This window comes from Acidovorax sp. FJL06 (assembly GCF_003852545.1).
Taxonomy (GTDB): Bacteria; Pseudomonadota; Gammaproteobacteria; order Burkholderiales; family Burkholderiaceae_C; genus Acidovorax.
This window is the reverse complement of sequence record NZ_QAJR01000016.1, coordinates 1-56951: the sequence shown is the minus strand read 5'-3', so window position 1 is coordinate 56951 and position 56951 is coordinate 1. Positions and strand designations below refer to the sequence as shown.

Genomic DNA, 56951 nt, shown 5'->3' with positions numbered 1-56951 from the left:
TCGTTGCGCAGCAGCTTGGCGTGCAAGGCCATGCGCTGGCACTCGCGGCTGGCGGCCGCGTGGGCCTGGGAGGTGTCCGGCCCATACACCGGCACGCTGAAGGTGCGGTCCCGGCCCGAGGCCATGGGGCCCGAGGGGTGGTAGGGGTTGGTGGCGTTGCAGCCGGCCAGCATGGCAAGCACAGAGACCGAGGCACACAGCAGTTTCATGGGGTTCTCCAGAACAGGTCCAGGCGCCCAGTTTAAGGGCCCCGTTGCAGGCGGCACCAGGGCCCGGTGGCGTGGGCCGCGCCCTGGGCGTTTTTCCGTGTATCCCCGCTGTGCATGCGGGGGAGGACGCACTACAGTGCACAGAGCCAGCAGGGCTGCATCGTTGCCAGGGCTGGCAGAAAAGGGGGCGGGATGGCAGGCACGCAAGCACCGGTCACACAAGACGCCTGGCGCGCCTGGACGCTCCGAATGCTGCTGTCGTTGGGCCTGCTGGCTGTGCTGCAGGCGCTGCCGGTGTGGGCGCCGCTGCAGCGGCTGGAATACGACCTGCTGGCCAGCTTCACGGCCCCGGTGCGGCCCGATGTGGGCGTGCTGGTGGTGGGGCTCGACGAGCCCAGCCTGGCGGCGCTGAACCGCAGCCCGCCCCTGCCGCGCCGCCTGCATGCGCAGCTGGTAGATGCCGTATCGGCCGCAGGCGCAGCCGCGCTGGGCATCGACATGCTGTTTGCCGCGCCCCAGACGCCCGAGGATGACGCCGTCCTGGCCGCCGCGCTGCAAGGGCGCATGCCCGTGGTGCTGGCCACGGCCGAGGTGGCGGTGCCCAGCTCGCAGGTGGCGCAGTACCGGCAGACCGTGCCCTCTGTCTTCCCCAGCGCCCGCCAGGGCAGCGTGGCTGTGGACCTGGACGGCGATGGCGTGCTGCGCCGCGCCCCGGTGCACGACACGGCGCTGTGGCGCGTGCTGGCCCAGGCCGCCGGGCGTGCTGTGGCCCCGCCCCCCGAGGGCGCGCTGCTGCGCTACTACGCGCCCGAGCTGCCCTTGCCCTATGCCCACTACACCCAGGCGCTGGAGCCCGCGCGCATGCTGGCGCCGGGCGCCCTGCAAGGCCGGGTGCTGCTGCTGGGGCAGAACACCCCGGTGGAGGGCGTGGACCAGTTCGCCACCCCCTTGCGCGTGCTGGGCGGCGGCACCCAGTCCGGCGTGCTGGTGCATGCCACGGCGCTGATCAACGGGCTGGCGGGCGACTGGGTCCGGCCCGCGCATCCCCTGGGGCCGTTCTTGCAGGCCGTGCTGGCGGTAGGCGCGGTGGTGGTGCTCACACGCCGCTGGCGCGGCGGCCGGGCCGCATGGCTCAGTGCCTTGTGGGCCTTGCTGGCCATGGGGGCCGGGCTGTGGGCTTTTGTGGCGGGCCTGTGGTGGAGCGCGCTGCCCACGCTGGTGGGCCTGGCGCTGCACTTCAATGTGGGGGCGGCCGACAGCTACTGGCGCGAACACCGCCGCCGCGAGCAACTGCGCGCCGACTTTGCCCGCTATCTGCCGCCCGCCGTGGTCGATGCGCTGGTGGCCGAGGGCGCGGCCCCGGCCCTGCAGGGCGAGCGCCGGGTGCTGACCCTGTTGTTCTCTGACCTGGCCGGGTTCACGGCGGCCAGCGAGTGCCTGCCGCCCGAGGCCGTGGCCCAGGCGCTCAACGCCTATTTTTCGCGCATGACCCGCACCGTGCACCAGCATGGCGGCACGCTCGACAAGTTCATTGGCGATGCCGTCATGGCCTTCTGGAACGCGCCCCTGCCCGAACCCGCCCATGCGGCGCGTGCGCTGGCCTGCGCCCAGGCCATGCAGGCCGAGATGGTGGCCCTGCGCGCGCAGTGGGCGGGCACGCCGTTTGCGCAGGTGCAGCTGCGCATCGGCCTGCACACGGGTGAGGCGGCGGTGGGCCACCTGGGCTCGCACGAACGCTTCACCTACACCGCTGTGGGCGACGCGGTGAACACCGCCGCGCGGCTGGAAGGGGCCAACAAGGCCTTTGGCACCGGCATCCTGCTCTCCGGCGCTACGCGCGCGGCCCTGCCCGCCGGGGCCCCGGAGCACGCGCGCCTGCTCTGGCTCGACACCGTGGTGCTGGCCGGGCGCAGCGCGGGGCTGGATGTGTACACCCCCTGCGACGACGCCGCGCTGGTGGCCACCAGCCAGGCGCTGCACCTCCACCTGCAGGCCGCCGAGTGGGGCCCGGCCCTGGCGCGCTGTGCCCAATGGCAGGCCCAGGCACAAGGGCATGCGCCGCAGTGGGGGCCGCAGGCCAACCAACTGGCCGCCCGGGTGCAGGCCCTGGCCGATGCCGCAGCGCAGGCCTGTGTTGTGCCGCTGCCGTTTGCGGCCCGGGCACTCGACAAATAGACCCCGACTTTCACGATGAAAGGCCACACCATGCCGTCACATCGCTTCTTTGGGTGGACCCCCTGGGGCCTGGCGCTGAGCGCGTTCGCCAGCCCGGCGGCCTGGGCGCAGTGCGCCGGCGTTGCGCCTGCGCCCGGCATGTCTGCGGCGCAGATCGTGGCGCTGGCAGGCCAGGGCCAGACCCGTGCGCCCGGGGTGGAGCCCTGGTCGCCCGCCGCGCTGGCACAGCAGCTCGGGGCCGGGGCCGACCTGCGCACCCTGGCGCTGTCGTCCGCCGCCCTGCTGCTGGCCGACCGCACGCAGATCCGCCTGTCGGCCAACGCCCAGGTGCGGCTGTGCGAATCGCAGCCCCAGCGCACGCTGCTGGAGTTGGCCGCCGGGCGCCTGTGGGCCCGCACCAAGAAAACCCCGGCCGCCTTGCAGCTGCAGACCCCGGCCGCCCTGGCCGTGGTGCGTGGCACCGACTGGGATGTGGAGGTGGACGCGCAGGGGCGCACCACGCTCACCGTGCTCTCGGGGCTGGTCGAGCTGTCCAACGCCCAGGGCAGCGTGCAACTGGGCCCGGCAGAGCAGGGCGTTGTGGAGCCGGGGCGGGCCCCCGTCAAGCGCGTGCTGGTCAACCCCCGCGAGCGTGTGCAGTGGGTGGCCGCCTACCCGGGCGACGCAACGCGCTGGGCGGAGTTCCAGCAGCCCGGCCTGGCCGGGCCGCTGGCTGCCGTGCGCGCCGAGCTGCAGGCCGGGCAATGGCCGCAGGCGCGCGCAAGGCTGCTGGCCATGCCAGCAGCGGGCGCGCATGCGGCGGTGGCGGCCCTGGTGCTGGCGGACCTGGATGTGGTCGATGGCCAGCTCGACGCCGCACAAGACCGCCTGGCCCAGGCCTGGCCAGGCACGCAAGACCCGCGCACCGCCGCGCGCCGGGCCGATTTGCTCATGGCCCTGGACCGCCAGGCACAGGCGCGCCACTGGCTGGACACCACCCGGGCCGTGGCTCCCCAGTCGGCCCCTTTGTTGCAGGCCGATGCCGACTGGCACCGCCTGGAAGGGCAGGCCGAGGCCGCCCTGGCGCTGTACCGCGAGGCCGTGGCCCGCGCCGAGGGGGATGCCGAGCGTGCCGCCGGCCTGTGGGGCCTGGGGCGTGCGCTGCAAGAGCGGGGCGACCTGCGGGCGGCCCGCGCGGCGCTGGCGCAGACCGTGGCCTTGGCGCCCGGCCACCCCGCCTACCGGGGCGAGTGGGCCACGGCGGCCACCGAGGCCCTGCAGCTGGCCGAGGCGCGCGCCGGGCTGGACGCCGCGCTGGCCCAGGCAGGCGACGACTACGTGAGCCTGGCCGGCGCGGGCCTGCTGGCCCTCAAGCAAGGCGATGCCGAGGCGGCGCGCACCCAGCTGCTCAAGGCCCTGGTGATCGAGCCGCGCTACGCCCGCGCCCAGGTCTGGCTGGCCGTGGCCGAATACACGCTGGGCGAGCGCGCCGCCGCGCTCGATGCGCTGGACCGCGCGCGCCTGGCCGACCCGCGCGACCCCTGGCCCTGGCAGATCGAAGCCATGCTGCGCAACGACAGCGGCGAGCCCGTGGCGGCCATCGCTGCCGCGCGCGAGGCGCTTGTGCGCCTGCCGTACCTCAAGTCGCTCAACCCCCTGGCGTCGGACAGCCAGGGCTCGGCCAACCTGGGCAAGGCACTGGGCGACTTCGGCATGGAGCACTGGGCCCGGGCCTACGCCAATGCCTCGTACTACCCGCTGTGGGCGGGCAGCCACTTCTTTTTGGCCGACCGGTACGAGAGCGACTTCAGCCGCCGCTCCGAACTCTTCCAGGGCTACCTCACCGACCCCACGGTGTTCGGCGCCAGCGACAAGCGCGCGCCGCTGATGCTGGCCACCGGCAGCGAATGGACGGCCGGCGCCAGTGCCGAACGCAACCCGCTGCGCCACAACGCCACGGTGGACCTGGGCCACCGGGGCCTGGCCGCCACCGGGATGCCTGTGGCCTGGCTGGTGCGCGCCAACGACGTGCAGATGTGGCCGCGCGAGGGGCCGCCCACCACGCGCTACCGGCTGTCGTCCCCCGGCATTGACCTGGCGGTGGGCGCCAGGCCCACCGAGAGCCTTGCGCTGTTTGCGCTGCATGGCGACACCACGCTGCGCTACCGGTTCCCGGACGGGCTCGACTTCGGCAACGGCATCGCCTTCACGGGCGGTGCCGAAACGCGCACGCGCCGCACCGACGTAGGGGCCTCGTGGCGCTGGTCGGCCGAGAGCCAGACCTGGATCAAGGCCCACAGCGGCCGCCAGACCGTGGGCCTGGTGCTGGACGACGCGCGCTGGGGCCCGCAGGGCTACCGCTACGCCAGCGACGAGCAGGGCCTGTTCCTGCGCCACACCCTGCTGTGGGGCCCGCACCGCCTGAGCCTGGGCTGGGAGCGGGTGGACCGCGACAGCGGCAGCGCCATTGCCGACGCCACCATCACCACGCCCAACCGGAACACCGAGCGCTACAGCATGCCCTGGGCGGCGGGCGAATGGCGCAGCGGCGCCTGGAGCTGGATGGCCGAGGCCTACGGGCCCCGCCTGGCGCTGCGGCAGAGCAACCGCTACACCGACACGGCCACGGGGCAGGACCTGCTGGACCCCATCGAGGATGGTGCGGTGCTCCGCCGCCGCCTGCTGCCCCGCCTGGGCGCCAGCCTGCGCCTGGGCCCTGGCCGGGCGCTGCACTGGGCCTACCAGGAAAGCCTGCGCGCACCCGGCACGCACACGCTGGCACCCGTGTCCACCGGTGCCATTGCGGTGGACAACCAGTACCTGCTGGCGGGCAGCTACGCGCGCAAGCACGCGGTGCAGCTCGATTGGGAGCTGGACGCCAGCACGTTCCTGGGGGCCAGCCTGTCGGGCCAGCGCATCAGCAACCCGGCCACGCGCAGCGGCAGGCTGTTTGCGCAGAACACCGGTGCGCTGTTCGACAACGTGGCCACCATCGCGCCCGTGGTGCTCAACGCGCAGACCACGCTCAACACCTATGAGCAGACGCCGGTCTTCGGCCAGGGCCAGCTGGTGCAGGCCAGCGTGTCCGCCAACCACCTGCTCTCGCCGCGCTGGAGCGTGCTGGGCAGCTACATCCACACCGAATCGCGCAACACAGGCGCGGGTTTGGCGGGCCTGCAGCTGCCCGGCTTTGCGCGCCATGTGGTGCTGGGCCAGACCACCTGGCGGCATGAGGGGCGCAGCTTTTCGCTGCTGCGCATGACCTGGCGCGGCACCCGCTATGCCGACGAGGCCCATACCGTGCTGCGCCCCCCGGGCTGGGGCCTGGCCCTGGCCCATGGCTGGGAATCGCTGGACCGGCGCTGGAGCTTCACCGGCACCGTGCAGACGGGCCTGCGCCAGGGCGAGCGGCCCACGCTGTGGGCGTTGGTGCGCTACAGGGATTGATGCCGTTTTGGGCTGTAGCGCTTGCTGGATAAGCGCTATAAGCTATTAAAAAATGAGCAAACGAAAAAGCCCCGGCCGGTGGCACGGGGCTTTGCAGCGGGGGGACGGAGGCGGTCAGGCGGCAGCCGCGTCGGCCAAGGCCTGCAGCGCGGCCGCGACTTCGGCGGCCTGGACGCCCTCCACCGGGGCCAGGCGCGGCGCCAGGGTGTGCAGTGCGGTGCTGTCCTTCTGCAGCTGGGCGATGGCCTGCCCGGCGTCCTTGGGCGCATCGAAGCCGGTGCTTTGCAGCAGCAGCCGGCCGTCCGCCGCCACGAGCTTGAAATAGAACTTGCCATCCGCCTCGCGGTACTGCTTGAACGCGGGCAAGGCGGCCTTGGCGGCCTTCACGGGCTTGGCGGCCGTGGTGGCCTGCGCCAGGCTGCGCAGGCCCACGGCCGAGCGCAGCTCGCGGATGAACGGCGTGGCCAGCGCGCGCGCGCGCTCAGCGCCGGCCAGCAGGGTCTGCTCGATGCGGGCCGGGTTGTGGATCAGCTCGTCGTACTGCGCGCGCATGGGGGCAATCACCTGGTCCACGCGCTCCAGCAGCACCTGCTTGGCATCGCCCCAGGCAATGCCGTCCGCATAGGCCTTGCGCAGCGCCTCGGTCTCGTCGGCCGTGGCAAAGGCCTGGTAGATCTGGAACAGCGCTGAGCCTTCGACCTCCTTGGCCTCGCCGGGCGCGCGGGAGTCGGTGAGGATGGAGCCGATGAGCTTCTTGAGCTGCTCGCGCGAGCTGAACAGCGGGATGGTGTTGTCGTAGCTCTTGCTCATCTTGCGGCCGTCCAGGCCGGGCAGCGTGGCCACATGGTCGTCAATGGCGGCCTCGGGCAGCACGAAGTGCTCGCCGTACAGGTGGTTGAAGCTCGCGGCCATGTCGCGCGCCATTTCGATGTGCTGGATCTGGTCGCGGCCCACGGGCACCTTGTGGGCCTTGAACATCAAAATGTCCGCGCCCATGAGCACGGGGTACATGAACAGGCCGGCCGTCACACCGTCGTCGGCATCGCGTTCGGCGGCCTGGTTCTTGTCCACGCTGGCCTTGTAGGCATGGGCGCGGTTGAGCACGCCCTTGCCCGTCACGCAGGTGAGCAGCCAGGTCAGTTCGGGGATCTCGGGGATGTCGGACTGGCGGTAGAACGTGACCTTCTCGGGGTTCAGGCCCGCCGCCAGCCAGCTGGCTGCGATCTCCAGCGTGGAGCGCTGGATGCGCGCCGGGTCTTCGCATTTGATGAGTGCGTGGTAGTCGGCCAGGAAGTAGAAGCTTTGCACGCCAGGCTGCAGGCTGGCCGCCACCGAGGGGCGGATCGAGCCCACAAAGTTGCCCAGGTGGGGCGTGCCCGTGGTGGTGATGCCGGTGAGAAAACGCGTGGTGCTCATGGGAACGAAGTCAGCAAAAAAGAGAGAGAAAAATTAACGCAGCAGGGCCGTCAGCGGCGTGAGCAGCAGGTTGATGGCGCTGTAGCCCAGCGCCATCAGCGGGCGCAGCCACAGCGTGCCCACCACGCCCGCAATCACCAGGCCCATCACGATGAAAAAGCCCCAGGGTTCGATGCGGGACACCATGTGCGCCTGCTTCCAGGGCAGCAGCCCCACCAGAATGCGCCCGCCATCGAGCGGCGGCAGCGGAAACAGGTTGAAGGCCCACATCACAAGGTTGACCATGACGCCCGCGCGCGCCATCTCCAGGAAGAAGCGCTCGTCCGCGCCAAAGCCCACCAGGCACACCAGCAGCACGGCCCAGGCGACGGCCTGGATGAAGTTGGACGCCGGCCCCGCCAGGGCCACCCACACCATGTGCTTCTTGGGGTTGCGCAGGTTGCCGAAGTTGACCGGCACCGGCTTGGCGTAGCCGAACAGGAACGCGCCCGAGGTGGCGAAGTACAGCAGCAGCGGCATCAGGATGGTGCCGACCGGGTCGATGTGCTTGAAGGGGTTGAGCGTGATCCGCCCCATCATGTACGCGGTGTTGTCGCCAAAGTGGCGCGCTGCGTAGCCATGGGCCGCCTCGTGCACGGTGATGGCAAACAGCACCGGCAGGGCGTAGATCAGAACGGTTTGGATGAGATTGGAGGTGTCCACCCCCGGATTGTCTCAGACCGCCTGCCGCCCCCGCCGCCAGGCGCGCGGTGCGCTGGCCACGGGCCCGCTGCCGGCCTGCCCGGTGTTTGCCCGATTGTGGGTTGTACGTATGCCGGCGGGGCCCCGGGCGGGGCGATCATTGCTAGCATCGGATGTTGCCCCCGGGGCCACGCTTGGCGGGCGGTGGCCGATGCCCGCAGGGCCCCAAAATCAAAACAACAGTTCTGGAGACTCTGAGCGCATGTTGAACCACCTGAAGATCGGAACGCGCCTGGTGCTGGCGTTTGGCAGCCTGGCCTTGCTGGTGCTGTTGTTGATGGCCATGGTGCTGTCGGGCGTTGGCGGGGCCGAGCAGGCCCTGCAGGGCGGGGCGGTGGGGGCGCAGCAGGTGCAGGCAGCGCAGGCGCACCTCAGCAGCGTGCGGGCGTGGGCCATCGGCTGCAGCCTGGTGGTGTTTGTGCTGGCGTTGCTGGCCGTGGTCAGCCTGCGCAGCAGCATCGTGGCGCCGCTCAACCAGGCCATCCTGATCGCGGAGACCGTGGCTTCGGGCGACCTGAGCCAGGAGTTCAACTCTGACCTGCAGGGCGATTTCGGCCGCCTGCTGGGCGCGCTGGGCACCATGGAGGACACGCTGACCGACCTGGTCTCGCGCATCAAGCAGGATGCCGATTCGATCAGCGCCTCTGCCAGCAGCATCGACCATGGCAACACCGACCTGTCGCGCCGCGCCGAAGACCAGGTGTCGTCGCTCACCGAAACCGCCGCCAGCATGGAGCAGCTCACGGCGACCGTGCGCCAGAACGCCGAACGCGCCAGTTCCGCCAGCCACCTGGCCGTGAAGGCCTCGGAGATCGCCGGGCACGGCGGCGCGGTGGTGGGCGAGGTGGTGCAGACCATGCAGGCCATCAGCGGCAGCTCGCGCAAGATCGTGGACATCATCCAGGTCATCGAAGGCATCGCCTTCCAGACCAACATCCTGGCGCTCAATGCCGCCGTCGAGGCCGCCCGTGCGGGTGAGCAGGGCCGGGGCTTTGCCGTGGTGGCCAGCGAGGTGCGCAACCTGGCCCAGCGCAGCGCGGTGGCCGCGCGTGAAATCAAGGCGCTGATCAGTGCTTCGGTCGAGCAGGTTGAAAGCGGCGCGGGCCAGGTGGGCCAGGCCGGCAAGACCATGGAAGAGATCGTGACCGCCGTGGGCCAGGTGAGTGCGCTGCTGGGCGAAATCTCCATCGCCCTGCGTGAACAGAGCGAGGCCATCGGCCACGTGAACCAGGCCGTGGCCCACATGGACGGCACGACCCAGGACACGGCAGCGCTGGTGCAGAGCGCCGTGGCTACGGCCTCCGCATTGACCGCTCAGGCGCGCGACCTGGAGCAAGCCGTGGGGGCGTTCAAGCTGTAAGCCGCGCTTTGAGCGGCTGTACGCGCCTCCACAAGGCGCACGGCCCTCGCAGGGCAATGAAGCACCACGTGCGCTCGGGTGTGTGGAGCTGAGCCAATAAATCACGCCGAGCCAGGCGCAGCGTTGGCCTGGTGGCAATCGACGGGGCGGGCGTGCCCGCGCGCCCTACAACCCCAGCGCCTGCAGGCTGCCACGCCCTTCGCGCACCACTTCGGGGTCGCCGCCCGCGCCCATGGGGGTGAGGTCCACCACGGTGGTGGGCTCCAGCGGGCAGGCGCCCGCGTCCACGATGGCGTCCAGCAGCTTTTCGTAGCGCGCGCGGATCTCCTGCGGGTCGTTCAGGGGCTCGCTCTCGCCTGCCGGGATCAGCGTGGTGGCCAGCAGCGGCGCGCCATGCAGCTCCAGCAGCAGCTGCAGGCCCTTGCGGTCGGGCACGCGCAGGCCGATGGTCTTGCGCGAGGGGTGGCTCACGCGGCGCGGCACCTCTTTGGTGGCTTCGAGGATGAAGGTGTAGGGCCCGGGCGTGCCCAGCTTGAGCAGGCGGTACTGGCGGTTGTCCACGCGCGCGTAGTTGGCCAGCTCCGACAGGTCACGGCACAGCAGGGTGAGGTGGTGCTTGTCGTCCACCTGGCGGATGCGGCGCAGGCGGTCCACGGCGTCTTTATCGTCCAGGTGGCAGACCAGTGCGTAGCTGGAATCGGTGGGCACGGCCACGATGCCCCCCTTTTGCAGCAGCGCGGCCGCCTGCTTGAGCAGCCGGGGCTGGGGGTTGTCGGGGTGGACTTCGAAATACTGGGCCATGGGCGTCTTGTCTTGTGCGCGACTTGCACTTGTACTTGTACTTGTGCGCGTCTGGTCAGGCGGTGGGCTGAAGGATGCGGTCTGCCAGCAGCTCCCACACGGGCGTGAGCTGGCCCGGCAGCAGTGGCAGCGTGCCCAGGTCGGTGTGGGATTCGTCGGGGCTGTGGAAGTCGCTGCCGCGCGAGGCGGCCAGATCGAACTCCTGGGCCATGGCGGCGTAGGTCACGTATTCGGCGGCGCTGTGGCTGCCGGTCACCACTTCCACGCCGCGCCCGCCATGCTGCTTGAACTCGGAGAACAGCGCGTACTCCTCGTTGGCCGTGAATTTGTAGCGCGCCGGGTGGGCAATCACGGCCATGCCGCCGGCTTCGGTGATCCAGCGCACCGCATCGCCCAGGCTGGCCCAGCGGTGGGGCACATAGCCGGGCTTGCCTTCGATGAGGTACTTGCGGAACACCTCGGAGGTGTCTTTGCACACGCCGGTTTCCACCAGGAAACGCGCGAAATGGGTGCGCGAGATCAGGTCCGGGTTGCCCACGAACTGCAGCGCCCCTTCGTAGGCGCCTGGAATGCCCGCCTGGGCCAGCTGCGCGGCCATGTCCTGGGCGCGCTCGCTGCGCCCGCCGCGCGTGGCGGCCAGGCCCCGGGCCAACTGGGCGTCGTCGGGGTCGAACCCCAGGCCCACGATGTGGACGGTGGTGTTGGCAAAGGTGACCGAAATTTCGGTGCCGGTGAGGTAGGCCATGCCCTGCGCGCGGGCGGCGGCGGCGGCGCGGTGCTGGCCTCTGACTTCGTCATGGTCCGTCAACGCCCACAACTCGACCCCGTTGGCCTTGGCCCGCGCGGCCAGGTCTTCGGGTGTCAGGGTTCCATCGGAGACGACGGAGTGGCAGTGCAGGTCGGCGTTGAGTAGGGTTGTCACCGGGTCATTTTAGGCCTTGTGCCGGCCCGGCGTCTGGCTAGGGCGTGTCATCAATCAGTACTCCCACGCGAAAGCCGGCCAGGCCGCGCAGTGCTAGGCGCCCTGAGCGCCGTGTAGCTCGGCTACGCAAGCGAAGGGCAACGACGCAATGCGCGGCCTGGCTGGCTTTCCCTTCGGGCTGGCCTCGCAATGCGGCGTCTGCTTTGTCGCGTGGCTTGCCCATAGATGACTATGGGCCGCGCCCCGCTTCGCGCATCCATCCGCATTGCGGGGCCAGCGCGTGGGGGTATTGATTGATGGCACGCCCTAGGCCCCGGCCCGTGTTCGCAGACGGTTCGTTCGCGCATTTGGGGGGCTTTCCGGGGCCGGGTTTTTCCCGGTGGGGCACAGGCCCGGCCGCGTGCCGGGCTGGCGTAGGCTATGGCCCTGTCATTGATGTAATCGAGTGTTTCCTGCGAGCGATTGGCAGAACATGAAAACATCACCGGTCCACGAGGAAAAACAAACCATGCAACTCGACAATATCCGCGTCTCCCGCAAGCTCTGGGGCGCATTCCTGGGTCTGATGATCGGCATGCTGCTGCTCTCGGGCTTTGCGCAGAACCGGGCGAACACGTCCATGTCTTCTGCGATTGATGCCGTGGTCGAGATCGAAGCCCGCATTTCGTCGGCCGTGCGCTGGCGCGGTGCCACTGAAACCGCCGTCACCATGGTCATGGGCGGCGCGGTCACCACCGATTCGGTGCTGGCCGAGCAGTACGGCGCCAAGGTCAAGGAGATCATCGGCAACATCAACAAGGTGCAGGAAAGCATCGTGGCCGCCGCCACCGCGCCCGAGGAAAAGGCCGCGCTCGACAAGGTGCTGGAGGCGCGCAAGGCCGTGCTGGCCGCCACCGCCAAGACCTGGGAGCTCAAGGGTGCGGGCGACGCCGTGGCCACCCAGCGTTTTGCGGACGACGAGTTCGCCCCCCTGGTTGCCAAGTACCTCAAGGCGCAGGACGACTTTGTCACCACGCTGGAAAAGCGCCGCGACGCGATCCGGGCCGACGCCACGGCACGCCGGGTCGAATACGCGATCTGGGGTGTGGTCACCTCGCTGGTCCTCATGGCCGTGGGCCTGTTTCTGGCCTGGAAGCTGGTGCACTCCATCACCGTGCCGCTCGGCCAGGCGGTCGAGACCATCGACGCGATTGCCGCCGGCGACCTCACGCAGGAGCTGCAGTCCACCCGCAAGGACGAGTTCGGCCACATGCTGCGCTCGCTGTCGGCCATGTCGGCGCGGCTGCGCACGGTGGTGAGCGAGGTGCGCACAGGGGTGGACTCCGTCTCGTCGGCCTCGATCGAGATTGCCAACGGCAACCACGACCTGTCGGCGCGCACCGAGCAGACGGCCTCGAATCTGGAAGAAACTGCGGCCAGCATGGAACAGCTCACGGCCACCGTGAGCCAGTCGGCCGACACGGCGCGCCAGGCCAACCAGCTCGCCGGCACCGCCGCCCAGGCCGCTGCGCGCGGCGGCGAAGTGGTGGGCCAGGTGGTCACCAGCATGCAGCAGATCACCGACAGCAGCAAAAAGATCAGCGACATCATCGGCACCATCGATGGCATCGCCTTCCAGACCAACATCCTGGCGCTCAATGCGGCCGTGGAAGCCGCCCGGGCCGGTGAACAAGGCCGGGGCTTTGCGGTGGTGGCCAGCGAGGTGCGCAACCTGGCAGGGCGCAGCGCCGAAGCGGCCAAGGAGATCAAGACCCTGATCGGCACCAGCGTGCAGAACGTGGAGTCGGGCTCGGCCCAGGTGGCGCAGGCTGGCCAAAGCATGGAAGAAATCGTCGCCAGCGTGCAGCGCGTGAGCGACCTGATCGGCGAGATCACCGCATCGTCCACCGAGCAGCGCGACGGCATCGCCCAGGTGAACCAGGCTGTCACCCACCTCGATCAGATGACCCAGCAGAACGCAGCGCTGGTGGAGGAATCGACGGCGGCAGCGGCCTCGATGCGTGACCAGGCACAGCGGCTGGCGGAGGTGGTGTCGGTGTTCAACGTGGGTGCGGTGGCCGCGCGGGCCCCAGTGGCCGCGCCCCGGGCGGCGGCACCAGCGCCCCGGCCTGCCGTGACCAAGGCGGCTGCCAGCGCCCCGCGCGTGGCGTCGGCGGCATCCAAGGCACCTGCGCCAGCATCTGCGCGCCTGCCCGCCGCCAAGGCCCCGGCCCCTGCGCCCGCCAGCAAGGCGGCAGCGCAGGGGGGCGATGACGATTGGGAGAGTTTCTGAAGAGAGGGCTGCCTGCGCTTGATCGGTGAGCCTGGTAGGCCGCGGTCGGCGGATCTTTGGCCGACCAGCCGCGCAGCGGGCTAGACCTGCGCCCCTTCCACCAGAAACTGCACCTTGCGCTCGCCCTTCCATTCGTTCACATCGAGGCGAAACGCCAGCAGCACGCGCGCGGGCAGCTGCTCGGTGTGGCCGAACCAGATGGCGTCCATCGGCTGGCCCTGGTGCATGAGCTTGATCGACAGGTGGTTCTTGGCCTCGCCCACCAGGCGCTGGCTCACGATCTGTACTTCTTCGCTGAAGGTGGGCGGCGCAAAGCCCTGGCCCCAGACCTCGCGGTGCAGGGTGTCCACCATGTCGGCACGGCAGTATTCGGGCGCCAGCGGGCCGTCGGTCTCGATGCGGCGGGTGAGTGTGGCCGCGTCCAGCCACTCTTGCGCCACCTGGGCCAGGGCCTGCTCAAACACCTCAAACGCTTCTTCGGCCACCGTGCAGCCCGCCGCCATGGCGTGGCCGCCAAACTTCAGCAACACGCCTGGATGGCGCTTGGCCACCAGGTCGAGCGCGTCGCGCAGGTGAAAGCCGGGGATGGAGCGGCCCGAGCCTTTCAGCTCGTGCTCCTTGCCCGGCGCGCTGCTGGCTGCGAACACAAAGGTGGGGCGGTGCAGTTTGTCCTTGATGCGGCTGGCCACGATGCCCACCACACCTTCGTGGAAGTCGGGGTCGAACACGCTGATGGCCGGGGGCGGCTCTTCGTCTTCCTGGAACAGGCTTTCGGCCATCAGCATGGCCTGCTCGCGCATGCCGCCCTCGATCTCGCGGCGCTCGCGGTTGATGCCGTCGAGCGTGCTGGCCAGCTCGGCGGCGCGGGCTGCGTTGTCGGTCAGCAGGCATTCGATGCCCAGCGTCATGTCGGCCAGGCGCCCGGCGGCGTTGATGCGCGGGCCCAAAGCGAAGCCGAAGTCGAAGGTGGTGGCCACGGGGGCCTTGCGGCCTGCGGCGTGGAACAGTGCGGCGATGCCGGCGGGCATCTGGCCCGTGCGGATGCGTTTGAGGCCCTGCGCCACCAGGCGGCGGTTGTTGGCGTCGAGCTTGACCACGTCGGCCACGGTGCCGAGCGCCACGAGCGTGAGCAGCGGATCGAGCTTGGGCTGGGTGGCCGCGTCAAAAACGCCGCGTGCACGCAGTTCGGCGCGCAGCGCCAGCAGCACGTAGAACATCACGCCCACGCCCGCCATGTTCTTGCTCTCGAAGCTGCAGCCGGGCTGGTTGGGGTTGACGATGGCGTCGGCTGCGGGCAACGCAGGGCCGGGCAGGTGGTGGTCGGTGACGAGCACCGTGAGGCCCAGCGCCTTGGCCTCGGCCACGCCGTCCACGCTGGCGATGCCGTTGTCCACGGTGATGAGCACATCGGCCCCGCGCTCGGCCACGCGGCGGGCGATGGGCGGGGTGAGGCCGTAGCCGTCGGTCACGCGGTCGGGCACGAGGTAGTCCACCTGCTGGGCGCCCAGCAAACGCAGGCCGCGCACGCCCACGGCGCAGGCGGTGGCGCCATCGCAGTCGTAGTCGGCCACGATCATCAGGCGCTGGTTCTTGGCCATGGCGTCGGCCAGCAGGCGCGCGGCGGCGTCAATGCCCTTGAGGCCTTTTTCACCGCTGGGCGGCAGCAGGCGGGCCAGGCCATCGTCCAGCTCGTCGGTGGCCCGCACGCCGCGCGCTGCGTACAGGCGCGCGAGCAGCGGGTGCACGCCGGCCTGCTCCAGCGCCCAGGCAGCGCGGGGAGGAATGTCTCTTGCTATTATTTTCATAGCTTATCGCGCAGGTCTGTAAAGCGCTGGGGCTTGAAAAGGCCTTGAAGTCGCTGGGTGAACGTGCGGGATGCAGAGCGAAAGGCCAGGGTGTTGCGCTCGCCGCACAGGGTGAGCTGCACGCGGGCGCCCGCCTCGGCTTGGCGCAGCAGGTCGGCCACGGGGCCGGCGTCCAGCGCCGCCCAGGCCTGGGCCCAGGCACGCCAGTCCTCGCGCAGCGTGGCATCGCGCAGCGGGGTGGGCATGGCGGGGGTGGCAGAAGGGGCGGGCACCGGCTGGGGCAGCGCACCAGCACCATGCACCCAGAAGGAGTTGACCACCGGCAGTCCGCACGCCGAACGCTCGTCGTTGAATGCGTGGGTGTAGAGCAGCATCTGCATCTCGCTGTGCAGGCGGTGCAGCGTGCGGGCCTGTTTGGTATCGGGCATCCAGGCGCGCACGTCGCGCAGCAGCACACGGTCCAGCGAGGCCGTGGCCAGGCCGGCGAACAGCGGCCCGCTGGCCAGCCAGCGGGTGGGCTGGTCGTAGTGCAGGGTGATGCCATCCTCGGCAAACCAGGGCGAGACGATGGCCAGCAATGCGCGCGATGTGGCTTCGTCCAGGCCCAGCTGCTGCGGGTCGCGCAGCGTGACGTGGTCGGTGCTGACCTGCCACTGGCAGGGCGTGACAAAGGCCCAGGCTTCGCCGTCTGTCGATGGGCCTTGCTGGTGGCGGTGCCAGGCGGCCCAGGGGATGCGGCCGTCTTCCGCCGGCAGGCCCAGGGCGCGTGCCAGCGCACGTTCGTGCGGGGGGCTGAAGCTGGTTTCCTCACCGCCGCTTTCGCTGTGGGCGGGGTGGGGGCTGAGCCGGGCGAGCAGCCGGTCCAGGTGAGGCAGGGCGAGATCCTGCAGGGCTTGCCGGCATCCCTCGGAGGCACTCGCGGCGTAAGGAATGAGCAAATGGGTGGTGTCCGACATCCCCCTATTGTCCGGGATGCCACAATCTGCCCCGGCCCGGGCCCGGCATTCCGCCGGGGCGCAAGGCCTTCCGTCCCAATCCATGAAAATCCCCTACGAACTGGCCCTGGGCTGGCGCTACACGCGCGCCGGCCGTGCCACGCGGCGCAACGGCTTTATCTCGTTCATTTCGGGCGTGTCCATGCTGGGCATTGCGCTCGGGGTGGCGGCGCTCATCATCGTGTTGTCGGTGATGAACGGCTTTCAGAAGGAAGTGCGCGACCGTATGCTCAGCGTGGTCTCGCACATCGAGATCTTCGCGCCCCAGGGCGCTGCGCTGCCCGACCCGGCGCGCACGCTGGCTGAAGCGAAACAAAACCCCAACGTGGTGGGCGCCGCGCCCTTTGTGGCCGCCCAGGCGCTGCTGGCGCGCGGTGAGGACATGAAGGGTGCGCTGGTGCGCGGCATCGACCCGGCGCTCGAAGGCGCGGTGACGGACCTGGCCGCCACCAACGAGAAAACGCTGAACCTGCTGGTGCCCGGCGAATTCCGCGTGGTGCTGGGCGGCGAACTGGCCCGCGCCCTGGGGGTGCGGGTGGGCGACGTGGTCACCCTGATCGCGCCCGCGGGCCAGGTCACCCCGGCGGGCGTGGTGCCCCGCCTCAAGCAGATGACGGTGGCGGGCACCTTCGATTCGGGCCACTACGAATACGACTCGGCGCTGGTGCTGCTGCACCACGAGGACGCGCAGCGCATCTTCCGCCTGGAAGGGCCCACGGGCGTGCGCCTCAAGCTCAAGGACCTGCACCAGGCGCGCGAGGTGGCGCAGCAGCTGGCCGGCAGCCTCAGTGGCATGCTGCTGATCCGCGACTGGACGCAGCAGAACCGCACCTGGTTCGCCGCCGTGCAGCTCGAAAAACGCATGATGTTCATCATCCTCACGCTCATCGTGGCGGTGGCGGCGTTCAACCTGGTGTCCACGCTGGTGATGACGGTGACGGACAAGCGCGCCGACATCGCCATCCTGCGCACGCTGGGCGCCAGCCCGAAAAGCATCATGGGCATCTTCGTGGTGCAGGGCGCCATGGTGGGTGTGATCGGCACCTGTGTGGGCCTGCTGCTGGGCCTGGGGATCGCGTTCAACATCGACGTGATCGTGCCGGCCATCGAGCGCGCGCTGAATGCGAGCTTTTTGCCCAAGGACATCTACCTCATCAGCAAGATGCCCAGCGAGCCGCAAAGCAGCGACATCGTGCCCATCGGGCTTATCTCCCTGGTGCTGGCCTTCGTGGCCACCCTGTACCCCAGCTGGCGCGCCAGCCGTGTAAACCCTGCCGAGGCGCTGCGCTATGAGTGATACCAACAACGCTGTGGTGCTGGAAGCCAAGGGCCTGACCAAGCGCTTCACCGAAGGCCGTCTGGACGTGGCCGTGCTGCAGGGCATTGACCTGCAGGTGCATGCGGGCGAGACCCTGGCCATCGTGGGCGCGTCGGGCTCGGGCAAGAGCACCTTGCTGCACCTGCTGGGCGGGCTGGATGCGCCCACCGCGGGGTCGGTGCGGCTCAAGGGGGCCGAGCTGTCCGCCCTGTCGCCGCAGGCCCAGGGCCAGCTGCGCAACCAGCACCTGGGTTTCATCTACCAGTTCCACCACCTGCTGCCCGAGTTCAGCGCGCTGGACAACGTGGCCATGCCGCTGCGCATCCGCCGCATGCCCTCTGAAGAGGCGCACCACGCGGCCGAGCAGGTGCTGGCGGCCGTGGGCCTGAAGGCCCGCATCCACCACCGCCCCGCCGAGCTGTCGGGCGGCGAGCGCCAGCGCGTGGCCATTGCGCGTGCGCTGGTCACGCGGCCGGCCTGCGTGCTGGCCGATGAGCCCACGGGCAACCTGGACCGGGGCACGGCGGACGGCGTGTTCGCGTTGATGCTTCAGTTGGCACGCGACCACGGCACGGCCTTTGTGATGGTGACGCACGACGAAACGCTGGCCGCGCGCTGCGGCCGCGTGGTGCGGATTGCAGAGGGGAAGCTGCAGGCCCCGTCCGCCTGACCCCGTGAGCGGGTGCACCGGGTGTGTCCCCCGGCGGCCCCCAGCGACAGTGGGGGATTTTCAGATCCCCAGGATCTTCTTGGCCTCGGCCAGGGACTTCATCGAATCGTCGTGCTTGCCGGCCTTGTGCTGGGCCTCGCCGTCGGCGCGCAGCTGCTTGACCTTGGCGGCGTTGTCGGCCGACAGGCCAGGGTTGGTGGCCAGCTTGGCGTCGATGGCCTTCATTTCGTTGGGGCAGTTGTGGGCCAGTGCCGTGCCTGCGGCGGCGGCGAGCAGGGCCGCGAGGGCCGTGGTGCGGATCAGGGAACGCATGGAGATCTCCTTCGTGCGGATGCCAGGGCCGAGGGCGGATGCCGAGGCAGGGGCCCTGTGCCTGCGCTCGGCCGGTCGCTGGGAGGGCGTTGCTACATCACCCGCCCATACCACCACACCGACAGCGCCGCAGCCAGCAGCGCCAGCGCGGCCCCCGCGAGCGCGAACAGGGCGGAAATTTCGGTTTCCCGTTTTTCCACCGTCAGGCGCGAGCTGAGGGCCTGGTAGACCTTCTTGAGGTCGGCCGCCGTGGCGGCATGGAAGTATTCTGCATTGGTGCGCGCAGCCACAGCCTTGAGGGTTTCCTCGTCGAGCCGCACGCGCATGGACCAGCCCTCGAAGCCAATCGTTTCGCCCTGTACCGTGCCCACCCCCACGGTGTAAACGCGCACGCCCCGGTCGGCCGCCCACTTGGCGGCTTCGAGCGGGTCCACGCCCGTGGTGCGCTGGCCGTCGGTCAGCATGATGATGGCGGCCGAGGTGTAGGAGCCGGGCGCGACCGGGGTGAAGGGCTTGGCCGCATCCTGCTTGTTGCCGATTTCATCGAGGGGCTTGGGGCGCATGGCCTGGCGGCCGCCCAGGGCCGCGATGTCGATGCCCGCATCGGGGAAGATCGTGGCCAGCGACAGCATGATGCCGTTGCCCGTGGCCGTGCCGCGCTGCAGCTGGAAGCTGTCGATGGCCTTGACCAGGTCTTCGTGGTTTTGTGTGGGCAGCTGTGCCAGTTGGGCGCTGCCCGCAAAGGCCACGATGCCCACGCGCACATGGCGGGGCAGCTCGGCGATGAAGGCCTTGGCGGCGTTCTGGGCGGCGGTGATGCGGTCGGGCTCCACATCGGCGGCGCGCATGCTGCCCGAGACATCCATGGCCAGCATGATGGTCTGTTCCTGCGAGGGCAGGGTGATCACGGCCAGCGGCCGCGCGGCGGCCAGCAGCAGTGCGATGAGGGCCAGCAGGAAGAGGGCGGGCGGGATGTGCCGGCGCAGGCGCTGGCCGGGGCCCAGGGCCTCGCGCACCAGCGACAGGCTGGAGTAGGCAATCGCCGTCTTCTTGCGCCGGTGCAGCAGCCACCCGTACAGCAGCACCAACAAGGGGGCGAGCAGCAGCAGCCAGAGCAGGGTGGGCCAGAGAAAAACCATGGTGCAGTGTCTCCCTCAGGTGGCGTAGTGGGGTTCGGCAACGGCAGGTGCGGGCCACGCCGCCGCGCGCGGGGCGCGCACGCGGCGCTGGCGCAGGTCCATGAAGCGCAGCAGGGCGTCCACCAGATCGTCGTCGGTGCACAGCTCCAGCGTGTCGGCGCCGGCGCGTGCCAGGCTGTTGCGCAGCGTGGCCTCGCGTTCGGCCGCCAGGCGGGCAAAGCGGCGGCGGAAGGCGGCGTCGTGGGTGTCCACCTGCAGCTGCTCGCCGCTCTCGGCGTCGCGCAGGGTGATGAGGCCGATGTCGGGCAGTTCCAGCTCCAGCGGGTCCAGCAGGCGCACCGCCACCACGTCGTGGCGCCGGGCCAGTTGGGCCAGCGGCTTTTCCCAGCCGGGCGCGCTGATGAAGTCGGACACCACGAACACGGTGGAGCGGCGGCGCAGGTTGGCCAGCGCGGCCTGCAGCAGGCGGTGCAGCTCGGTGGCCGCGCCGCCGCCCTGGGGGGGCGGGGTGCTGGGCGGATGGCCCCCCAGCAGACGATGCACCAGGTGCAGCACATGGGCGCGGCTGCTGCGGGGCGGCAGCACGGCGTCCACCGCGCGCGCGGCCTGGTGGTTGGCGCCGCCATACAGCATGGCGCCCACGCGGTTGCCGTGGCGTGTGAGCAGGCGCGAGAGCACGGCCACAAAGCCGGTGAGGATGTCGCGCTTGGCATGCCCCTCGGGGCCGAAGCCGATGGACGGGCTCAGGTCCAGCAGGAACCAGGCGGTCATCTCGCGGTCTTCGGTGAACACGCGCACATGGGGCTGGGCCAGGCGCGCGGTCACGTTCCAGTCGATGTGGCGCACGTCGTCGTGGGGCTGGTATTCGCGCAGATCGGCCAGATCGAGGCCGCTGCCACGCATCAGCGTGCGGTAGTCGCCCTGCAGCAGGCCGTCGAGCCGGCGGATGACCTTCCATTCCAGCTCGCGCAGCAGGCGGTCGGCCTGGCCCGGCAGGGTTGGCAGCGTATGGACCGTGGCAGAGGGGGTGTCAGGCGACTTTTTGCTCATGATGCAGGCTCAGGCCACTTTTTGCTCGTGGTGCAAGGGCCGCGCAGGCGCCGGAATCTTGGCCATGAGGCGCTGGATGAGTGCGTCGGCATCCAGCCCTTCGGACAGCGCTTCGTACGACAGCGCAATGCGGTGGCGCAGCACGTCGGCGGTCAGGTCGGTCATGTCCTCGGGCAGCACGTAGCTGCGCCCGCGCAGCATGGCCAGGGCCTGGGCGCACTCGGCCAGCGCAATGGTGGCGCGAGGGCTGGCACCGCAGCTGATGTAGCCGGCCAGGTCCTTGAGGCCATGGCGCGTGGGCTCGCGGGTGGCGGCCACCAGCTTCACGGCGTACTGCAGCAGGGAGGGGTCCACATACACCGTGCGGCATTCGGCCTGCAGCGCCGCCAGCTGGGCGGTGGTGGCCACGGGCAGCACCTGCACGGGCACGTCGAGTGCGCGCTGGGCGATCACGAACTCTTCCTCCTCCGTGGGGTAACCCAGCAGCACCTTCATCATGAAGCGGTCCACCTGCGCCTCGGGCAGCGCGTAGGTGCCTTCGGTCTCGATGGGGTTCTGCGTGGCCATCACCAAAAAGGGCTCAGGCACCTTGTGGGTCTCGCCCGCGATCGTGACCTGGCGCTCCTGCATCACCTCCAGCAGCGCGCTCTGCACCTTGGCGGGCGCGCGGTTGATCTCGTCGGCCAGCAGCAGGTGGGTGAACACGGGGCCCAGCGCGGTGCTGAACTCGCCGGTCTTCTGGTTGTACATGCGGGTGCCCACCAGGTCGGCGGGCACCAGGTCGGGCGTGAACTGGATGCGCTTGAAGCTGCCCTGGATGGTGCTGGCCAACGTCTTCACCGTGAGCGTCTTGGCCAGGCCCGGCACCCCCTCGACCAGCAGGTGGCCCTGGGCGAGCATGGCCACCATCACGCGTTCCAGAAAGCGGTCCTGGCCCACCACCACGCGCTTGACTTCGTAGAGCACCTGCTCCATCAGGGTGGCCGTGGCCGTGGGGGTGTTGGTTGCTGCGGAGATCGACGGGGAGGTTTCCATGGTGCTCCTTGGTGGATCGGATGGAGGATCAGAAGGGCGGCATGCCCACGGCCGAGGCCGCGTTCTCGATGGGTACGGCAAAACCTATGCCGATGAAGGTGCGTGCCGGCGTCGGGTTGAGGATGGCGGTGACGATGCCCACCACTTCGCCATCCAGCGTGACCAGTGGCCCGCCCGAGTTGCCCGGGTTGGCGGCCGCGTCGAACTGGATCAGGTTGCTGAGCTGGCGTTTGCCCTCGGGCGAGGTGAATTCGCGCTCCAGGCCCGAGACCACGCCCGCCGATGCCGAGGGGCCGATGCCGAAGGGAAAGCCCACGGCCACCACGTGGTCGCCCGGGCGCAGGTTCTGGGTGGAGCGCAACGTGGCGGCCTCCAGGTCGTCGGGCACCTTGTGGGCTTGCAGCACGGCCAGGTCGTTCTCGGGCTGGGCGCCGGTGAGGCTGGCGGTGGTTTCCAGCCCATCGTGGAAGGTGATGCCGATGCGCTCGGCGCCCGCCACCACATGCAGGTTGGTCAGGATGACGCCCTTGTCCACGATCACCACGCCCGTGCCGATGCCGCGCTCGATCTCTTCCTTGCCGTTCTTGCTGCGGCTGTAGCCCACCACGCGCACCACGGACGGCGCAATGCTCTCCACTGCGCGTGCCGCCGCCGAGGGTGGGGTGGTGGTCTCCAGCGTGCGCAGCACGGCGGCGTCGATGTCTTCCTGGGTGATCCTGCGGGCAGCGGGATTGCGCTGCTGCCAGGCGCTGGCCGCCAGCAGGGCTGCCAACAGCAGCACAAGGGCCCACAAGGCCAGCAGCTGGCGCCTGATGGCCGGCGGGTGTGTTGCAGGGGCGGTGGCGGCGGCCGCATCGCCGGGGGGCGGGGCGGTGGGCACGGGCGCTTCGGGGGCGGCCACCGAAGCGGGCGCACGGCTGCGGGCGGGGCGGGAGCTGCTGTAGAGGGCGGGCCGGGGCATCCTGTCACCTTTGCTCTGGGAACCCATGGACGGTTGCACGGGGGCGCTGGAGGACCGTCCGCAGGCTCTTTCACGCCAGGGGCTGGCGCACGCAAATGACGGTAGCACGGTTTGCCTGCAAATGCACACGCGGGGCTACCGTGCGTGGCCCCGGGGCATGCCCCATGGGGCATCATCCGCACATGACCGTCTGGATCGACACCCACTGCCACCTCGACGCCCCCGAGTTCGATGCCGACCGCCGCGCGGTGCGCAGCGAGGCGGCAGCGCAGGGCGTGGGCCATTGCGTGATCCCGGCCGTGGAGCGCAGCAACTGGGACACCGTGCGCCTGCTGGCGCACCAGCATGGCGACAGCTATGCACTGGGGATTCACCCGCTCTACACCGGGCGCGCGGGCGACGGGGATGTGGCGCTTTTGGAACACATGCTGGTGCAGCACCATGCGGACCCGCGCTTGGTAGCCATCGGCGAGATCGGCCTGGACTACTTCGTGCCGGGGCTGGACCCTGTGCGGCAGGAGCGGTTCTACCGGGCCCAGCTGCAGCTGGCCCGCCGGTTCGATCTGCCGGTGATCCTGCATGTGCGCCGCTCGGCCGACAAGCTGCTCAAGGGCCTGCGCGACCTGCCGGTGCGTGGCGGCATTGCGCATGCCTTCAATGGCAGCCTGCAGCAGGCGCAGGCCTTCATCGGCCTGGGTTTCAAGCTCGGTTTTGGCGGCGCGATGACCTACGACCGCGCCCTGCAGCTACGCCGCCTGGCCGCCGAGCTGCCCGAGGACGCACTGGTCCTGGAAACCGATGCCCCCGACATCCCGCCCCACTGGCTCTACACCCCGGCCGCGCAGCGCGCCGAAGGCCTGGCCCAGGGGCGCAATGCGCCGGCCGAGTTGCCACGCATCGCCGGGGTGCTGGCGCAACTGCGCGGGCAGACCCTGGCGGCGCTTGCGCAAGCCACCACCGCCAATGCCTGCGCGGCGCTGCCCCGGCTGGCGGCATTGCTGGCCTGTCTAACCCGAATTGAGGAGTAATTTTGGAGGTTTGAGCAGCGTGGCAAACGGTTGACAGCTATCTTTTTTTGCAGGTAGGCAAAAGCGCTCGCGCGGTTTCGGTCCAGAATCGGTCCATGCCCGACCTCTGTGCCCTTGGCTCCACGCCCGCCCCTGCTGCCGTTCGGTGGCAAGGGCTGCCGCCCGTGGCCTCCGAGGGGACGGTGGTGCTGGTGCTGGGCAGTTTCCCGGGCGCGGCCTCCTTGCGGGCGCAGCAGTACTATGCCCATCCACAAAACCATTTCTGGAAGATTCTGCAGACGCTCTGGCCGCAGTACCCACTGCCCGCTGCCGGACCCGAACACTATGCGCAGCGCTGCGATTGGCTGCTGGCGCGCGGGCTGGGGCTGTGGGATGTCTACGAGAGCTGCGAACGGGAAGGCAGCCTGGACACCAGCATCCGCAACGCCCGGGTCAACGACTTTGCCCGTTTGCGCGGGCGCTGCCCCCGGCTGGCGGCCGTGGCCCACAACGGGGCCGAGAGCTTTCGGCACGCCCCGGCGGTGCTGGCCAGCCTGGGGCCGCAGCACGGGCCGCAGATCGCGGCCGTGCGGCTGCCATCGACCAGCCCGGCCAACGCCTCCTGGAGTTTTGACCGTAAATTGGCGGCTTGGGCCGCGCTGCTGTCGGCCCACCACCTGCTTTGAACGCTTTGAATGACCCGCAAAAAAGAAAAACCGCAAGAGCTGCCCGAAGTCAGCGTGTCTGATGACGGCGAAGTGCGCCACCTGCACCTGGGCACCCCCTGGATCCAGGGCTCCATGCGCATTGCCGATCCGTTCGAGCTGGAGCTGGAATATGTGCAGCGCATGATGGCTTGGCTGCTGTTTGCCGACCTCGCGCAGGTGTCCAAGGGCCATGCCATGCAACTGGGCCTGGGGGCGGGGGCCATCACCAAGTTCTGCCACAAGAAGCTGCGCATCTGCACCACGGCGATCGAACTGAACCCCCAGGTGCTGGCGGTATGCCGCCAGTGGTTCAAGCTGCCGCCCGACGGCCCCAAGCTGCGGGTGGTGCTGGCCGATGCCGCCCAGGAGATCCAAAACCCCATGTGGCAAGGCACCGTGGATGCGCTGGCCGTGGACCTGTACGACCATGAGGCGGCGGCGCCGGTGCTGGACAGCCCCGATTTCTACGCCGATTGCCGTGCGCTGCTGACCGACACCGGCAGCATGACTGTGAACCTGTTCGGGCGGGCATCGAGCTTTGACCGCAGCCTCAAAAGCATGGCGCAGGCCTTTGGCGACGAAGCGCTGTGGTCGTTCAAGCCCACGCGCGAGGGCAATACGGTGGTGCTGGCGCAGCGCACCCCGTCACGGCCCAAGCGTGCGGAACTGGCCGAGCGGGCCGAGGCCATCCAGGCGCGCTGGGACCTGCCCACCGCCAAATGGCTGCGAGCGTTCAAGCCGGTGAAGCCCTGAAAGGTTGCGAATATGACAGCTTCCGTGGATGTCCCTGGCCGCCTGAAGGCCGCCCCCCACATCGGCCCGGTGGACTGGCGCCGCATGGTGCAGTGGCTCAGTGATGACCATGTCATCTCGCGCGAGGAGGCGCAGCGCACCATCGCCCGCTGCTCGCAGGCCGAAAGCTCCCAGCATGCGCTGGTGCGGCTGGCCAGCGTGGCCATGGCGCGCGCCAGCGACGGCAAGCCGCTCGACATCGAGGCGCTGTCCGAATACCTGGCCACGCGGGCCGGGCTGGCCTATTTGCGCATCGACCCGCTCAAGGTGGACGTGGGCCGCGTGGCCGACAGCATGAGCGCCACCTACGCCGAGCGCCACAAGGTGCTGCCAGTGCAGGTCACGGCCAAGGAGGTGGTGGTGGCCACGGCCGAGCCCTTCATCGACGACTGGGTGGCCGAGGTGGAGCGCCAGTCGCGCCGCACGGTGCGCCGCGTGGTGGCCAACCCGCAGGACATCCACCGCTTCACCGCCGAATTCTTCGCGCTCGCCAAGTCGGTGCGTGCGGCGCAAAAGGCGGGGGGCAATTCGGGCGGCAACAGCTTTGAGCAGTTGGTGGAACTGGGCAAGAGCAACAAGCAGCTCGATGCCAACGACCAGGGCGTGGTCAAGGTGGTGGACTGGCTGTGGCAGTACGCGTTTGACCAGCGCGCGAGCGACATCCACCTGGAGCCGCGCCGCGAGCAGGGCGTGATCCGTTTTCGCATCGACGGTGTGCTGCACCCGGTCTACCAGATGCCCATGGGCGTGCACAACGCCATGGTCTCGCGCATCAAGCTGCTGGGCCGCATCGACGTGGTGGAAAAGCGCCGGCCGCAGGACGGCCGCATCAAGACGCGCAACCAGCGGGGCGACGAGGTGGAAATGCGCCTGTCCACCCTGCCCACCGCGTTTGGTGAAAAGATGGTGATGCGGATCTTTGACCCGGACAACGCGGTCAAGGACCTCGATGCCCTGGGGTTTGCACAGCACGATGCGCAGCGCTGGGAAGCGCTGGTCAAGCGCCCGCACGGCATCATCCTGGTGACCGGGCCCACGGGCTCGGGCAAGACCACCACGCTGTACTCCACCCTGAAGCGCGTGGCGACCGAAGAGGTCAATGTGAGCACGGTGGAAGACCCGATCGAAATGATCGAGCCCAGCTTCAACCAGACCCAGGTGCAGCCGCAGCTCGACTTCAACTTCGCCGAAGGCCTACGCGCGCTGATGCGCCAGGACCCGGACATCATCATGGTGGGCGAAATCCGCGACCTGGAGACTGCCGAGATGGCCATCCAGGCCGCGCTCACGGGGCATCTGGTGTTTTCGACCCTGCACACCAACGATGCCCCGAGCGCCATCACCCGCATGATGGAGCTGGGCGTCCCTTCCTACCTCATCAACGCCACCTTGCTTGGCGTGCTGGCCCAGCGGCTGGTGCGCACGCTGTGCAAGCAGTGCAAGCAGGCCGACGAGGCGGCTCCCCGCGAGGCCTTGGCCGACATCGTCAAGCCCTGGAAGATCAACGGCGCCTACCAGCCCTACAAGCCCGTGGGCTGCGTGGACTGCCGCATGGGCGGCTTTCGCGGCCGCATGGGGTTGTATGAACTGCTCACCGTGAGCGAGGCGCTCAAGGACAAGATCACCCAGGCCCCTTCCATCGACACGCTGCGCCGCCAGGCCGTGCAGGACGGCATGCGCCCCCTGCGCCTGGCGGGCGCGCTGCGGGTGGCCGAGGGCCTGACCACCCTGGACGAGGTGATTGCGGCCACACCGCCGCTGGAGTAACCGGGGGTGGGCCCCATGGTCCACCGCCATCAAGTCTCTTTGGCTGCTGAACCGCCCGAAGGCGGGCGACCAGGCGTTACCGGATGTAGGTGGAATCCACATCCGCACGCACGCCGGTTGACCCCACAATCGCGCAGTCGAGATCCCGTCAAGGAGACAATTCGTGAAAATCAAGAGTCAAAAAGACTTTTTTTCCGGCCTCATGTTCATGGGCGTCGGAGTGGCGTTTGCGTGGGGTGCAACCACGTACAACGTGGGTAACGGTGCCCGCATGGGCCCGGGCTACTTTCCCCTGTTGCTGGGTGTCTTGCTCGCCATCATTGGCAGCGTGATCACCTTCAAGGCAGTCACGGTGGAAACCCAGGATGGCGACAAGGTGGGCGCGTGGGCCTGGAAGCCCCTGTTCTACATCCTCGCCGCCAACTTCGCCTTCGGCATTTTGCTGGGCGGCCTGCCGAGCGTGGGCATTCCGGCGATGGGCCTCATCGTTGGCATCTACGCACTGACCTTCATCTCCAGCCTGGCTGGCAATGAGTTCAATGCCAAGGCCGTGTTCGTTCTCGCCACGGTGCTTGCTATTGGTAGTTATGTGGCATTCGTCTGGGCGCTCAAGCTGCAGTTCCCTGTGTGGCCGAGTTTCATCACGGGTTAAGCAGGAGCACTGATCATGGATCTATTTAACAATCTTGCGCTTGGTTTTGGCGTGGCCTTCACGTTCCAGAACCTGATTTACTGCTTTGTGGGCTGTTTGCTGGGGACGCTGATCGGCGTGCTGCCAGGTATCGGCCCTGTGGCGACCATCGCCATGCTGTTGCCCGCCACTTATGCGCTGCCCCCCGTGGCTGCGCTGATCATGCTGGCCGGTATTTACTACGGCGCCCAGTACGGTGGCTCCACCACCGCCATTCTGGTGAACCTGCCGGGCGAGTCGTCGTCGGTGGTGACCGTGATCGACGGCTACCAGATGGCGCGCAAGGGCCGGGCGGGGCCCGCGCTTGCGGCGGCCGGCCTGGGGTCGTTCTTCGCGGGTTGCGTGGGTACGCTGATCCTGGCGGCCTTTGCGCCTCCGCTGACCGAAGTAGCCTTCAAGTTCGGCCCGGCCGAGTACTTCTCGCTCATGATCCTGGGCCTGATCGGCGCCGTGGTGCTGGCTTCGGGTTCGCTGCTCAAGGCCGTGGCCATGATCGTGCTGGGCCTGTTGATGGGCCTCGTGGGCACCGACGTGAACTCGGGCGTGGCCCGTTTCAGCTTCGACATCCCTGAGTTGACCGACGGCATCGGCTTCGTGACCATCGCCATGGGCGTGTTCGGCTACGGTGAAATCATTGCCAACCTCTCGCGCCCTGACGATGAGCGTGAGGTGTTCACTGCCAAGGTGGAAGGCCTGTTCCCCACCAAGGACGACTTCAAGCGCATGATTCCTGCGGTGCTGCGCGGTACGGCGTTGGGCTCTGCACTGGGCATCTTGCCGGGTGGCGGTGCGCTGTTGGCTGCGTTTGCTGCTTACACGCTGGAAAAGAAGACCAAGCTGCAACCTGGTGAAGTGCCTTTCGGCCAGGGCAACATCCGTGGCGTGGCCTCTCCGGAAGCCGCCAACAATGCGGGCGCACAGACCTCGTTCATCCCGCTGCTGACGCTGGGTATTCCCCCCAACGCCGTGATGGCACTGATGGTGGGTGCGATGACCATCCACAACATCCAGCCTGGCCCCCAGGTGATGACGAGCAACCCCGAGCTGTTCTGGGGCCTGATCGCCTCGATGTGGATCGGCAATGCGATGCTGATCATCCTGAACCTGCCGCTGATCGGTATCTGGATCAAGCTGCTCACCGTGCCTTACCGCTGGCTGTACCCTTCCATCGTGCTGTTCTGCGCGGTGGGTGTGTACTCGACCAACAACAACACCTTCGATATCTGGATGGTGGGCGCGTTTGGTTTGATTGGCTACATCTTCTACAAGCTGGGTACCGAGCCTGCACCGCTGCTGCTGGGCTTCATCCTGGGCCCGATGATGGAAGAAAACCTGCGCCGCGCGCTGCTGCTGTCCCGTGGTGACTGGAGCGTGTTCGTCACGCGTCCGCTGTCGGCCGGCCTGCTGGCTGCTGCGGCCCTGCTGCTCGTCATCGTGCTGCTGCCTGCGGTGAAGAACAAGCGCGAAGAAGCCTTCGTGGAAGACTGATCGCCTTCGGGGCTGTCTCTTTCCCGCCCTGCACAACGGCACCTTCGGGTGCCGTTGTTTTTTGGGCAGTGGCGTCTGCTGCCGGCCGCCGTTGCCGGTACACAATCAGGGCAGAGGTCCGCATGTCCACTCCATTCCATCCAGCGCAGCACCCCCACCGGGCCATGCTGCACAACGAAATCCACGCCCGCCCGCCCGAGGCGATGAACGCCCCCCTGGCCATTGCACATATCGTGATGCTGGCCGATGCCGCCGGGCGCGAGGCGAGCCGGGCCCATGTGGCTGCGCTCCTGCGGGACCACCACATGGCCCTGCCCGATGCCCACACCACCCACCTGCGGATGGACCTGGGCGCCTTTCGCATGCGCTGGGAGCTGCACACCGAGTTCGTGACCTGGACCTTCATGGTGCCAGCCCCCGTGGAGGCCTTTGGCGAACGCGAGCCCGCCAGTGCCGTGGATGCCGTGCCCCGCGACTGGCTGGCGGCCCTGCCGGGGCAGTGCCTGTGCAGCTTGAACCTGTGGGTGCTGCCCACGCACACCTTTGGCTCGGGCTCGCTGGTCAAGCATGTGCTGCACGAAGACACGCTGGTGGCATCCACGGTGGCCGATGGCCACGGCGAGGTCTACACCGACTTTGCGATCCATGCCGATGGCTTTTCGCGCATGGTGCTGCTGGCGGGGGGCATGACGCCGCGCCGCCTGGGGCGCCTGGTGCAGCGCCTGCTGGAAATCGAAACCTACCGCATGGCTGCGCTGCTCGGTCTGCCTGCCGCCCGCGAGGCGGCCAGCGAACTGGCCTTTGCCGAACGCGAGCTGGCCGAGTTGGCCAACGCGATCCGCACGGTCAACCGCGACGATGAACCGGCCCTGCTGGACCGCCTGACCCGGCTGGCCGGGCAGGTGGAGAGCCAGCATGCGGCCTCGCATTCGCGGTTCTCGGCCAGCAGCGCCTATTTCGAGCTGCTGGACAAGCGCATCGAGGACATTGCCGAATCGCGCCTGGCGGGCATGCAGACCATCCGCGAGTTCATGGACCGGCGCCTGAGCCCCGCGCGCAGCACCTGCGAGTGGGCCACCCGCCGCCAGGACGCGCTGTCGCAGCGCGTCTCCCGCATGAGCAACCTGCTGCGCACGCGTGTGGAGATCGAGCAGCAGCAAAGCAGCCAGGCGCTGCTGACCACCATGAACCACCGGCAGGACCTGCAGCTCAAGATGCAGTCCACCGTGGAAGGCCTGTCCGTGGCGGCGATCACCTACTACATCGTGGGCCTGGTGAGCTACCTGGCCAAGGGGGCGCAGAAGCTGGGCTGGCCCCTGTCGCCCGAGACCACAGCGGCGATTGCGATCCCGGTGGTGGCCGTGGGGGTGTGGTGGTCGCTGCGGCGCTTGCACCACAAGGTGTTCCACAAGCACGGCTGAGGCGGCTTCCGCGCAGGGGCGCCGAGGCGGGGCGGGTGTTGGGCTGTCCCTGCCATCGTTGATCAAGGGGGCTCCCGCGTGCAGCCTCGATGGCACGGGTGGAGATGCCGTGCCACACTCGTTGGCTTTCGGGCGGTGCGTGCACGGCGTGCCCCGCCAGTGCATGTTTTGACCAGGAAAATCCGAGGCCCCGTGTCTTCCGTCCCACCCCCATCCGCGCAAGCTTTCCACCCGGCACCCACGGCCAGGACGCACATGGCGTCCGGCCTTCTGCTGGCGCTGTGCGGCTCCATCGCATTCAGCGGCAAGGCCATCATCGTCAAGCTGGCGTACCGCCACGGTGTGGATGCGGTCACGCTCATCATGTACCGCATGCTGTTTGCCCTGCCCATCTTTGCCGTAATGGCCTGGTGGGCGAGCCGTGGCAAGCCGCCGCTCACGCGCAAGGACTGGCTGGGCGTGCTGGGCCTGGGGGTCACGGGCTACTACCTGGCCAGCTTTCTGGACTTTGCCGGGCTGGCCTACATCAGCGCCAGCCTGGAGCGGCTCATCCTGTACCTCAACCCCACGCTGGTCGTGCTGCTGGGCTGGCTGCTGTATGGGCGGGGCATCCGCTGGGCACAGGCTGCGGGCATGCTGGTCAGCTACTGCGGCGTGGTGCTGGTGTTTGGCCACGAGGCCAACCTGCAGGGCACCAACGTGGCCTGGGGGGCGCTGCTGGTGTTCCTGAGCGCCGTGAGCTACGCCATCTACCTGGTCTACAGCGGCGAAATGGTGCAACGCCTGGGGGCCTTGCGACTGGTGGGGCTGGCGACGACGGTGGCCTGCCTGTGTTGCCTGGCGCAGTTTGCAGTGCTGCGGCCCCTGGCGGCGGCCGTGGTGGCACCCGAGGTGATCTGGCTCTCCGTTCTGAACGCCACCTTGTGCACGGCCGCGCCGGTGGTGATGGTGATGATGGCCATCGAGCGCATTGGTGCGGGCATGGCCGCCCAGGCCGGCATGGTGGGCCCGCTGTCCACCATCCTCATGGGGGTGTGGATCCTGGGCGAGCCCTTCACCGTCTGGGTGGCGGCGGGCACGGCGCTGGTGGTGGCTGGGATTTTTGTGTTTACCCGCGCGGTGCGGCGCCAGTCAGTCTGAGAACCTTTGGGCCGGTTCTCTGGAAAAGCCACTCGGGCCGATGGGCCCGCCGAAGCCGGGGCGCTCCCGTGCCAGAAAACTGCGGCAGGCCTTGCCCGCGCAGCGGACTTCAGCCCGCCTTTTTGGCCGGCGCGGGCCGGGCCGCAGGTGCGGGCGGAGCGCTGTTGCCGCCCCCCAGGCGCTGCGCGATGGTGGCCCGCGATCCACCCAGGCCGTCCAGCTGCCGGCCCATGGACTGCTCCAGGTAGTCCAGGCGTGCCTGGGCGGCGGGGTGGGTGGACATGGTGAGCGTGAACATCGGGTTGTCTGGCGTGACGGTGCGCAACTGCTGCAGCACCGACACCAGGCCATAGGGGTCGAAGCCGGCCTTGGCCGCCATCGCCACACCGCTGCGATCGGCTTCGAACTCGTCGGACTGGCTCAGCCCTTTGGTGTAGACCGTGCGGAACAGCGACAGCAATTGGTCTTTGACCAGCTGGCCGGCCATGTTGCTCGTGCGGATTTGCGAGGCCAGCAACTGTGTGCCGACGCCCGCCATCGCGCTTTGCCGGATGGCCTGCAGGTGGTGCTTGGAGGTCACATGCGTGATCTCGTGCGCCAGGATGCCCGCCAGTTCGGATTCGTCGGCGCAGCGGTCGATCAGGCCCTTGGTCACAAACACATAGCCGCCGGGCGCGGCGAAGGCGTTGTAGCCGGGGTCGTCGAGCACCACGAACGTCCAGGGCAGTCCGGGGCGGGGCGACTGCAGGCTGATCCAGCGGCCCAGGCGGTTCACGTAGCGTTGGAGCGCCATGTCCGGGTGGGCGGGCTTGGCGCCCAACAGCAGGGCGGCCAACTGGCGGCCGATCTCGATCTCCTTGGCCTCGTCGATGTTCTCCATCGACTGGGTCAGCAGGCTGATCAGGTCGTCACCCTGCGCTGCCGGGGCGGGCTTGCCGCCCGTGATGGCCGAGCCCAGGCCTCCGCCCAGCGAGTTCAGGATGTTCATGACGTTCTGGCTGTGGGCCGCCAGAGGGGCTGCAGCCAGTGCCGCGAACAGGGTGGCCACGCCCGCGCAGCGCTTCCAGCCGGAATTCCGATGCATGGTCATCTCCTCAGTTGGGGCTGTAGTTGGGGTCGGAGGGGTTGCCAGAGCTGCCGCCGGAGCGGTTGCCTGCGCCGCCCGAGGGCAGGGCAGGCTGGGCCATGGCGGGCACGTCGCGGGCATGCAGCGATGCAGACTGGGCGAACTGGCGTGCCTGGTCGGCGTTCACGCGCAGGCCTTCGGCCTGGCCCACGGCCGCCGGGTTGGGCTGTGCCTTGGCAATGTCTTCAGCGCCCAGGCCGCGAATGCCCACGGTGGAGGTCGCCGTGGTGGTGGCGCCGCTGTTGCCGCCGAACAGGCCACCGACTCCCCGCAGGCCGCTGGTGGCTGAGTTGTTGCTGGCATTGGCCGAGCCCGTTTGAGGCCCCAGGTCGAACATATGCACCCAGCCTGTCGCACCTTGCTGCGTGCTCACCCTGGCCCACGCACCTTTGCGCTCATTGCTGCGGGTGACGACCGAGTTGGCCTCCAGCGGCGCTACGCTGGCGCCGGTATCCGAAGGCGCGTCGCGCAATTGGGTAGCGCGCTTGATCACTGCGGATTCCTGCGCGTGGGCGCTGACGACCGGAGCGGCCCATGCGGCGAAGGCCAACCAGACGGCCAGGGCTCCTCGGTGCTGCCAGTTCATCTCTTTGACTCTCCATTTATGATGATTTGCCGAGCTGCGAACTGCAGCGGTAGAGAAGAGGATTGTTATGGATTTGGGTATCACAGGCAAATGGGCGCTCGTGTGTGGCGCGAGCAAGGGGTTGGGCTACGGTTGCGCGCAGGCCTTGGTGCGCGAGGGGGTCAATGTGGTCATCAATGCTCGCAATGTAGAGGCTCTGGAGCAGGCCGCCCTGCGACTCACCGCGGAAATTGCCAACAATGTCGCAGCCAGCGGAAAAACAAGTGTTCTTCCCCAGGTCCTGGCCGTGGCCGCCGACATCACCACCCCCGCAGGGCGGGCGGCGGTGTTTTCCGTGGCGGGGGGGCCGGGGCGTGATTTCGACATCGTGGTCACGAACGCCGGAGGGCCTCCCACGGGGGATTTCCGCGATTGGGACCGGGAGGCCTGGATCAAGGCGGTGGACGCCAACATGCTCACCCCCATCGAACTCATCCAGGCCACGGTGGATGGCATGGCGGCACGGGGCTTTGGCCGCATCGTCAACATCACGTCGAGCGCGGTGAAGGCGCCCATTGACATCCTGGGCCTGTCCAATGGCGCGCGCAGCGGCCTCACGGGCTTTGTGGCCGGCGTGTCGCGCAGCAAGATCGCGGCGCGGGGCGTGACCATCAACAACCTGCTGCCCGGTAAATTCGATACCGACCGGCTGGCGGCCACCGTGACGGCGGCCGCAGGCAAGGCGGGCAAGAGCGTGGATGATGTGCGTGCCGCCCAGCAGGCGCAGATCCCGGCGGGGCGCTATGGCACGGCCGACGAGTTCGGTGCGATCTGCGCGTTTCTGTGCAGTACCCAGGCGGGCTACATGACGGGGCAGAACGTGCTGGCGGATGGCGGCGCCTACCCAGGCACTTTCTGATGTGCAGCGCGCGGCGAAGGCGTGCGGCGGCATGCAGATGAGGTAAATTGCGGTGGGTTTCCCATGGGCTGTGCCACTCACCAATTCTCACGGTGGCTCGCCCGTGGTGTTTTGCCGACAGCTTGTCCGTTGGGCTGAAAAATTGGTGGAATACTGCTCCCCATTGTTCGCCATGCATCCAAAATCCACTGCTCTGATTCCTCGCTTGCGCCGCTGCGCAGTCTTCCTGTGCGCGGCGCTGGCCGCGTGGGGTTGTGTGCATGCGGCAGAACCTTCGGCGGGCGCTGCAGCCGCTTACAAACTGCGTGTGGTGGGCGGGCTGGCGGGGGTGAACCAGTACACCCGCCAGGAAGAGCCGTTCTGGAGCAAGGAGCTGTCCCGCCTGAGTGGCGGCAAGTTCCAGGCAGAGATCGTGCCCTTCGACCGGGCGGGTGTGCCTGGCAACGAGATGCTGCGCCTGCTGCAGCTGGGCGTGGTGCCGTTTGGCACCACCCTGATGAGCTCGTTCACCTCGCAGTACCCCGAGTACACCGCTCCCGACCTGGCGGGCCTGAACCCGGACATCGCCACGCTTCGGACCACGCTCACCGCCTTCCGCCCCTACCTCGAAAAGGCCTTGCGGGACCAGCATGGCGTGGAGGCTCTGGCGATCTACGTCTACCCGGCCCAGGTGGTGTTTTGCAAGAAGCCGCTGCGCACGCTGTCCGACCTGTCGGGGCGCCGCATCCGGGTGTCTTCGTCCACGCAGGCCGATTTTGTGGGCGCGCTGGGGGGCGTGCCGGTGCTGACCAGTTTTTCCCAGATCGTGCCGAGCTTGACGGCGGGCAACACCGAGTGCGCGATCACGGGCACCATGTCGGGCAACATGCTGGGCCTGCCCACTATCACCTCCCATGTGCACACCTTGCCCGTGACCTGGGGCCTGGCCATCTTTGGTGCCAACCAGGCCGCCTGGGCGGGCCTGCCGGCCGAGCTGCGCGAGCTGCTCAAGCGCGAGCTGCCCCGGCTGGAGGCCGCCATCTGGGCCGAGTCCGAACGCGAAACGGCCGAAGGGCTGGCCTGCAACCGGGGCGCGCCCACCTGCACCGGGGGCGCCAAGGGCGCCATGGTGGTGGTGCCGGCCTCCCCGCAGGATGAGCGCAGCCGTCAGGACATCCTTGCCTCCACCGTGCTGCCGCGCTGGGTGCAGCGTTGCGGCGCGCGCTGCGCCCAGGCCTGGAACCAGACCATCGGCCCCGCGCGTGGCCTGATGGCAGCACCCGCGAAATAAATGAGGGAGCCCACGACACCATTGCGCATCAAGGCCTTTGTGGGGGCTGGGGTTGTGGTGTTTGTGGTGGCCGTGGTGCTGGTGGCCGCGGCGGTGGCCTGGAATGCCCGCAAGGTGGCCCTGGACGACAACGAGGCCCAGGCCACGCGCTTTGTGGCGGGCGCCGAGGCTGCACTCAACCGCTCACTGCTGGCGGTGGATGTGCTGCTGGCGAGCATGGACGAGTTGCTGGGCCTGTCGAGCGCGACGGCCGCGTGGATCGACCCGGACTCTGCCAGCCAGCGGCTGCGCACTTCCGCGCGCCAGAACCTGATGGTGCGTTACGTTGCCCTGCTGGACGGCGCGGGCAAAACCATGGCCTCTTCCGATCCGGCCAGCGGCGGGCTTGCGGTGCAGTTGCCGGCGGGATTCCTCGAGACCGTGCTAGAGCAGCCGGTGTCTGCCCTGGTGGTCAGCGCCCCCATGGTGAGCTTTGCAAGCTCCGAGCGGGTCCTGTACTTTGCGCGCCACCTGCGCCTGGCCGACAGCACCCGGGTGGTGGCCGTGGCCGAATTGCCGGTGGCAAGCCTGGGCTCGGTGCTGCTCCAGGGGGTGGACATCAGCGGCCTGCAGGTCACGCTCGAACGTGCGGGGGGGCAGTTGCTGCTGGGCGTGCCTGGCCGTGAAGAGGTGATTGCGCCCACGCTGACGCCGCCGCTGGGCGATCTGGTGGACCTGGGCATGGAGTGGAAGGCCCCGGCGCGCCTCACCGGCGAGCCCGCACTGGTGGTGTTTCGGCCCATCCTGTACCAGGACCTGCGGATTTCCGCAAGCATTCCGCTGCAGGAGGCGCTGAGCAGCTGGCGTGACCAGCGCGACGCCATCGCGCTGACGGCCATGGTTTTCATTGCCATGATCCTGGCGGCGGGCGGGCTGGCCGTGCGCTACCTGGACCGGCTTGCGCAGGCCCGTGCGGCCATTGCGCAATCCAAGGCCACGCTCGACCAGGCGCTGGAGTCCATGGTCAGCGGCTTCTTGCTGCTCGACAACGAGAACCGCGTGGTGCAATGGAACAGCCAGTTTGAAGTGATCTTCCCCTGGCTCAAGGGCATCGTGGCGCCCCGGCTGCCGTTTCGGTCGGTGATCGAGGAAACCGTTAAGCACCACCACCCCCTGCTGGCCGATGGCGAGCACCCGCGCTGGGTGGAGCAGCGCCTGCAACGGCAAAAACAGCTGCAGCAAGAACCCCATGAACAGGTGTACTCCAATGGGCGCACCATCCAGATCACGGAGCGCGCCACCCCCGACGGGGGCCTGGTCATCAGCTACCACGACGTGACCGCCCTGCGGCGGGCCGGCGCCGAGATCGAGAACCTCGCTTTCTATGATCCGCTGACCAACCTGCCCAACCGCCGCCTGCTCATGGACCGCATGCAGCAGGCCATTGCCGCCAGTGCGCGCAGCGGCCAGTACGGGGCCCTGCTGTTTCTCGACCTGGACCACTTCAAGACCCTGAACGACACCCGGGGCCACGAGGTGGGCGACATGCTGCTGCGCCAGGTGGCCCAGCGGCTGAAGACCTGCGTGCGGCGCGAAGACACGGTGGCGCGGCTGGGCGGTGATGAGTTCGTGGTCATGCTGGGCGATCTTTCCGCCGTCGGCGAGGAAGCGGCCGCCTATGCCCGCCGCGTGGGCGAGAAGATCCTGCGCAAGCTCAACGTGCCCTACACGCTCGGTGGGCATGCCCACCACAGCACGCCCAGCATCGGCGCTACGCTGATGGGCGGCGCGATCCAGTCCTCGGTCGATCTGCTCAAGCAGGCCGACATTGCCATGTACCAGGTCAAATCGCAGGGCCGCAACGCGCTGTGCTTTTTTGACCCGCAGATGCAGATCGCCATCAGCCTGCGCGCGCAGCTCGAAGCCGACCTGCAGGCGGCGCTGACCGCGCGCCAGTTCGTGCTGCACTACCAGCCGCAGTTCCACCTGGACGGCCGCATGGTGGGGGCCGAGGCGCTGATCCGCTGGCAGCACCCCGAGCGTGGCCTGGTGGCGCCGGGGGCCTTCATCGGGGTGGCGGAAGAGAGCGAACTCATCGTGCCCATGGGCCACTGGGTGCTGCGCACCGCCTGCGAGCAGCTGGCCGCCTGGCAGGGCGAGCCGCGCTTGCAGAACCTGCAGCTGTCGGTCAACGTGAGCGCACGGCAGTTCCGCCAGCGCGACTTCGTGGCGCGCGTCGTCGAGGTGCTGCGCGAGACGGGCGCGCGCCCCCACCTGCTCAAGCTGGAACTCACCGAATCCCTGGTGCTGGACAACGTGGAGGACACCATCGCCAAGATCGGCACGCTCAAGACCAAGGGCGTGCGGTTCTCGGTGGACGACTTTGGCACCGGCTACTCCTCGCTGGCCTACCTCACGCGGCTGCCCCTGGACCAGCTCAAGATCGACCAGTCCTTTGTGCGCAACCTGGGCGTGCGGCACACCGACGATGTGATCGTGCAGACCATCCTGGGCATGGCGCGCAACCTGGAGCTGGACGTGATCGCCGAAGGCGTGGAGACCGAGGCACAGAAGAAGCTGCTGGCCCAGTATGGCTGCATGTTCTTCCAGGGCTACCTGCTGGGGCGGCCCATGCCCGTGGCGGAGCTGGAGGTGTTGCTGGAGTCCACCGCCACCGCCGAAGACCTCGACCTGCCCGGGTGAGGGCCGGGGCACAGGCTTTGATGGCGGCCCCGCAGTCCCTCAGCGCCGCGACGACACCACAATGCCCCCCACGATCAGCGCGAAGGCCACACCGTGGAACGCCTGGGGCGTTTCGCCCAGAAACGCTGCGGACAGCAGCCCCGCGAACAGCGGCGTGAGGTTCACAAAAAAGCCCGCCACCGCAGGCCCCGCCCGCTGCACCCCCACACCCCAGCAGCGGTAGGCCAGCACCGCCGGGCCCACGGCGATGAAGGCCAGGGCCGCCACCAGCGGCCAGCCCCACGCGATCTGCGTGCGGCCGCTGGCCCATTCGGCGCCGGCAAAGCTGCCCGACCAGGCCAGACCAAACACCATCTGCGCCATCAGGAAGGCCGCCCAGTCGCCCCGGATGCTGCCGGGCTCGCTGGTGCGTGCCAGCAGCCAGCTGTAGAACGCCCACGAGATGGTGGCCAACAGCATGAACACATCACCCGGCACCAGGCGGAACGCCAGCAGCTGCGCCCACTCGCCCCGGCTCAGCACCAAGAGCACGCCGCACATCGACAGCAGCGCACCCGCCACCTGGCGCCGCGTGACGGTCGCGCCAAAAAACAGCGCCCCCACGGCCAGCATCCACACCGGCATGCTGGAGCCCACCAGGGTCACGTTGATGGGCGTGGAGGTCTGCAGCGCCATGTACTGCAGCGCGTTGTAGGCCCCGATGCCCAATAGCCCCAGCAGCGCATAGCGGCGCCAGTGGGGCCACAGCGGGCTGTTTGCACGCAGCACGCCATGCGCCAGCGGCAGAAGGATGAAAAAAGCCAGCACCCAGCGGATGAAGTTGAGCGTGATGGGCGGGATCAGGTCATGCACCAGCCGCCCCGTGACGGCGTTGCCAGCCCACAGCAGGGGCGGAATCACCAGCAGCACGGCCGTGCCGGGTGTGAGTTTGTGAGTCATGGGGCTGCACTGTAACGGCGCAGGCCGTGCCTTGCCGCGCCGGGCCACAAGTCCCTGGGGCGCGCCGGCCCCATTTCGGCGGGCGGCGCGGACACACGATTCATGGCAGGATGGCCGCCGTTTGTCACCCACGTACACAGGAGAGCTTTTGCCATGACCCTCGCCGTCCAGATCCGCCAGCACGGCGGCCCCGAAGAACTCCAGGTGGTCGATGTGACCGTGGGCGCGCCCGGCCCCGGCGAAGTCCGCATCCGCCACCACGCCATTGGCCTCAATTTCATCGACGTGTACCACCGCACCGGCCTGTATCCGCTCAGCATGCCTGCCACCATCGGCATGGAAGGCGCGGGCGTGATCGAGGCCGTGGGCGAGGGCGTCACGCACCTGCAGGTGGGCGACCGCGCCGCCTATGCCAGCAACCCGCCGGGGGCGTATTGCGAGGTCCGCGTGATGCCCGCCAAATGCGTGTGCAAGCTGCCCGACGCCATCAGCTTCGAGACCGGCGCGGCCATGATGCTCAAGGGCCTGACGGCGCAGTACCTGCTCAAGAAGACGCTGCCCGTGGAAGGCCTGCAGCCGGGCGACCATGTGCTCTTCCATGCCGCCGCTGGGGGCGTGGGCCTCATCGCCACGCAATGGGCCAAGGCCCTGGGCCTGCAACTTATCGGCACGGCGGGCAGTGATGCCAAGTGCCAACTGGTGCGGGGCAACGGTGCGGCCCATGCCATCAACTACAACCAAGAGGATTTTGCGGCCCGCGTGAAAGAGATCACCGGCGGAAAGGGTGTGAAGGTGGTCTACGACTCGGTGGGCAAGGACACCTGGGACAAGTCGCTCGACTGCCTGCGGCCCTTTGGCCTGATGGCCAGCTTCGGCAACGCTTCGGGGCCCGTGCCGCCGTTTGCGCCGGGCGCGCTCGGGGCCAAGGGCTCGCTCTACATCACGCGCCAGACACTGTTCACCCACATCGCCACGCGCGAAAGCACGCAGGCCATGGCCGACGAGCTGTTTGCCGTGGTGGCCAGCGGGCAAGTGAAGATTCACATTGACCAGCGCTACCCCCTGGCCGAGGTGCAGCAGGCCCACCGCGACCTGGAGGCGCGCAAGACCACGGGCTGCACCATCCTCACGCTGTGAGCCACGCCGTGCAGAACCCGTCTTTCGAGGCATGGCTGGCTGGCGCGCGGGAGGCCGCCCAGCGCCCGCCCGCACAGCCCCGCCAGGCCCTGGTGGTGGCAGGCCAGGTCGTGGGGTCGATGGTGGAGGGGTTTTTGAGTCAAATCAGCCTCTGTCGCTTGACTGATAAGCGCTACCAGCTATTGAATCAGGAGCATTCTGGCGCCGCGGCATGGCACCTCGATGTGCCGGTGGATGCCACCACCGATGCGCTCAACACCCTGGCCGCCGCCTTGCGCGACGCCGGCCTGTGCGGCCCCTGGCGCGATGAACAGCTGGCCGTGTGCAACCCCGCTGGCGAGGTCGTGGGCACCGTGGAGCGCGGCGCCGTGCGGGTGCTGGGCATCGCCACCCGCGCCGTCCACCTGGTGGGCCTGGCACCCGACGGCCGCATGTGGGTGCAAAAGCGCTCGATGAGCAAACCCAACAACCCCGGCCTGTGGGACACGCTCATGGGCGGCATGGTCTCGGCCGCCGACTCGCGGCCCCAGGCGCTGGCGCGCGAAACCTGGGAAGAGGCGGGCCTGCGGGTGGAGGCCCTGCACGGCCTGCGCCATGGCGGCCATGTGGATTTCAGCCGCCCCAGTCGCGAAGGCGGCGGCGCGGGCTACATGCGCGAGCGCATCGACTGGTTCTGCGCCCAGGTGCCGGGCGGCATGGAGCCTTGCAACCAGGATGGCGAGGTCGAGCGTTTTGACCTGCTGCCGCTGGCGGCGCTGCGCGCGCAGGTGGCCCAGGGCCTGTTCACGCTGGAAGCAGGCCTGGTGATTGCCGGGTTTCTGGGGGTGTAGATCGCTGGCACGCCGGGCGGCGCTGGACGCCCGGCGTGCCGAAAAGCGGTTATCCAAAGAAAATAAGAAACACTAATTTCGATAGCAATAAACCATTGATGGTGTTGCGATAGAGGCGCTTCCCGCTCCAAAAATGGCGGCCCATGGCGCTGCGGCCGACAGCCGTGCCTAGTGCTAGACCTCAAGTTCATTGCGTCCCCGCCGAAAAGAAGCCAAGCGCCGCATGCGCCATGCGGCCCCAGCAACCAGAAGAATGCCCTGCAATGCAGGCTGAGGGACAGGCAATGGCTTCGACCATCAACACCAATGTGGCTTCGCTCACCGCCCAGCGTAATCTGGGCATGAGCCAGACTTCCCTCAATACGTCCATCCAGCGCCTGTCGTCGGGCCTGCGCATCAACAGCGCCAAGGACGACGCGGCTGGTTTGGCCATCTCGGAGCGTTTCACCAGCCAGATCCGTGGCCTGAACCAGGCGGTGCGCAACGCCAACGACGGTATCTCCCTGGCGCAGACCGCTGAAGGCGCGCTCAAGGCGTCGGGCGACATCCTGCAGCGGGTGCGCGAGTTGGCCGTGCAGTCGGCCAATGCCTCCAACAGTGCGGGTGACCGCCAGGCGCTGCAGTCGGAAGTGGGCCAGCTCGTGTCCGAACTGGACCGCATCTCGCAAACCACGGAATTCAATGGCGCCAAGCTGCTGGACGGTTCGTTTGGCACACAGCAGTTCCAGGTGGGCGCCAACGCCAACCAGACCATTGTGGCGGCCACGGGCAACCTGCGCACCAGTGTGTACGGAAACAACCAAAATCTGGCTGCCAACGGCGCGGGGTTTGGGGCGGTGGGAGCGGGTTTGATAGGTGCCAGTGTCAATGGCGTGACATCCGGTGCGGTTTCCATCAGCGGCTACTTGGGCACAGGCACACTTTCCGTGGCCTCGCAAGCAACAGCAAAGGCCACGGCCGATCAAATCAATGCGCTCAAGTCCACCACCGGAGTTACCGCTACGGCGCGCACGGAGGTGCGTATGTCAGGTATGGCCGCAGTGGGCTCCTATACCTATTTCATCGAGGGTGACAACGTGGGGTCGCCACGTACGGTCTCATTTACGTTGACGTCGGCCACGGGGACTGACCGATTGTCGGCGGCGGTATCGGCCATCAATGATCAATCGGCTAAAACCGGCATCAATGCAGCCCTTAGTGCGGATGGAACCCAGGTGATTTTGACGAACACCACGGGCAATAACATCACGGTGGGTGAAAGTTCCGCGGACAACGCGGACAACACCAGCGTGCAGGCCTACGACGCTGCCGGAGTTGCATTTGGTGCAACACAAATAATGTTTACCCCAGGTGTCGATTGGAAGGTGACCACCGGTGGCTACATCACGCTGGACTCGGAAAAATCCTTCGCCGTCACCTCGGCCAGCAATCAGTTCACCAGCGCCGGATCCACGCTGCAGACGGTCGCCAATCTGGATGTCACCACGTTCGCCAATGCCACCAACGCGCTCAAGACCGTGGACTCGGCCCTGAGCTTCATCAACGGCGAACGCGCCAAGCTGGGCGCCCTGCAATCGCGCTTTGAAACCTCGATCAGCAACCTGCAAGTCACCTCGGAAAACCTGTCTTCTTCGCGCAGCCGCATTCTGGATGCGGACTTCGCTGCAGAAACGGCCAACCTCTCACGCTCGCAGATCCTGCAACAAGCCGGCACGGCGATGGTGGCCCAGGCCAACCAGCTGCCCCAAGGGGTGCTGGCGCTGCTGCGCTGAACCGCGACCGCGTTTCACTGGGCTCGTCGGCCCCGCCCGAAGACGGCCACCGCGTCAGCCCGCCGCAGGCCGCTGCGCCGCCACTGTTTTCACCAGGTCCCACGCGGCCTGTGCGATGGGCGACAGCGCGCGGTGGCGGCGGTGCACCAGCATGACCTCGCGGTCCACGCGGGGCACCAGGGGGCGCACGGCCAGCCGGGCCAGGCCTTCCGGGGGCAGGGCCAGGGTGGGGATGACGGAGATGCCCAGGCCTGCATCCAGCATGCGGAAGATGGTGGTGGGGTGGCCCACCTCTTGTGCCACGGTGCACGCCACGCCGTGCGCGGCCAGAGCGCGGTCGATCAGGCGGCGGCTGCCGGATTCATGGTCCAGCAGCACCAGGGGCTCGCCCTGCAGGTCGGTCCAGCGCACCTGCCGCTTGCGCGCCAGCCGGTGCCCGGGTGGGCAGGCCAGGCAAAAGGGTTCGGTGAGGATGGTTTCGCAGTGCAGCGCGTCGCGCTCGCCGGGGTCGATCACCACGCCAAAGTCCACCTCGCCCGACAGCACGCTGGCCAGCACCGCGCTCTGGATGCGGTCCAGCAGCACCAGCTCCAGCCCGGGCAGGCGCACCTGGGCCTCGGCAATGCAGTCGGGCAGCAGGTTGGCCGACAGCGTCGGGCTGCTGGCCACCCGCACGCGGCCGCGCCGCTCGGTGGCCATCTCCTGCACGTCCTGCAAGGTGTTTTCCAGCTCTTCCAGCACGCGCGGCAGGCGGGCGGCCAGTCGCTGGCCCGCATCCGTCAGCGTCACTTCGCGCGTGGTGCGGTTGAGCAGCTGCAGGCCCATCTGCGCCTCCAGCTCGGTGATGCAGCGGCTCACCGCCGGCTGGGTCAGGCCCACGGCGTCGCCGGTGCGGCTGAAGTTGCGCGTGGCGGCCACGGACTGAAACACATGCAGTTGGCGCAGGGTGACATTCATGCGCTCGAATCATAAATCTATCAGAGAAATCCATTTCTCTTTGAAATCCACCGCGATTCCAATAGCGCCTTCGACCCCCTGTGTGTCTTTTTCGTCCGGTTTTTGCGGCCGGCTTCTTCTGGTGTTCCATGGCCCGTTCCCGTTTTCTTCCTGACAACTTCACCCTGGCCCTGCTGGGCACGGTGGCCCTGGCCAGCGTGCTGCCGGCCTCGGGCGCTGCCGCCCGGCTGCTTGAGTCCATCACCGTGGCGGCCGTGGCGCTGCTGTTCTTTCTGCACGGTGCCAAGCTCTCGCGCGATGCCATCGTCGCGGGGCTGTCGCACTGGCGGCTGCACCTGGTGGTGGTGGGCACCACCTTCGTGCTGTTCCCGTTGCTGGGCTGGCTGCTGAAACCCGTGCTGCTGCCGCTGGTGACGCCGGGGCTCTACACGGGTGTGCTGTATCTGTGTGTGCTGCCGGCCACGGTGCAGTCGGCCATTGCATTCACCGCCGTGGCGCGGGGCAACATGCCGGCGGCCATCTGCAGCGCGTCGGCCTCCACCTTGCTGGGCATCGTGATCACGCCGCTGCTGGTGGGCCTGCTGTTGCCCGAAGCGCAGGCGCAAGCCGCCGCCGCCCCGCAGGGCGCGTTGGCCAACATCGGCCGCATCATGCTGCAGTTGCTGGTGCCGTTTGTGGCGGGCCACCTGCTGCGGCCGTGGATCGGCGGTTTTGTGCGGCGCCGCGCGGCCGCGCTGCGCTATGTGGACCAGGGCTCCATCCTGCTCGTGGTGTACACCGCCTTCAGCGCGGCCGTGGTGCAGGGGCTGTGGCGGCAGTTGCCCCTGCCTGCGCTGCTGGGCCTGGTGGCCGTGTGCGCGGTGCTGCTGGCCCTGGCGCTGGGCGTGACCACCTGGGCGGCGCGGCACATGGGTTTTTCGACCGAGGACGAGATCACCCTGGTGTTCTGCGGCTCCAAGAAGAGCCTGGCCAGCGGCGTGCCCATGGCCAAGGTGCTGTTTGCATCGCACGCCGTGGGGGCCATCGTGCTGCCCATCATGGTGTTTCACCAGATGCAGCTGATGGTGTGCGCGGTGCTGGCCCAGCGCTATGCGCGGCGCAACCAGTCGGGCGATTCTGCTATCTAAAACATAGCTTCTAGCGCTTTTCTGGTAAGCGCCAGAGGCCAAAAAGGCTTCAAGCCTGATCGTTCAGCGTGCGCAGCCGGCTGGGGGCCAGCGCACCGGCCGATTCCAGGATGGGATAGGCCACCGAGCACAGCAGCGAGTTGATGCGCTTGAGCTCGCTGATCAGGTCAATGTGCAGCGAGCTGGTCTCGATGCTCTGCACCGTGTTGTCGGACAGGCGCGCCAGGTGGGTGGCCGAATAGGCGTGCTCCAGGTCGCGAAAGCGCGCCTTCTCTTCCAGCAGCTTTTGCGCATCGCGCACGCTGCCGTTCAAAAACACGCTCATGGCCAGCCGCAGGTTGTCGATCAGGCGGGCGTGCAGCTCGTTGATCTCTTCCATGCCGGCTTCGGAGAACTGGCGGCCCTTCTTGATCTTCTTGTCCTCGATGTCGATGAGCACGCGCTCGATGATGTCGCCGATCTGCTCCATGTTGATCGTGAAGCTGATGATGTCGGCCCAGCGCCGGCCCTCGCGCTCGTCCAGGGCCTCGCGCGAGATCTTGGTCATGTAGTACTTGATGGCCGAGTACAGGCCGTCCACCTCATCGTCGAGCTTGCGCAGGTCTTCGGCGAGCTGGAGGTTGTCGGTCTGGATGACCTTGTGCAGGCCCAGCAGCATGGACTCGACCACATCCGCCTGGTGCAGGGCCTCGCGCGCGGCGCAGGAGATGGCCAGCGAGGGCGTGGCCAGGGCCGAAGGGTCCAGGTGCTGCGGCCGGGTACCGGCGGCCTGTGACTTTTCCGACGGCAGCAGGCGCTGCACGGTGCGGGCCACCGTGCCGGTGAGGCCGATGCAGACGATGCCCACCACGAGGTTGAAGGCCAGGTGGAACAGCACCACCAGCGCGGCGGTTTCTGGCACATAGGGCCGCACATGCTGCAGCCACAGGCCGGTGAGCGGCGCCATGATGACCACGCCAATGGTCTTGAAGAACAGGTTGCCCAGCGGCACCTGGCGCGTCTGCACGTCGGCCTTCATGGTGGTCAGCACGGCCAGCACGCCGCTGCCCAGGTTGGCGCCCAGCACCAGGCCCAGCGCCACGTCGGCCGGGATGCCGCCCGAGCCCGCCAGCGCGGCCGTGAGCAGCACCGTGGCCAGGCTCGAATAGGCCACGATGGCCAGCACGCCGCCGGTGAAGATCTCCAGCAGCAGGTCGCTGGTGAGGGCCGAGAGCAGCGTGCGCACCGTGGGCGACTGGGTGAGCACGGTGGTGGATTCGGTGATCAGGCGCAGCGCCAGCAGCATCAGGCCCAGGCCGATGAGCACCCGCCCCACGCGGCCCACGGCCGTGCCCTTGCGCGCGGTGAACAGCACCACGCCCACAAAGATCAGCAGCGGCGACAGCCAGGACAGGTCCATCGAGAACACCACCGCCATCACGCTGGTGCCCACGTCGGCCCCCAGCATCACCGCCAGCGCGGCGGGCAGGCCGACCAGGCCCTGACCCACGAACGAGGACACGATGAGCGCCGTGGCGGTGCTGGACTGCACCACGGCCGTCACCCCGATGCCCGAGAGCACGGCCGTGAACCGGCTGCTGACGCTGTGGGCAATCAGCTGGCGCAGGTTGGCGCCAAACACGCTCAGGATGCCGGTGCGCACCAGATGGGTGCCCCAGATCAGCAGCGACACGGCTGCCAGGAGATTGAGGAGATGCTTCATGAAAAACCGTTGTTTCTTCTTCTTGTGATGGGCGCAGAACGCCGCCGGGCTCCGTTCACGACCCCATTGTGCGGCGTGTTGGCGAGGAATGTCCGCCCGAGGTGGCTGGCGCAGCACGCGTGCGGGCTGCGCCGTGTCCCTCCCCCGCTGCTGCATGCAAAAACCGCGCGCACTGGTTTGTCACAAAACTGACATATAAGCATACTCCTGATTCCATAGCGTGGGTGCGATGTCCATGCGGGGACAACGGTGGTCCATGAACGTTCTCAGGCTCGCTGGCGCGCAAAACACAACGGCCCGCATGCTGCGGGCCGTTGTGGGGTGTGTCGTGCACAGAGGCGCGGGTGCCGTGTGTCTCAGCGCTCGCGCCGCATCCGCAGCAGCTCGTCCAGGATCAGGCAGACCGCGCCCACGCTGATGGCGGTGTCGGCCAGGTTGAAGGCCGGGAAATGGCCGCGATAAAAAATCCCTGCGAGGACGTCCCAGTGGAAGTCCAGGAAGTCCACCACATAGCCGTGCATCAGCCGGTCCACCACGTTGCCCACGGCGCCGCCCAGGATGCTGGACAGCGCAAAGCTGAACAGCTTTTGCCCCGGATGCGCGCGCAGTTGCCAGACGATGAAGACTGTGGCCACCAACCCGATGCCGGTAAATAGCCAGCGCTGCCATCCACCGGCATCCTGCAGGAACGAAAACGCCGCCCCCATGTTGTGCGCCCGCACGATGTTGAAGAAGCTGGTGATATAGGTGGCATCGCCCAGCTGGTAGTGGTTGAGGATCAGGGCCTTGGTGGCCTGGTCTGCCACCATCAGGACCGCGGCCCAGGCCAGCCAGGGCCAGATGTCCGTGCCGGTGCCGGTGCGTCCGGCCTGCGCAGAAGCGCCTGCCATCAGGCATGCGCCCGGCGCTCGCCGGTGCCAAACAGGTTGCTGGTGCAGCGGCCGCAGATCGTGGGATGCGCGGCATCCTGCCCCACGTCGCTGCGGTAGTGCCAGCAGCGTTCGCATTTGGCATCGGAACTGGGTTTGACGCTGATCTGCAAAGCGCTACCAGCTACCAATTCGATAGCGGACGTGATGAAGATGAACTTCAGGTCATCGCCCAGGCTGGCCAGCAGGGCATGGTCTTCCGGGGCCGCCGTGAGTGTGACGGCGGCTTGCAGCGACGAGCCCACTTGGCCGTCTGCGCGCAGCACCTCGATTTCCTTGTTCACCACATCGCGGATTTCACGCAGGCGCGCCCACTTGGCCAGCAGGCCTTCGTCGGCTCCTGCAATGGAACCGTAGGTTTCCAGGAAGATGGAGTCGGTTTTGCCAAACACCTTCCAGGCTTCCTCGGCCGTGAAGCTCAGGAACGGCGCCATCCAGCGCAGCATGGCGTGCGTGATCTGGTAGAGCGCGGTCTGCGCACTGCGGCGCGCCAGGCTGTGTGGCGCTGTGGTGTACAGGCGGTCCTTGAGCACGTCGAGGTAGAAGCCGCCCAGGTCTTCCGAGCAGTACAGCTGCAGCTTGGCCACCACGGGGTGGAACTCGTAGACCTTGTAGTGCGCCAGCACCGTGGCCTGGAACTCGGCGGCACGCGTGAGCGCGTAGCGGTCGATCTCCAGCATCTGGTCGAACGGCACGGCGTCCTTGGCGGGGTCGAAGTCGCTCACGTTGGCCAGCAGGAAGCGCAGCGTGTTGCGGATGCGGCGGTAGGCATCCACCACGCGCGCCAGGATCTTCTCGTCGCCCGCGATGTCGCCCGAGTAGTCGCTGGCGGCCACCCACAGGCGGATGATCTCGGCGCCCAGCTTTTTGTTGATCTCTTGCGGGTCGATGCCGTTGCCCAGCGACTTGCTCATCTTGCGACCCTGGCTGTCCACCGTGAAACCGTGGGTCAGCAGGCCTCGGTAGGGCGCGCGGCCTTCGAGCGCGCTGGCCAGCAACAGCGAGCTGTGGAACCAGCCGCGGTGCTGGTCATGGCCTTCGAGGTACAGGTCAGCCTCGGGGCCGGTGTCGTGGTGCACGTTGGGGTGCGTGCCGCGCAGCACATGGCTGAAGGTGGAGCCGGAGTCGAACCACACTTCCAGGATGTCGGTGCTCTTGGTGTAGTGGGGAGCGTCCTCGGCACCCAGGATTTCTTCGGTCGTCACGCGGCTCCAGGCTTCGATGCCGCCCTTTTCCACGATGTCGGCTGCCTGGTCCATGATTTCCATGGTGCGCGGGTGCAGCTCGCCCGAATCCTTGTGCAAAAAGAAGGGGATGGGCACGCCCCAGCTGCGCTGGCGCGAGATGCACCAGTCGGGCCGCCCGGCGATCATGTCGTGCAGGCGGGCCTTGCCGTTCTCGGGGTAAAAGCTCGTGTGTTCGATGGCGTCCAGCGCGATCTGGCGCAGCGTCTTGGCGGGCTTTTCTCCCGCCTTGGTGAACACGCCTTCGCCCTCGTCCATGCGCACGAACCACTGGGCGGCTGCGCGGTAGATCACGGGCGTCTTGTGGCGCCAGCAGTGCGGGTAGCTGTGCGTGATGTCCTTGGTGGCCATCAGGCGGCCTGCGTTGCGCAGCGCCTCGATGATGACGGGCACGGCCTTCCAGATGTGCTGGCCGCCGAACAGCGGGAAGTCCGGCGCATAGGTGCCGTTGCCCTGCACGGGGTTCAGGATGTCGTCCAGCGCCAGGCCGTGGGACACGCAGGAGTTGAAGTCCTCCAGCCCGTAGGCGGGCGAGGAGTGCACGATACCCGTGCCATCGTCGGCCGTGGCGTAGTCGGCCAGGTACACGGGCGACAGGCGCTGGTAGCCCTGGCTGCCGTCTTCGCTCTTCACGTCGTACAGCGGGTGCTCAAACGTGAGTCCGCCCAGATTCTTGCCCAGGGTGGTGGCCAGCACACTGCCCGTGAGGTTGTAGCGCTCCAGGCACGAGGCCACCAGCGGTTCGGCCACCAGCAGCAGGCGCTCGCCGGCATCGACCAGCGCGTAGCTGATCTCGGGGTTGAGGTTCAGGGCCTGGTTGGCGGGGATGGTCCAGGCGGTGGTGGTCCAGATCACCACGAAGGCGTCCTTGGCCAGAGCCGGCAGGCCGAAGGCGGCGGCCAGCTTGGCGGGCTCGTGCGCCTTGAAGGCCACGTCCAGCGTGGTGCTCTTCTTGTCCTGGTACTCGATTTCGAACTCGGCCAGCGACGAGCCGCAGTCAAAACACCAGTACACGGGCTTGAGGCCCCGGTACACAAAACCACGCTCCATCACGCGTTTGAAGGCGCGGATCTCGCCCGCCTCGTTGGCAGGGTTCATGGTCTTGTAGGGGTTGTCCCATTCGCCCAGCACGCCCAGGCGTTTGAAGTCCACCATCTGCTGCGCGATTTGTTCGGTGGCAAACGCGCGGCTCTTGGCCTGCATGTCGTCACGGCTCAGGTTGCGGCCGTGCTTCTTTTCAATGGCGTTCTCGATCGGCAGGCCATGGCAGTCCCAGCCGGGCACGTACAGCGCGTCGAAGCCTTCCAGCTGGCGCGCCTTGGTGATCATGTCCTTCAGGATCTTGTTGACCGCGTGGCCCATGTGGATCTGGCCGTTGGCATAGGGTGGGCCATCGTGCAGGATGAACTTGGGCGCACCGCAGCGCGCGTCGCGCAGGCGCTTGTACAGGCCCTTGTCTTCCCATTCCTTGACCCAGCCCGGCTCGCGCTTGGGCAGGTCGCCCCGCATGGGGAAGGGGGTGTCGGGCAGGTTCAGGGTGCTGCGGTAGTCCGTGGCGGTGGAGGCTGCGTGAGCTGCGGAAGGGGTGCTGGCGTTGTCGTCGGACATGAGGGAGCCTTAAAAACAGGGCATTCCGGGGCAAGGCCCAGAGCAGGAACGGGGTGGGAGCGCGAAAGATGACGGGCCCGCCAAGCGGGCGCTGCGAAAAGCAGCCCCCCTCAAATTCGGTCGCGGGTGGTCTGGCGCCGTGTCTCGGTGTGGTTGGGTGCCTGGGCCGAGGCAAAGTAGGCGCGCGCATCCGCACAGTCCTTGGCAATGCCCGCCGTCAGGGCGTCCAGGCCGTCGTACTTGAGCTCGTCGTGCAGTTTGTGCAGCAGTTCCACCCGGACGATTTTACCGTACGCCCCTTCGGGCCCCAGTTCGGCCGGCCATTGCAGGCAATGGGTTTCCAGCAGCACGCGGCCCCCGTTCACATCGTTCGGGTCCAGCGAGGGGCGCACACCCAGGTTGGCCACGCCCGGCAAAGGGGCATCGGCGAGGCCATGCACTAGCACGGCGAAGATGCCGCTGGCGGCGGATTTCCAGTGCGCAAAGCGCAGGTTCAGGGTGCGAAAACCGTTGCCTGCGCCCGCCTGGGTGGCGCCCAGTTCCCGGCCCAGCTTGCGGCCATGCACGACATGCCCGGAGATCGTGTAAGGGCGTCCCAGCAGGCGCGCGGCAGCCTCCATGTCACCCTGCGCCAATGCCTGCCGCACCGCAGAACTGGAGACACGCAGCCCATGCACCTCGTAGCTGTTCATGCGGGCCACATCAAAACCTTGGGCCTGCCCCGCCGCATCGAGCATGGCGTAGTCGCCCGCCCGCTGGCGGCCAAAGCGGAAATCGTCGCCCACCAGCACGTAACGGGCACCCAGGCCACGCACCAGCACCTCGTCGATGAATGCCTGGGGCGATTGCGCGGCCAGTTTTGCGTCGAAAGGCAGCACCACGGTCTGCTGTACGCCACAGCGTTGCAGCTCGGTGAGCTTGTCCCGCAGCGTGCCAATGCGAGCGGGGGCCAGTTCGGGCTTGTGGTGTGCGCCCGCAAAGTAGTCGCGCGGATGGGGCTCGAAGGTGAGCACGCAGCTTTCCACGCCCCGGTGGGCCGCCTCGCTGTTGAGCAGCGCCAGCATGGCCTGGTGGCCCCGGTGTACGCCATCAAAATTGCCAATCGTCAGCGCACAGGCGCTGGCAATGCCAGGATGGTGGAATCCGCGAAAGATCTTCATCGGTCTGTTATCTTTTTGATAGCAACATGCGCAGGTGTATCAAGCGCAAGACGCCAATTTGTCACGAAAACGGAGTATATTGTGACCCATGGCTGGCCCCGCGCAGGGCTGCCCACGAGACATCTGCGTTCCGAATCCTTGTGTACTTTGTGTTCCAGGAGGCGTGTTTTGAAGGTCTTGAAGCTGTCAGCCCAAGGGCTGCCCCAATCGTGGATTTCGCTCGAACAGGCGGTGATTCATTACGCCGCCGGGGAGGTGCGCTGGGAATCCGGCGGCCAGATCGCCCGGTTCCGGGGCGGGCACAACGCCATCACGGGCGAGCAGTCGGTGATTGCCATCAACAGCATCATCGGCACCAAGGGTGTGCCCGGCATCAATCCGTTCGACCTGAAGCCCAGCCTGACCAACAGCAAGCTTTTTGCCCGCGACCGCAACGTGTGTGCCTATTGCGGCGGGCATTTCCACGAAGAAGACCTCACGCGCGAGCACATCGTGCCCTTTGCCCGCAATGGGCAGGACCACTGGATGAACGTGGTGACGGCCTGCCGCCCCTGCAACCACAGAAAGGGCCCGCGCACGCCCGAGCAGGCGCACATGCCGCTGCTGTACACGCCCTACGTACCCAGTCTGTGGGAAGACTTCATCCTGCGCAACCGCCGCATCCTGGCGGATCAGATGGACTTTCTGATGGCGCATGTGCCCAAGTCGTCGCGCCTGTTGGCGTGACGCGTTTCCTGGCCGTGCCAAGTCGAGGGGCAATCCATCGGCCCCTCGGCCGGTGGGCCGTTTTCTTTTCTGCTTCTTTTCAGTAGGACAGTTCCAGCACCACCACATGCCCCTGGGTTGCCGGCCAGGTCTGGCCTGTTACCCGTTCCCCATTGAATTCACCCGCGATGCTGCGGACTCCGCCCGAGGGCTTGACCTTGGCTAACGCCACGCCCGCGCCGGCAGGCACGCCGGGGGGCTGGGCGCCATCGAGCAGCATTTTGTCGCGTGCGGGGTCCAGGTAGCCCCGGGGGCGGGCCAGGGTGACGATGGATTCGGCGCCTTGGTCCGCATCGGCCATGCGCTCGGCGTGCAGGTGGATCAGGTCGCTGCTGCGCGGGAAGCCGCTGCGGTAGATGTGGGTCGTGGCATAGCCGGGCGCCGAGACCACGAACTCATGGGGCACGCCGGGCTGGGTGGCCAGCGGGCCCCAGATGCCGTCGGCACCCACGGTCTTGCGCAGCAGGGCGCCGCCCACGCGCGCGCCGGTGGCCGGGTCGGTGGCATACACCTCCAGCTGGGCGCCGGCCAGCGGCAGGTTGTTGCTGAAGTGGCCGGTTTTCGCGTCGGCCGGGTCCACGCCGAGGCCCGTCACCTTGCCGTTCAGCACCACGGTGTTTTCGGCAGCGATGCCGGTGCTGGCGGGCGCCTTGCCGGTGATGAAGCGGTAGGTTGCTTCAAAGGCTGCGGGCGAGTACGAGGTCTCGCGGTGGTCGATGCGCGGGATCACCACATTGGTGGCGCCCTTGAGTTCGGGGCCGGCCGCCGTGACGTGGGTGGCCGTGCCTTTCAGGCCGATCCACACGCCATCGGGCTGCGCGAACTTGTCGTTGTGGTCCGAGCGGATGGTCAGCCATTGCACGGGGCCGCTCACTTCGTCGCCCGCGGCGTTCTTGGGGGCATTCAGGCCCTGGAGGAAGGGGCCGGTGCCCGAGAACTCGTTGCCTTCGCGAAAGCCGGGAATCGCCCACACGCCGTGGTTGGGCGTGCCGCCCAGCACCGCATGGCTCACGGTGGCGGCGCCACCGCCGTTGTAGACGTAGTTGCGGATGGCATTGCCGCCGCGCGAGTTGCCCACCAGCACCACTTTACTGGCGCCTGTGGCCTTGCGCACCTTGTCCACCTCGGCCTGTAGGTAGGCCATGTGCTCTGCGGCCGAGGTGCGGCCCGGCTGGGGTTTGGCATCGTCATCGCGCGAGAGTGGGTAGGGCAGGTCGATGGCGTGCAGCCGCTCGCGCGGCCAGCCGCTGGATTCGAAGCGCCACACGGTGGTCTGCCACAGCGCGGCCGTGTCGCCATTGCCGTGCACGAAGACGATGGGCGGGGCCTCGGCCAGGCTGGGACTGCGCGTGGCGCAACCGGTCAGGGCCAGGCTGGCCGCAGCGGCGGCAGCCGTGATGAGGAGGGATCGGCGTTGCAGCAACAGCGTGTTCATCGAAAAGTCTCCTGAAAGAAAAAATGCCCGTGGACCGGGGAGTCCACGAGCATTGCGTGCGGGCGTTACATGCCTGCGTCAATCAATCCAGCATTCCATCGGGCCCACTCAGGCAAACACGCCCGCCGTGTCCTGCATGCGGGCCGACACCTCGCCCAGGTGATGCAGCGTGTCGCCGAAGGTCATTTCGAGCTGCGTGAGCTTCTTGAAGTAGTGGCTGCCGATGTATTCGTCCGTCACGCCGATGCCACCATGCAGCTGCACGGCCTGCTGGCCCACAAAACGCATCGACTGGCCCAGTTGCACCTTGGCGCGGGCCATGGCGGCGCGGCGCTCGGCCGCAGGGGCGCCCAGCTTGAGGCTGGCGTAGTAGCTCATGGATCGGGCCAACTCCAGTTGCATCTTCATGTCGGCCACGCGGTGGCGCAGTGCCTGGAAGCTGGCGATGAACACGCCGAACTGCTTGCGCTGGTTCATGTATTCGACGGTGAGCGCCACGGTCTTGTCCATCACGCCCACGGCCTCGGCGCAGGTGGCGGCAATGCCGGTGTCCACGGCCAGCTCCAGCGCGGCCAGGCCGTCGGTGGTGATGAGCGTGGCAGGGGCGTTGGCCAGCTGCACTTCCGCCGCGCGGCTGCCGTCCTGCGTGACATAGCCGCGCGCGGTGACGCCAGCGGCCGAGCGTTCGACGAGGAAGAGGGCGATCTTGCCGTCCAACTGCGCCGGCACGATGAAGGCGTCGGCCTGGTCGCCGGCCGATACTATGCTTTTAGTAGCTGTTACGGTATATCCAGCGGGCGCTTTGGCCGCTTTGGCTTCGCACACATCCAGGCGGTAGCGCGCCTTGCGCTCCTGGAAGGCCAGCACCACCAGGGCTTCGCCGCTGGCCACGCGGGGCAGCCAGGCGCCTTGCACATCGGCGGGGGCGTACTGCGACAGCACGCTGCTGGCGATGAAGGCCTGGGCAAGGGGCTCCAGCACCATGCCACGGCCCAGCTCCTCGGCCACCACCATGGCGTCGATGGCGCCCTGGCCCATGCCGTCGTGGGCTTCGGGCACGGTCAGGGCGGTCAGGCCCAGCTCGGCCAGCTCGCCCCAGGCGGCGCGGTCAAAACCACCGGTGGCCACGGCAGCGCGGCGGCGCTCGAAGGTGTAGCCCTTGTCCACCCACTTGCGCACGGCGTCGCGCAGTTGTTCCTGGTCGTCAGAAAAATCGAAATCCATGTTCTTGTCTCCTTCTTAGCCCAGCACAGTTTGAGCGACGATATTGCGCTGCACTTCATTCGAACCGCCATAAATGGTGGTCTTGCGCAGGTTGAAGTAGGTGGACGCCAGCGGCGCGTTGGCGGTGATGCCGCCGGGGAAGTCGCCTTGCCAGCCAGCTTCCATGGCTTCTTCGATGAAAGGCAGGCTGAAGGGGCCAGCGGCCAGCATCATCAGCTCGGCATAGCGCTGCTGGATCTCGCTGCCCTTGATCTTGAGCAGGCCGGCGATGTCGAGCGAGTTCTTGCCCGACTTCTCGGCCGAGAGCACGCGCAGCACCAGCATTTCGAGGGCCACGATGTCCACTTCGAGCAGCGCGATCTGGTCGCGAAAGCGCGCGTCGTCCCACATGCCTTCGGTCTTGGCGATGCGCTTCAAACGCTCCAGCTCGCGTTTGCTGCGGTTCACGTCGGCGATGTTGGTGCGCTCGTGGCTCAGCAGGTGCTTGGCATAGGTCCAGCCCTTGTTCTCTTCGCCGATCAGGTTTTCTGCGGGCACTTCGACGTTGTCGAAGAACACTTCATTCACTTCGCACTCGCCGTCGAGCAGCTTGATGGGGCGCACCGTGACGCCCTTGGACTTCATGTCCAGCAGCAGGAAGGAGATGCCGGTCTGGGGCTTGCCTTCGGTGCTGGTGCGCACCAGGTTGAACATCCAGTCGCCGTGCTGGCCCAGCGTGGTCCAGGTCTTTTGGCCGTTGACGATGTACTTGTCGCCCACGCGCTCGGCGCGGGTCTTGACGCTGGCCAGGTCCGAACCCGAGCCCGGTTCGCTGTAGCCCTGGCTCCACCAGACTTCACCGCTGGCGATGCCGGGCAGGAAGCGTTTTTGTTGTTCGGCATTGCCAAACGCCATGATCACCGGGGCCACCATCACGGGGCCGAAGGGGATGATGCGTGGCGCGCCGGCCAGGGCGCACTCTTCTTCGAACAGGTGCTTTTGCACGGCCGTCCAGCCGGGGCCGCCAAATTCCTTGGGCCAGCCAAAGCCGAGCCAGCCCTTCTTGCCCAGAATCTTGGCCCAGCCCTGCATGTCTGCGCGGGTCAGGCGCAGGGCGTTGTGCACTTTGTGCGAAATCTCCTGGGGCAGGTTGGCGCGGACCCATGCGCGAACTTCGTCGCGGAAGGCCTGTTCTTCGGGGGTGAATGCGAGATCCATCGGTTTGTCTCCAAATGAACCGCATTTGTAGCACGGTCGTTCGTTTTAAGCCTGTCCGGGTGGCGACATTTCGTCTGCAATGCCCAGTTCGGCACACAGCCGCTGCACCGTGGCCTGCAGGGCCGCGACCTGGGCTTCGAGGGCGTCCACGCGGGCCTGCAGCGCGGACGAGCCACTGCCACTGCCGCCGCCGCCCCCGGTGGCTGGCGCAATGGTGCTTGCATCCACCGGGCCGCACAGCAGGTGCGCCCAGCGCGGTTCGCGCGCACCGGGGGCACGCGGCAGCAGCACGACCAGAGGGCCGCCCTTTTCGGTGCTGCGCTCCTGCAGCTCGTCCAGAAAGGCCTCGACCGAGGAAATGTCCGCAAACCGGTGCCAGCGCTCGGCGTTGATGCGCAACTCGCCCGCCGTCTGGGGCCCGCGTAGCATCAACAGGCCCAGGAGCACGGCCGATTGATCGGGCACGCCCACGCCGCGCTGGAAGTTGTGCTCCCAGCGCGTGGTGCGGTTGCCGCTGGTTTCAAACGCCAGCGTCAGCCGCTTGAGCGAATCCAGGGCCTCCTGCGCCTCGGCGTCGCTCAGGGCCATCACCGGCTCGCGGCTGGTCTTCTGGTTGCAGCCGGTGAGCAGGCCGTTGAGCGACATGGGGTAGCTGTCGGGCACGGTGCGGGCTTTCTCCATCAGGGTGGCGAGCACGCGGGCTTCGTGGGGGGTGAGGGGGCGGGTGGCGGGATCGAAGGGCA

Annotated in this window: 46 protein-coding genes (1 of these 46 running past the window's edge); 22 read left to right on the top strand and 24 right to left on the bottom strand. The window is 67.9% G+C overall.

The annotated features are described in order from the left end of the window. Positions 1 to 209 carry the 5' portion of a hypothetical protein gene (locus DBV10_RS10105; protein WP_124513173.1) on the bottom strand. It extends 52 nt beyond the left edge of the window, so only the first 209 of its 261 coding nucleotides appear in the window; it begins with the start codon at positions 207 to 209; its stop codon lies beyond the left edge, outside the window. A gap of 192 nt (positions 210 to 401) precedes the next feature. On the opposite strand from DBV10_RS10105, the gene DBV10_RS10100 reads away from it, so the two are divergent. Both DBV10_RS10100 and DBV10_RS23330 read left to right on the top strand, forming a co-directional pair. Beyond that, positions 402 to 2384: an adenylate/guanylate cyclase domain-containing protein gene (locus tag DBV10_RS10100; RefSeq protein WP_158616815.1), complete on the top strand. Its 1983-nt coding sequence runs from the start codon at positions 402 to 404 to the stop codon at positions 2382 to 2384. Positions 2385 to 2414: 30 nt separating this feature from the next. After that, a complete protein-coding gene (locus tag DBV10_RS23330) occupies positions 2415 to 5810 on the top strand; it encodes a FecR domain-containing protein (RefSeq protein ID WP_158616814.1) in 3396 nt (1131 codons plus the stop codon). A 114-nt stretch (positions 5811 to 5924) separates the two neighbouring features. On the opposite strand, the gene DBV10_RS10090 is transcribed toward DBV10_RS23330, so the two are convergent. Beyond that, on the bottom strand, positions 5925 to 7226 hold the full coding sequence (locus tag DBV10_RS10090; protein WP_124513167.1) for a tryptophan--tRNA ligase: 1302 nt from the start codon (positions 7224 to 7226) through the stop codon (positions 5925 to 5927). A gap of 33 nt (positions 7227 to 7259) precedes the next feature. After that, entirely contained in the window at positions 7260 to 7928 is a 669-nt protein-coding gene (locus tag DBV10_RS10085) for a site-2 protease family protein (RefSeq protein ID WP_124513165.1), read from the bottom strand. 241 nt (positions 7929 to 8169) lie between these two features. On the opposite strand from DBV10_RS10085, the gene DBV10_RS10080 reads away from it, so the two are divergent. After that, complete coding sequence (locus tag DBV10_RS10080) at positions 8170 to 9327, top strand: methyl-accepting chemotaxis protein (RefSeq protein ID WP_124513163.1); 1158 nt, start codon at positions 8170 to 8172, stop codon at positions 9325 to 9327. Positions 9328 to 9492: 165 nt separating this feature from the next. On the opposite strand, the gene DBV10_RS10075 is transcribed toward DBV10_RS10080, so the two are convergent. Both DBV10_RS10075 and DBV10_RS10070 read right to left on the bottom strand, forming a co-directional pair. Further along, positions 9493 to 10128, bottom strand: coding sequence for an L-threonylcarbamoyladenylate synthase (locus DBV10_RS10075; protein WP_124513161.1), 636 nt, complete (start codon positions 10126 to 10128; stop codon positions 9493 to 9495). Positions 10129 to 10183: 55 nt separating this feature from the next. Next, complete coding sequence (locus tag DBV10_RS10070) at positions 10184 to 11050, bottom strand: 3',5'-nucleoside bisphosphate phosphatase (RefSeq protein ID WP_124513158.1); 867 nt, start codon at positions 11048 to 11050, stop codon at positions 10184 to 10186. A gap of 508 nt (positions 11051 to 11558) precedes the next feature. Between DBV10_RS10070 and DBV10_RS10065 the strand changes: the two genes are divergently transcribed. Next, positions 11559 to 13322, top strand: a complete 1764-nt coding sequence (locus tag DBV10_RS10065) for a methyl-accepting chemotaxis protein (RefSeq protein ID WP_124513156.1) — start codon at positions 11559 to 11561, stop codon at positions 13320 to 13322. 80 nt (positions 13323 to 13402) lie between these two features. Here DBV10_RS10065 and recJ read toward each other — a convergent pair whose 3' ends face one another. Together recJ and DBV10_RS10055 are read right to left on the bottom strand one after the other, a co-directional pair. Next, a complete protein-coding gene (gene recJ / locus DBV10_RS10060; protein ID WP_124513155.1) occupies positions 13403 to 15127 on the bottom strand; it encodes a single-stranded-DNA-specific exonuclease RecJ in 1725 nt (574 codons plus the stop codon). Continuing rightward, on the bottom strand, positions 15124 to 16083 hold the full coding sequence (locus DBV10_RS10055) for a phosphoglycerate mutase (protein ID WP_124513153.1): 960 nt from the start codon (positions 16081 to 16083) through the stop codon (positions 15124 to 15126). Before DBV10_RS10055 ends, recJ begins: the two co-directional genes overlap by 4 nt. Before the next feature lie 82 nt (positions 16084 to 16165). Here DBV10_RS10055 and DBV10_RS10050 point away from each other — a divergent pair, with 82 nt between their 5' ends. After that, positions 16166 to 17419 (top strand): lipoprotein-releasing ABC transporter permease subunit, encoded by a 1254-nt coding sequence (locus DBV10_RS10050; protein ID WP_124513151.1) that lies wholly within the window; start codon positions 16166 to 16168, stop codon positions 17417 to 17419. Next, positions 17412 to 18110 (top strand): lipoprotein-releasing ABC transporter ATP-binding protein LolD, encoded by a 699-nt coding sequence (gene lolD / locus DBV10_RS10045; RefSeq protein ID WP_124513149.1) that lies wholly within the window; start codon positions 17412 to 17414, stop codon positions 18108 to 18110. The genes DBV10_RS10050 and lolD overlap by 8 nt, the downstream gene beginning before the upstream one ends. Positions 18111 to 18170: 60 nt before the next feature. On the opposite strand, the gene DBV10_RS10040 is transcribed toward lolD, so the two are convergent. From DBV10_RS10040 to DBV10_RS10020, 5 genes are all read right to left on the bottom strand, one after another. Continuing rightward, positions 18171 to 18422, bottom strand: a complete 252-nt coding sequence (locus DBV10_RS10040; protein WP_124513147.1) for a hypothetical protein — start codon at positions 18420 to 18422, stop codon at positions 18171 to 18173. Between the two features lie 92 nt (positions 18423 to 18514). Beyond that, positions 18515 to 19561 carry a VWA domain-containing protein gene (locus tag DBV10_RS10035; RefSeq protein WP_124513146.1) on the bottom strand — a complete coding sequence of 349 codons (1047 nt, stop codon included), beginning with the start codon at positions 19559 to 19561 and terminating at the stop codon, positions 18515 to 18517. 15 nt (positions 19562 to 19576) lie between these two features. Next, positions 19577 to 20611, bottom strand: a complete 1035-nt coding sequence (locus tag DBV10_RS10030; RefSeq protein WP_124513144.1) for a DUF58 domain-containing protein — start codon at positions 20609 to 20611, stop codon at positions 19577 to 19579. Positions 20612 to 20620: 9 nt separating this feature from the next. Further along, positions 20621 to 21646, bottom strand: coding sequence for a MoxR family ATPase (locus tag DBV10_RS10025; protein WP_124513142.1), 1026 nt, complete (start codon positions 21644 to 21646; stop codon positions 20621 to 20623). A 28-nt stretch (positions 21647 to 21674) separates the two neighbouring features. Beyond that, positions 21675 to 22607: a S1C family serine protease gene (locus DBV10_RS10020; protein WP_124513140.1), complete on the bottom strand. Its 933-nt coding sequence runs from the start codon at positions 22605 to 22607 to the stop codon at positions 21675 to 21677. Between the two features lie 182 nt (positions 22608 to 22789). Between DBV10_RS10020 and DBV10_RS10015 the strand changes: the two genes are divergently transcribed. The 8 genes from DBV10_RS10015 (at position 22790) to DBV10_RS09980 (ending at position 31620) form a co-directional block, all read left to right on the top strand. Next, complete coding sequence (locus DBV10_RS10015; protein ID WP_124513139.1) at positions 22790 to 23635, top strand: TatD family hydrolase; 846 nt, start codon at positions 22790 to 22792, stop codon at positions 23633 to 23635. A 95-nt stretch (positions 23636 to 23730) separates the two neighbouring features. Next, a complete protein-coding gene (locus DBV10_RS10010) occupies positions 23731 to 24300 on the top strand; it encodes a DNA-deoxyinosine glycosylase (RefSeq protein ID WP_124513136.1) in 570 nt (189 codons plus the stop codon). Between the two features lie 9 nt (positions 24301 to 24309). Next, a complete protein-coding gene (locus DBV10_RS10005) occupies positions 24310 to 25074 on the top strand; it encodes a spermidine synthase (protein WP_124513134.1) in 765 nt (254 codons plus the stop codon). 12 nt (positions 25075 to 25086) lie between these two features. Beyond that, on the top strand, positions 25087 to 26880 hold the full coding sequence (locus DBV10_RS10000) for a GspE/PulE family protein (protein ID WP_124513132.1): 1794 nt from the start codon (positions 25087 to 25089) through the stop codon (positions 26878 to 26880). Between the two features lie 163 nt (positions 26881 to 27043). Then, entirely contained in the window at positions 27044 to 27532 is a 489-nt protein-coding gene (locus tag DBV10_RS09995; protein ID WP_124513130.1) for a tripartite tricarboxylate transporter TctB family protein, read from the top strand. A gap of 15 nt (positions 27533 to 27547) precedes the next feature. Continuing rightward, the gene (locus DBV10_RS09990) at positions 27548 to 29059 is read left to right on the top strand and encodes a tripartite tricarboxylate transporter permease (protein ID WP_124513128.1); all 1512 of its coding nucleotides are present in this window, start codon (positions 27548 to 27550) and stop codon (positions 29057 to 29059) included. Between the two features lie 122 nt (positions 29060 to 29181). Next, the gene (locus tag DBV10_RS09985) at positions 29182 to 30480 is read left to right on the top strand and encodes a DUF3422 family protein (RefSeq protein WP_124513126.1); all 1299 of its coding nucleotides are present in this window, start codon (positions 29182 to 29184) and stop codon (positions 30478 to 30480) included. A 255-nt stretch (positions 30481 to 30735) separates the two neighbouring features. Next, a complete protein-coding gene (locus DBV10_RS09980; RefSeq protein WP_124513124.1) occupies positions 30736 to 31620 on the top strand; it encodes a DMT family transporter in 885 nt (294 codons plus the stop codon). A gap of 109 nt (positions 31621 to 31729) precedes the next feature. Here the strand turns inward: DBV10_RS09980 and DBV10_RS09975 are convergent, their stop codons facing one another. Continuing rightward, positions 31730 to 32704: a M48 family metallopeptidase gene (locus tag DBV10_RS09975; RefSeq protein WP_233589876.1), complete on the bottom strand. Its 975-nt coding sequence runs from the start codon at positions 32702 to 32704 to the stop codon at positions 31730 to 31732. 10 nt (positions 32705 to 32714) lie between these two features. Next, positions 32715 to 33332: an SH3 domain-containing protein gene (locus tag DBV10_RS09970; protein ID WP_124513122.1), complete on the bottom strand. Its 618-nt coding sequence runs from the start codon at positions 33330 to 33332 to the stop codon at positions 32715 to 32717. A 67-nt stretch (positions 33333 to 33399) separates the two neighbouring features. Here DBV10_RS09970 and DBV10_RS09965 point away from each other — a divergent pair, with 67 nt between their 5' ends. The 3 genes from DBV10_RS09965 to DBV10_RS09955 all read left to right on the top strand — a co-directional run bounded on the left by DBV10_RS09965 (position 33400) and on the right by DBV10_RS09955 (position 38182). Continuing rightward, positions 33400 to 34230 carry an SDR family oxidoreductase gene (locus tag DBV10_RS09965; RefSeq protein WP_124513120.1) on the top strand — a complete coding sequence of 277 codons (831 nt, stop codon included), beginning with the start codon at positions 33400 to 33402 and terminating at the stop codon, positions 34228 to 34230. A gap of 172 nt (positions 34231 to 34402) precedes the next feature. Further along, positions 34403 to 35500 carry a TRAP transporter substrate-binding protein gene (locus tag DBV10_RS09960; protein ID WP_124513118.1) on the top strand — a complete coding sequence of 366 codons (1098 nt, stop codon included), beginning with the start codon at positions 34403 to 34405 and terminating at the stop codon, positions 35498 to 35500. Then, entirely contained in the window at positions 35501 to 38182 is a 2682-nt protein-coding gene (locus tag DBV10_RS09955) for an EAL domain-containing protein (RefSeq protein WP_124513116.1), read from the top strand. It abuts the gene before it with no gap. Positions 38183 to 38221: 39 nt separating this feature from the next. Here the strand turns inward: DBV10_RS09955 and DBV10_RS09950 are convergent, their stop codons facing one another. Then, the gene (locus tag DBV10_RS09950) at positions 38222 to 39121 is read right to left on the bottom strand and encodes a DMT family transporter (protein ID WP_124513114.1); all 900 of its coding nucleotides are present in this window, start codon (positions 39119 to 39121) and stop codon (positions 38222 to 38224) included. Between the two features lie 153 nt (positions 39122 to 39274). On the opposite strand from DBV10_RS09950, the gene DBV10_RS09945 reads away from it, so the two are divergent. From DBV10_RS09945 to DBV10_RS09935, 3 genes are all read left to right on the top strand, one after another. Beyond that, a complete protein-coding gene (locus tag DBV10_RS09945; protein ID WP_124513112.1) occupies positions 39275 to 40258 on the top strand; it encodes a quinone oxidoreductase in 984 nt (327 codons plus the stop codon). Continuing rightward, on the top strand, positions 40255 to 41088 hold the full coding sequence (locus DBV10_RS09940; protein ID WP_124513110.1) for an NUDIX domain-containing protein: 834 nt from the start codon (positions 40255 to 40257) through the stop codon (positions 41086 to 41088). The genes DBV10_RS09945 and DBV10_RS09940 overlap by 4 nt, the downstream gene beginning before the upstream one ends. 284 nt (positions 41089 to 41372) lie before the next feature. Continuing rightward, entirely contained in the window at positions 41373 to 42860 is a 1488-nt protein-coding gene (locus tag DBV10_RS09935) for a flagellin (protein WP_124513181.1), read from the top strand. Positions 42861 to 42914: 54 nt separating this feature from the next. On the opposite strand, the gene DBV10_RS09930 is transcribed toward DBV10_RS09935, so the two are convergent. After that, positions 42915 to 43817: a LysR family transcriptional regulator gene (locus tag DBV10_RS09930; protein WP_124513108.1), complete on the bottom strand. Its 903-nt coding sequence runs from the start codon at positions 43815 to 43817 to the stop codon at positions 42915 to 42917. Positions 43818 to 43945: 128 nt separating this feature from the next. Between DBV10_RS09930 and DBV10_RS09925 the strand changes: the two genes are divergently transcribed. Next, the gene (locus DBV10_RS09925; RefSeq protein ID WP_124513105.1) at positions 43946 to 44944 is read left to right on the top strand and encodes a bile acid:sodium symporter family protein; all 999 of its coding nucleotides are present in this window, start codon (positions 43946 to 43948) and stop codon (positions 44942 to 44944) included. A gap of 49 nt (positions 44945 to 44993) precedes the next feature. Here the strand turns inward: DBV10_RS09925 and DBV10_RS09920 are convergent, their stop codons facing one another. The 4 genes from DBV10_RS09920 to DBV10_RS09905 all read right to left on the bottom strand — a co-directional run bounded on the left by DBV10_RS09920 (position 44994) and on the right by DBV10_RS09905 (position 51587). After that, entirely contained in the window at positions 44994 to 46646 is a 1653-nt protein-coding gene (locus DBV10_RS09920; protein WP_124513103.1) for a Na/Pi cotransporter family protein, read from the bottom strand. Positions 46647 to 47002: 356 nt separating this feature from the next. After that, the gene (lspA, locus tag DBV10_RS09915) at positions 47003 to 47536 is read right to left on the bottom strand and encodes a signal peptidase II (protein ID WP_124513101.1); all 534 of its coding nucleotides are present in this window, start codon (positions 47534 to 47536) and stop codon (positions 47003 to 47005) included. Beyond that, positions 47536 to 50427 carry an isoleucine--tRNA ligase gene (ileS, locus tag DBV10_RS09910; RefSeq protein WP_124513099.1) on the bottom strand — a complete coding sequence of 964 codons (2892 nt, stop codon included), beginning with the start codon at positions 50425 to 50427 and terminating at the stop codon, positions 47536 to 47538. Before ileS ends, lspA begins: the two co-directional genes overlap by 1 nt. Positions 50428 to 50537: 110 nt before the next feature. Next, entirely contained in the window at positions 50538 to 51587 is a 1050-nt protein-coding gene (locus tag DBV10_RS09905; RefSeq protein ID WP_124513097.1) for a bifunctional riboflavin kinase/FAD synthetase, read from the bottom strand. A 168-nt stretch (positions 51588 to 51755) separates the two neighbouring features. On the opposite strand from DBV10_RS09905, the gene DBV10_RS09900 reads away from it, so the two are divergent. Continuing rightward, a complete protein-coding gene (locus DBV10_RS09900) occupies positions 51756 to 52313 on the top strand; it encodes an HNH endonuclease (protein WP_124513095.1) in 558 nt (185 codons plus the stop codon). Between the two features lie 79 nt (positions 52314 to 52392). Here the strand turns inward: DBV10_RS09900 and DBV10_RS09895 are convergent, their stop codons facing one another. From DBV10_RS09895 to DBV10_RS09880, 4 genes are all read right to left on the bottom strand, one after another. Then, the gene (locus DBV10_RS09895) at positions 52393 to 53787 is read right to left on the bottom strand and encodes an alpha/beta fold hydrolase (RefSeq protein ID WP_199740082.1); all 1395 of its coding nucleotides are present in this window, start codon (positions 53785 to 53787) and stop codon (positions 52393 to 52395) included. A 108-nt stretch (positions 53788 to 53895) separates the two neighbouring features. Then, a complete protein-coding gene (locus DBV10_RS09890) occupies positions 53896 to 55011 on the bottom strand; it encodes an acyl-CoA dehydrogenase family protein (RefSeq protein ID WP_124513093.1) in 1116 nt (371 codons plus the stop codon). A 15-nt stretch (positions 55012 to 55026) separates the two neighbouring features. Beyond that, complete coding sequence (locus DBV10_RS09885) at positions 55027 to 56208, bottom strand: acyl-CoA dehydrogenase family protein (protein ID WP_124513091.1); 1182 nt, start codon at positions 56206 to 56208, stop codon at positions 55027 to 55029. A gap of 45 nt (positions 56209 to 56253) precedes the next feature. Beyond that, on the bottom strand, positions 56254 to 56951 hold a 698-nt coding region (locus DBV10_RS09880; RefSeq protein ID WP_148090336.1), incomplete at its 5' end, for a YceH family protein.

What these genes read in the sequence shown, in the direction of transcription:
- DBV10_RS10000 (WP_124513132.1), top strand. Translation starts at nt 25,087, where the DNA reads ATGACAGCTTCCGTGGATGTCCCTGGCCGCCTGAAGGCCGCCCCCCAC.
- DBV10_RS09925 (WP_124513105.1), top strand. Translation starts at nt 43,946, where the DNA reads ATGGCCCGTTCCCGTTTTCTTCCTGACAACTTCACCCTGGCCCTGCTG.
- DBV10_RS09935 (WP_124513181.1), top strand. Translation starts at nt 41,373, where the DNA reads ATGGCTTCGACCATCAACACCAATGTGGCTTCGCTCACCGCCCAGCGT.
- DBV10_RS10050 (WP_124513151.1), top strand. Translation starts at nt 16,166, where the DNA reads ATGAAAATCCCCTACGAACTGGCCCTGGGCTGGCGCTACACGCGCGCC.
- DBV10_RS10090 (WP_124513167.1), bottom strand. Translation starts at nt 7,226, where the DNA reads ATGAGCACCACGCGTTTTCTCACCGGCATCACCACCACGGGCACGCCC.
- DBV10_RS10100 (WP_158616815.1), top strand. Translation starts at nt 402, where the DNA reads ATGGCAGGCACGCAAGCACCGGTCACACAAGACGCCTGGCGCGCCTGG.
- DBV10_RS09950 (WP_124513114.1), bottom strand. Translation starts at nt 39,121, where the DNA reads ATGACTCACAAACTCACACCCGGCACGGCCGTGCTGCTGGTGATTCCG.
- DBV10_RS09895 (WP_199740082.1), bottom strand. Translation starts at nt 53,787, where the DNA reads ATGAACACGCTGTTGCTGCAACGCCGATCCCTCCTCATCACGGCTGCC.
- DBV10_RS09990 (WP_124513128.1), top strand. Translation starts at nt 27,548, where the DNA reads ATGGATCTATTTAACAATCTTGCGCTTGGTTTTGGCGTGGCCTTCACG.
- DBV10_RS10025 (WP_124513142.1), bottom strand. Translation starts at nt 21,646, where the DNA reads ATGGAAACCTCCCCGTCGATCTCCGCAGCAACCAACACCCCCACGGCC.
- DBV10_RS09980 (WP_124513124.1), top strand. Translation starts at nt 30,736, where the DNA reads ATGGCGTCCGGCCTTCTGCTGGCGCTGTGCGGCTCCATCGCATTCAGC.
- DBV10_RS10065 (WP_124513156.1), top strand. Translation starts at nt 11,559, where the DNA reads ATGCAACTCGACAATATCCGCGTCTCCCGCAAGCTCTGGGGCGCATTC.
- DBV10_RS09970 (WP_124513122.1), bottom strand. Translation starts at nt 33,332, where the DNA reads ATGAACTGGCAGCACCGAGGAGCCCTGGCCGTCTGGTTGGCCTTCGCC.
- DBV10_RS10015 (WP_124513139.1), top strand. Translation starts at nt 22,790, where the DNA reads ATGACCGTCTGGATCGACACCCACTGCCACCTCGACGCCCCCGAGTTC.
- DBV10_RS10010 (WP_124513136.1), top strand. Translation starts at nt 23,731, where the DNA reads ATGCCCGACCTCTGTGCCCTTGGCTCCACGCCCGCCCCTGCTGCCGTT.
- DBV10_RS09890 (WP_124513093.1), bottom strand. Translation starts at nt 55,011, where the DNA reads ATGGATTTCGATTTTTCTGACGACCAGGAACAACTGCGCGACGCCGTG.
- ileS (WP_124513099.1), bottom strand. Translation starts at nt 50,427, where the DNA reads ATGTCCGACGACAACGCCAGCACCCCTTCCGCAGCTCACGCAGCCTCC.
- DBV10_RS09985 (WP_124513126.1), top strand. Translation starts at nt 29,182, where the DNA reads ATGTCCACTCCATTCCATCCAGCGCAGCACCCCCACCGGGCCATGCTG.
- DBV10_RS10040 (WP_124513147.1), bottom strand. Translation starts at nt 18,422, where the DNA reads ATGCGTTCCCTGATCCGCACCACGGCCCTCGCGGCCCTGCTCGCCGCC.
- DBV10_RS10020 (WP_124513140.1), bottom strand. Translation starts at nt 22,607, where the DNA reads ATGCCCCGGCCCGCCCTCTACAGCAGCTCCCGCCCCGCCCGCAGCCGT.
- DBV10_RS10055 (WP_124513153.1), bottom strand. Translation starts at nt 16,083, where the DNA reads ATGTCGGACACCACCCATTTGCTCATTCCTTACGCCGCGAGTGCCTCC.
- DBV10_RS10080 (WP_124513163.1), top strand. Translation starts at nt 8,170, where the DNA reads ATGTTGAACCACCTGAAGATCGGAACGCGCCTGGTGCTGGCGTTTGGC.
- DBV10_RS10030 (WP_124513144.1), bottom strand. Translation starts at nt 20,611, where the DNA reads ATGAGCAAAAAGTCGCCTGACACCCCCTCTGCCACGGTCCATACGCTG.
- DBV10_RS09965 (WP_124513120.1), top strand. Translation starts at nt 33,400, where the DNA reads ATGGATTTGGGTATCACAGGCAAATGGGCGCTCGTGTGTGGCGCGAGC.
- DBV10_RS09960 (WP_124513118.1), top strand. Translation starts at nt 34,403, where the DNA reads ATGCATCCAAAATCCACTGCTCTGATTCCTCGCTTGCGCCGCTGCGCA.
- DBV10_RS10035 (WP_124513146.1), bottom strand. Translation starts at nt 19,561, where the DNA reads ATGGTTTTTCTCTGGCCCACCCTGCTCTGGCTGCTGCTGCTCGCCCCC.
- DBV10_RS23330 (WP_158616814.1), top strand. Translation starts at nt 2,415, where the DNA reads ATGCCGTCACATCGCTTCTTTGGGTGGACCCCCTGGGGCCTGGCGCTG.
- DBV10_RS09885 (WP_124513091.1), bottom strand. Translation starts at nt 56,208, where the DNA reads ATGGATCTCGCATTCACCCCCGAAGAACAGGCCTTCCGCGACGAAGTT.
- recJ (WP_124513155.1), bottom strand. Translation starts at nt 15,127, where the DNA reads ATGAAAATAATAGCAAGAGACATTCCTCCCCGCGCTGCCTGGGCGCTG.
- DBV10_RS09955 (WP_124513116.1), top strand. Translation starts at nt 35,501, where the DNA reads ATGAGGGAGCCCACGACACCATTGCGCATCAAGGCCTTTGTGGGGGCT.
- lspA (WP_124513101.1), bottom strand. Translation starts at nt 47,536, where the DNA reads ATGGCAGGCGCTTCTGCGCAGGCCGGACGCACCGGCACCGGCACGGAC.
- DBV10_RS10075 (WP_124513161.1), bottom strand. Translation starts at nt 10,128, where the DNA reads ATGGCCCAGTATTTCGAAGTCCACCCCGACAACCCCCAGCCCCGGCTG.
- DBV10_RS10005 (WP_124513134.1), top strand. Translation starts at nt 24,310, where the DNA reads ATGACCCGCAAAAAAGAAAAACCGCAAGAGCTGCCCGAAGTCAGCGTG.
- DBV10_RS09945 (WP_124513112.1), top strand. Translation starts at nt 39,275, where the DNA reads ATGACCCTCGCCGTCCAGATCCGCCAGCACGGCGGCCCCGAAGAACTC.
- lolD (WP_124513149.1), top strand. Translation starts at nt 17,412, where the DNA reads ATGAGTGATACCAACAACGCTGTGGTGCTGGAAGCCAAGGGCCTGACC.
- DBV10_RS09930 (WP_124513108.1), bottom strand. Translation starts at nt 43,817, where the DNA reads ATGAATGTCACCCTGCGCCAACTGCATGTGTTTCAGTCCGTGGCCGCC.
- DBV10_RS09920 (WP_124513103.1), bottom strand. Translation starts at nt 46,646, where the DNA reads ATGAAGCATCTCCTCAATCTCCTGGCAGCCGTGTCGCTGCTGATCTGG.
- DBV10_RS09975 (WP_233589876.1), bottom strand. Translation starts at nt 32,704, where the DNA reads ATGCATCGGAATTCCGGCTGGAAGCGCTGCGCGGGCGTGGCCACCCTG.
- DBV10_RS09905 (WP_124513097.1), bottom strand. Translation starts at nt 51,587, where the DNA reads ATGAAGATCTTTCGCGGATTCCACCATCCTGGCATTGCCAGCGCCTGT.